Source organism: Sphingobium sp. B2 (assembly GCF_007693735.1).
Classification (GTDB): Bacteria; Pseudomonadota; Alphaproteobacteria; order Sphingomonadales; family Sphingomonadaceae; genus Sphingobium; species Sphingobium xenophagum.
In genome coordinates this window covers 439,568-497,238 of record NZ_VDBZ01000003.1, presented here as the reverse complement: position 1 = coordinate 497,238, position 57,671 = coordinate 439,568, and the positions used below count along the sequence as shown (strand labels likewise).

General features: G+C 62.1%; 49 protein-coding genes and 1 pseudogene (2 of these 50 running past the window's edge). 17 read left to right on the top strand and 33 right to left on the bottom strand.

The features are described from left to right. Together FE851_RS20725 and FE851_RS20720 are read right to left on the bottom strand one after the other, a co-directional pair. Window positions 1–891, bottom strand: the 5' portion of a protein-coding gene (locus tag FE851_RS20725; protein WP_019053290.1) for an AAA family ATPase. 300 nt of this gene lie to the left of the window's left edge; the window shows 891 of its 1,191 coding nt (coding positions 1–891); the start codon lies at window positions 889–891; its stop codon lies beyond the left edge, outside the window. 483 nt (window positions 892–1,374) lie between these two features. Then, window positions 1,375–2,088, bottom strand: a complete 714-nt coding sequence (locus FE851_RS20720) for an arylesterase (RefSeq protein WP_145206574.1) — start codon at window positions 2,086–2,088, stop codon at window positions 1,375–1,377. On the opposite strand from FE851_RS20720, the gene FE851_RS20715 reads away from it, so the two are divergent. The 4 genes from FE851_RS20715 (at window position 2,087) to FE851_RS20700 (ending at window position 6,262) form a co-directional block, all read left to right on the top strand. Continuing rightward, the gene (locus FE851_RS20715; protein ID WP_145206573.1) at window positions 2,087–2,788 is read left to right on the top strand and encodes an ABC transporter ATP-binding protein; all 702 of its coding nucleotides are present in this window, start codon (window positions 2,087–2,089) and stop codon (window positions 2,786–2,788) included. The genes FE851_RS20720 and FE851_RS20715 overlap by 2 nt on opposite strands. Beyond that, a complete protein-coding gene (locus tag FE851_RS20710) occupies window positions 2,785–5,298 on the top strand; it encodes an ABC transporter permease (RefSeq protein WP_145206572.1) in 2,514 nt (837 codons plus the stop codon). Before FE851_RS20715 ends, FE851_RS20710 begins: the two co-directional genes overlap by 4 nt. A gap of 110 nt (window positions 5,299–5,408) precedes the next feature. After that, complete coding sequence (locus FE851_RS20705; protein WP_261371124.1) at window positions 5,409–5,660, top strand: hypothetical protein; 252 nt, start codon at window positions 5,409–5,411, stop codon at window positions 5,658–5,660. After that, window positions 5,651–6,262 (top strand): cupin domain-containing protein, encoded by a 612-nt coding sequence (locus tag FE851_RS20700; RefSeq protein ID WP_261371123.1) that lies wholly within the window; start codon window positions 5,651–5,653, stop codon window positions 6,260–6,262. The genes FE851_RS20705 and FE851_RS20700 overlap by 10 nt, the downstream gene beginning before the upstream one ends. A 4-nt stretch (window positions 6,263–6,266) precedes the next feature. On the opposite strand, the gene copD is transcribed toward FE851_RS20700, so the two are convergent. Together copD and copC are read right to left on the bottom strand one after the other, a co-directional pair. Further along, window positions 6,267–7,103: a copper homeostasis membrane protein CopD gene (gene copD / locus FE851_RS20695; protein ID WP_145206571.1), complete on the bottom strand. Its 837-nt coding sequence runs from the start codon at window positions 7,101–7,103 to the stop codon at window positions 6,267–6,269. Between the two features lie 30 nt (window positions 7,104–7,133). Then, window positions 7,134–7,514, bottom strand: coding sequence for a copper homeostasis periplasmic binding protein CopC (gene copC, locus FE851_RS20690; protein WP_107125384.1), 381 nt, complete (start codon window positions 7,512–7,514; stop codon window positions 7,134–7,136). 144 nt (window positions 7,515–7,658) lie between these two features. Here copC and FE851_RS20685 point away from each other — a divergent pair, with 144 nt between their 5' ends. Genes FE851_RS20685 through FE851_RS20665 form a run of 5 tightly spaced genes read left to right on the top strand, consistent with a single transcriptional unit; the run spans window position 7,659 to window position 11,588 of the window. Beyond that, window positions 7,659–7,919, top strand: coding sequence for a hypothetical protein (locus FE851_RS20685; protein ID WP_019053296.1), 261 nt, complete (start codon window positions 7,659–7,661; stop codon window positions 7,917–7,919). After that, entirely contained in the window at window positions 7,916–8,356 is a 441-nt protein-coding gene (locus FE851_RS20680; protein ID WP_145206570.1) for a periplasmic heavy metal sensor, read from the top strand. The genes FE851_RS20685 and FE851_RS20680 overlap by 4 nt, the downstream gene beginning before the upstream one ends. Beyond that, window positions 8,353–8,928 carry an RNA polymerase sigma factor gene (locus tag FE851_RS20675; protein WP_145206569.1) on the top strand — a complete coding sequence of 192 codons (576 nt, stop codon included), beginning with the start codon at window positions 8,353–8,355 and terminating at the stop codon, window positions 8,926–8,928. Before FE851_RS20680 ends, FE851_RS20675 begins: the two co-directional genes overlap by 4 nt. 6 nt (window positions 8,929–8,934) lie before the next feature. Further along, entirely contained in the window at window positions 8,935–10,674 is a 1,740-nt protein-coding gene (locus tag FE851_RS20670) for a copper resistance system multicopper oxidase (protein ID WP_145206568.1), read from the top strand. Continuing rightward, a complete protein-coding gene (locus tag FE851_RS20665; protein ID WP_145206567.1) occupies window positions 10,671–11,588 on the top strand; it encodes a copper resistance protein B in 918 nt (305 codons plus the stop codon). Before FE851_RS20670 ends, FE851_RS20665 begins: the two co-directional genes overlap by 4 nt. A gap of 22 nt (window positions 11,589–11,610) precedes the next feature. Here the strand turns inward: FE851_RS20665 and FE851_RS20660 are convergent, their stop codons facing one another. From FE851_RS20660 to FE851_RS20645, 4 genes are read right to left on the bottom strand one after another with little or no spacing between them, the layout of a single operon-like run. Then, entirely contained in the window at window positions 11,611–13,233 is a 1,623-nt protein-coding gene (locus FE851_RS20660; protein ID WP_145206566.1) for a GMC family oxidoreductase, read from the bottom strand. Further along, the gene (locus FE851_RS20655) at window positions 13,233–13,685 is read right to left on the bottom strand and encodes a DUF3237 domain-containing protein (RefSeq protein ID WP_017181896.1); all 453 of its coding nucleotides are present in this window, start codon (window positions 13,683–13,685) and stop codon (window positions 13,233–13,235) included. Before FE851_RS20655 ends, FE851_RS20660 begins: the two co-directional genes overlap by 1 nt. A 12-nt stretch (window positions 13,686–13,697) precedes the next feature. Further along, the gene (locus FE851_RS20650; RefSeq protein ID WP_145206565.1) at window positions 13,698–14,156 is read right to left on the bottom strand and encodes a DUF3237 family protein; all 459 of its coding nucleotides are present in this window, start codon (window positions 14,154–14,156) and stop codon (window positions 13,698–13,700) included. Between the two features lie 9 nt (window positions 14,157–14,165). Further along, entirely contained in the window at window positions 14,166–15,617 is a 1,452-nt protein-coding gene (locus FE851_RS20645) for an aldehyde dehydrogenase family protein (protein WP_261371122.1), read from the bottom strand. Window positions 15,618–15,853: 236 nt separating this feature from the next. Here FE851_RS20645 and FE851_RS20640 point away from each other — a divergent pair, with 236 nt between their 5' ends. Next, window positions 15,854–16,783, top strand: a complete 930-nt coding sequence (locus FE851_RS20640; protein ID WP_145206564.1) for a helix-turn-helix domain-containing protein — start codon at window positions 15,854–15,856, stop codon at window positions 16,781–16,783. Between the two features lie 146 nt (window positions 16,784–16,929). Further along, a complete protein-coding gene (locus tag FE851_RS20635; protein ID WP_145206563.1) occupies window positions 16,930–18,231 on the top strand; it encodes a spinster family MFS transporter in 1,302 nt (433 codons plus the stop codon). 225 nt (window positions 18,232–18,456) lie between these two features. On the opposite strand, the gene FE851_RS20630 is transcribed toward FE851_RS20635, so the two are convergent. The 4 genes from FE851_RS20630 to FE851_RS20615 form a co-directional block, all read right to left on the bottom strand. Next, window positions 18,457–18,906: a nuclear transport factor 2 family protein gene (locus FE851_RS20630; RefSeq protein ID WP_261371121.1), complete on the bottom strand. Its 450-nt coding sequence runs from the start codon at window positions 18,904–18,906 to the stop codon at window positions 18,457–18,459. Between the two features lie 274 nt (window positions 18,907–19,180). Beyond that, a complete protein-coding gene (locus FE851_RS20625; RefSeq protein ID WP_145206562.1) occupies window positions 19,181–20,056 on the bottom strand; it encodes a LysR family transcriptional regulator in 876 nt (291 codons plus the stop codon). Between the two features lie 19 nt (window positions 20,057–20,075). After that, window positions 20,076–20,693, bottom strand: coding sequence for a nuclear transport factor 2 family protein (locus FE851_RS20620; RefSeq protein ID WP_145206561.1), 618 nt, complete (start codon window positions 20,691–20,693; stop codon window positions 20,076–20,078). A gap of 43 nt (window positions 20,694–20,736) precedes the next feature. Beyond that, entirely contained in the window at window positions 20,737–22,839 is a 2,103-nt protein-coding gene (locus FE851_RS20615; RefSeq protein WP_145206560.1) for a PQQ-dependent dehydrogenase, methanol/ethanol family, read from the bottom strand. A 374-nt stretch (window positions 22,840–23,213) separates the two neighbouring features. On the opposite strand from FE851_RS20615, the gene FE851_RS20610 reads away from it, so the two are divergent. From FE851_RS20610 to FE851_RS20590, 5 genes are all read left to right on the top strand, one after another. Continuing rightward, window positions 23,214–24,500 carry an MFS transporter gene (locus FE851_RS20610; protein WP_145206559.1) on the top strand — a complete coding sequence of 429 codons (1,287 nt, stop codon included), beginning with the start codon at window positions 23,214–23,216 and terminating at the stop codon, window positions 24,498–24,500. Beyond that, entirely contained in the window at window positions 24,493–26,796 is a 2,304-nt protein-coding gene (locus tag FE851_RS20605; protein WP_261371120.1) for an arylsulfatase, read from the top strand. Before FE851_RS20610 ends, FE851_RS20605 begins: the two co-directional genes overlap by 8 nt. A 188-nt stretch (window positions 26,797–26,984) precedes the next feature. Then, the gene (locus FE851_RS20600) at window positions 26,985–29,318 is read left to right on the top strand and encodes an arylsulfatase (protein WP_145206558.1); all 2,334 of its coding nucleotides are present in this window, start codon (window positions 26,985–26,987) and stop codon (window positions 29,316–29,318) included. A 103-nt stretch (window positions 29,319–29,421) separates the two neighbouring features. After that, window positions 29,422–30,408, top strand: coding sequence for an MBL fold metallo-hydrolase (locus FE851_RS20595; protein WP_145206557.1), 987 nt, complete (start codon window positions 29,422–29,424; stop codon window positions 30,406–30,408). 94 nt (window positions 30,409–30,502) lie between these two features. After that, window positions 30,503–32,842: a TonB-dependent receptor gene (locus FE851_RS20590; RefSeq protein WP_145206556.1), complete on the top strand. Its 2,340-nt coding sequence runs from the start codon at window positions 30,503–30,505 to the stop codon at window positions 32,840–32,842. Between the two features lie 207 nt (window positions 32,843–33,049). On the opposite strand, the gene FE851_RS20585 is transcribed toward FE851_RS20590, so the two are convergent. The 6 genes and pseudogenes from FE851_RS20585 to FE851_RS20560 form a co-directional block, all read right to left on the bottom strand. Next, entirely contained in the window at window positions 33,050–34,198 is a 1,149-nt protein-coding gene (locus FE851_RS20585) for a M20 aminoacylase family protein (RefSeq protein ID WP_017181881.1), read from the bottom strand. Between the two features lie 29 nt (window positions 34,199–34,227). Beyond that, window positions 34,228–34,722 (bottom strand): Lrp/AsnC family transcriptional regulator, encoded by a 495-nt coding sequence (locus tag FE851_RS20580; RefSeq protein WP_145206555.1) that lies wholly within the window; start codon window positions 34,720–34,722, stop codon window positions 34,228–34,230. 20 nt (window positions 34,723–34,742) lie between these two features. Further along, window positions 34,743–36,155, bottom strand: a complete 1,413-nt coding sequence (locus FE851_RS20575) for an aspartate aminotransferase family protein (RefSeq protein ID WP_145206554.1) — start codon at window positions 36,153–36,155, stop codon at window positions 34,743–34,745. Window positions 36,156–36,268: 113 nt separating this feature from the next. Then, window positions 36,269–37,336, bottom strand: a complete 1,068-nt coding sequence (locus FE851_RS20570) for a tartrate dehydrogenase (RefSeq protein ID WP_019053316.1) — start codon at window positions 37,334–37,336, stop codon at window positions 36,269–36,271. A 70-nt stretch (window positions 37,337–37,406) separates the two neighbouring features. Further along, window positions 37,407–38,870, bottom strand: a pseudogene (locus FE851_RS20565) (NAD-dependent succinate-semialdehyde dehydrogenase). Then, the gene (locus FE851_RS20560; RefSeq protein WP_145206553.1) at window positions 38,867–39,724 is read right to left on the bottom strand and encodes a GNAT family N-acetyltransferase; all 858 of its coding nucleotides are present in this window, start codon (window positions 39,722–39,724) and stop codon (window positions 38,867–38,869) included. Before FE851_RS20560 ends, FE851_RS20565 begins: the two are co-directional and overlap by 4 nt. A gap of 206 nt (window positions 39,725–39,930) precedes the next feature. Here FE851_RS20560 and FE851_RS20555 point away from each other — a divergent pair, with 206 nt between their 5' ends. Further along, window positions 39,931–41,403 carry an aldehyde dehydrogenase family protein gene (locus FE851_RS20555; RefSeq protein ID WP_261371119.1) on the top strand — a complete coding sequence of 491 codons (1,473 nt, stop codon included), beginning with the start codon at window positions 39,931–39,933 and terminating at the stop codon, window positions 41,401–41,403. On the opposite strand, the gene FE851_RS20550 is transcribed toward FE851_RS20555, so the two are convergent. From FE851_RS20550 to FE851_RS20490, 15 genes are all read right to left on the bottom strand, one after another. Beyond that, window positions 41,404–42,636 (bottom strand): carboxypeptidase-like regulatory domain-containing protein, encoded by a 1,233-nt coding sequence (locus FE851_RS20550; RefSeq protein ID WP_261371118.1) that lies wholly within the window; start codon window positions 42,634–42,636, stop codon window positions 41,404–41,406. After that, window positions 42,575–43,543, bottom strand: coding sequence for a hypothetical protein (locus tag FE851_RS26950; RefSeq protein ID WP_261371117.1), 969 nt, complete (start codon window positions 43,541–43,543; stop codon window positions 42,575–42,577). The genes FE851_RS20550 and FE851_RS26950 overlap by 62 nt, the downstream gene beginning before the upstream one ends. Window positions 43,544–43,545: 2 nt before the next feature. Beyond that, window positions 43,546–45,042 (bottom strand): hypothetical protein, encoded by a 1,497-nt coding sequence (locus FE851_RS20545; RefSeq protein ID WP_261371116.1) that lies wholly within the window; start codon window positions 45,040–45,042, stop codon window positions 43,546–43,548. A gap of 24 nt (window positions 45,043–45,066) precedes the next feature. After that, window positions 45,067–45,885: a DUF916 domain-containing protein gene (locus FE851_RS20540; protein WP_261371115.1), complete on the bottom strand. Its 819-nt coding sequence runs from the start codon at window positions 45,883–45,885 to the stop codon at window positions 45,067–45,069. Between the two features lie 96 nt (window positions 45,886–45,981). Continuing rightward, window positions 45,982–46,449 (bottom strand): DUF4402 domain-containing protein, encoded by a 468-nt coding sequence (locus FE851_RS20535; RefSeq protein WP_145206551.1) that lies wholly within the window; start codon window positions 46,447–46,449, stop codon window positions 45,982–45,984. Between the two features lie 65 nt (window positions 46,450–46,514). Continuing rightward, the gene (locus tag FE851_RS20530; RefSeq protein WP_145206550.1) at window positions 46,515–47,021 is read right to left on the bottom strand and encodes a DUF4402 domain-containing protein; all 507 of its coding nucleotides are present in this window, start codon (window positions 47,019–47,021) and stop codon (window positions 46,515–46,517) included. A gap of 135 nt (window positions 47,022–47,156) precedes the next feature. Beyond that, complete coding sequence (locus tag FE851_RS20525) at window positions 47,157–47,585, bottom strand: DUF4402 domain-containing protein (protein WP_261371114.1); 429 nt, start codon at window positions 47,583–47,585, stop codon at window positions 47,157–47,159. Window positions 47,586–47,724: 139 nt separating this feature from the next. Beyond that, window positions 47,725–48,375, bottom strand: coding sequence for a response regulator transcription factor (locus tag FE851_RS20520; RefSeq protein WP_145206548.1), 651 nt, complete (start codon window positions 48,373–48,375; stop codon window positions 47,725–47,727). Window positions 48,376–48,513: 138 nt separating this feature from the next. After that, on the bottom strand, window positions 48,514–52,065 hold the full coding sequence (locus tag FE851_RS20515; RefSeq protein ID WP_145206547.1) for a CHASE domain-containing protein: 3,552 nt from the start codon (window positions 52,063–52,065) through the stop codon (window positions 48,514–48,516). A gap of 97 nt (window positions 52,066–52,162) precedes the next feature. Beyond that, window positions 52,163–53,062 carry an NAD(P)/FAD-dependent oxidoreductase gene (locus FE851_RS20510; RefSeq protein WP_261371113.1) on the bottom strand — a complete coding sequence of 300 codons (900 nt, stop codon included), beginning with the start codon at window positions 53,060–53,062 and terminating at the stop codon, window positions 52,163–52,165. Then, on the bottom strand, window positions 53,053–53,379 hold the full coding sequence (locus FE851_RS26945) for an NAD(P)/FAD-dependent oxidoreductase (RefSeq protein WP_261371112.1): 327 nt from the start codon (window positions 53,377–53,379) through the stop codon (window positions 53,053–53,055). Before FE851_RS26945 ends, FE851_RS20510 begins: the two co-directional genes overlap by 10 nt. Then, on the bottom strand, window positions 53,376–54,761 hold the full coding sequence (locus FE851_RS20505) for an NAD(P)/FAD-dependent oxidoreductase (RefSeq protein WP_261371111.1): 1,386 nt from the start codon (window positions 54,759–54,761) through the stop codon (window positions 53,376–53,378). The genes FE851_RS26945 and FE851_RS20505 overlap by 4 nt, the downstream gene beginning before the upstream one ends. Then, a complete protein-coding gene (locus tag FE851_RS20500; RefSeq protein ID WP_019053327.1) occupies window positions 54,743–55,048 on the bottom strand; it encodes a (2Fe-2S)-binding protein in 306 nt (101 codons plus the stop codon). Before FE851_RS20500 ends, FE851_RS20505 begins: the two co-directional genes overlap by 19 nt. Beyond that, window positions 55,045–56,853: an ABC transporter ATP-binding protein gene (locus FE851_RS20495; protein ID WP_145206546.1), complete on the bottom strand. Its 1,809-nt coding sequence runs from the start codon at window positions 56,851–56,853 to the stop codon at window positions 55,045–55,047. The genes FE851_RS20500 and FE851_RS20495 overlap by 4 nt, the downstream gene beginning before the upstream one ends. Further along, window positions 56,850–57,671 carry the 3' portion of an ABC transporter permease gene (locus tag FE851_RS20490; protein WP_026149741.1) on the bottom strand. It continues 12 nt past the right edge of the window, so the window shows 822 of its 834 coding nt (coding positions 13–834); the start codon falls outside the window, past its right edge; the stop codon is at window positions 56,850–56,852. Before FE851_RS20490 ends, FE851_RS20495 begins: the two co-directional genes overlap by 4 nt.

Genomic DNA, 57,671 nt, shown 5'->3' with positions numbered 1-57,671 from the left:
AATGAAGCCATAATCCACTGGCGTGCCATTTTCTTCGAGTATCTCGATATTATCTGCGATCGTCTCCATGAAATGGATGGTCGAAAGATAATCGAGCTGCCGCGCTGGCACGGGGATCAGCATGCCCGTAGCTGCGGCCATGACGTTGAGGCCCAGGAAGCCCATGGCTGGAGGCGGATCGAGCAAGATGACGTCGAAATCCTTGGTCACACTGGCAATCCCGATGCGCAGCGCCTGCAGCCCTTCACGCACGGCCTGCCCGCCTTCGCGCAAGGTTGAGGTCAGATCCCATTCGGCATCCTGCAGGCCAAGGCTGGATGGCACGATCTTGATCGTCGGCCAGGGCGTGTCGCGGATCGTCTGCGAAAAATCGCTGAAGGTGCTGCGCGGCGAGAGGAAGGCGCCAAGTGTCTGTTCGTCGTCGATCAGCGTTTCGGGCTGGATGTCGAACATCGTCGTGGTTGAAGCCTGCGGATCGCAGTCGATCACCAACACGCTGTAGCCATGCAGGGCGAGATAGTCGGCGAGATGCTTGGTGATGGTGCTCTTGCCAACGCCGCCCTTGAAATTCTGCACCGCCAGCACGACCGCATCCTCGTCCGGCTGCTTGCCGACCTGTATGCCAAGTGCGGCGCGAATCTGGGTGAGATCCTCCAGCGTGTAATAGCGGCGGCCATTGGGCAATTGCTTGGGCTGGGGCAGGCGGCCTTTTGCTTCGGCCTTGGCCAGCGCTTCGGGCGTGCGACCGATCAGCTCGGCTGCGACCGTGGGGCCAAAAGTGATGTCGAGCGTCTTATGATTTTCCGGCCTGAACACGATCGTCTTGATATGATCGCGCATCTGTTGGCAGGCTGTGGTGACGTTACGCAGCGTGTTGACTGTAAACGACATGGTGCCTCGCATGGCCGAATCATGGGCCGTAAAATAGTTTGTGTTTAATGCTCCTATTTTGCCCTGAAAGTCAAACCGGCGGAGAAGGGTGCCGATGATCCCAACTTGCTGCGCTGCATCAACGCCAAACCATAACCATGATCCTGCCAGATGCTGGATGGGCTTGGTGCTACCTGATAGCCCGTGAACTTCAATCCTGTGCCGAGAGTTGTGTTAGGTAGCGAACCTGGAGCCATCCTCTCCTGCCGTGCCAAACCATCCGCTTAGAGATTTATTCTGGGATTAGCAGGGTTAGGGTCCAGGGCTCTGATGATTTTCGCTTTAATTTCCATCAGTTGGATAGGCTTGGCCAAATTCGATCGCACGTCCGATCCGGTTTGAAAACACGATGCCACGATTCTGAAATCACGTTGGACGGTCACTGATAACACGTCGGATTGTCGGTATCGATCGGGCGCTGCGACGTCATCGGCATGGATACCATCAGCCACGCAACGCATCCTCGACCATCGGTTCCAGCCTGCCCACGATGACCCCAACGCCCTTGTCATTGGGATGAATGCCGTCGGGCAGTTGCAGCGCGCGATTGCCGATGACCCCGTCCAGCATGAAGGGGTAGAGCGTTGCACCATATTTCTTCGCCAGTGCCGGGAAGATAGGATTGAATGAAGCGGCATAATCTGGCCCCATATTGGGCGAGGCTAACATGCCTGTCAGCAGCACGGGAATATCCCGCTTCTTCAGTTCAGCCAGGATCGCGTCGAGATTGTCGCGCGTGGTTTTCGGGCTCAAGCCGCGCAGCATGTCATTTCCGCCCAGTCCGACCAGCATCAGGTCGGGCTTGCGCGCGAGGCCGTCCAGCGTGAAGGCCAGCCGCGCCAGTCCCGCTGCGCTTGTATCGCCGGACACGCCGGCATTGACGACCTGCGCCTTGACGCCACGCGCGGCCAGGGCCCGCTCCAGCACCGGGGCAAGCCCCTTGCCCTGGTCCAGATTATAACCGGCATAAAGACTGTCACCAAATGCCACGATCAGCTTGGCATCGGCGGTTGGTGCCGCCGATGGCGTTGCCTGCGCGCTATTGGCGGCAGGGGGTGGGGGAGGGGCCTTGTCTGAACATGCCGAGCCCAGTTGGATAATGAGCGCCAGCGCCCCATATTGCCAATATCTGCCCGCCAAGGAGCGCTCCTTCTTCATGCACATGCCCATCGATCCGGCCACTATCGCGATCCGCGCGCATAATGTCACCCTCTCGCTTGGCACCCGCGATGCGCCGGTCGAGATTTTGAAGGGGGTCGACCTTGTTATGCTGCGTGGCGAAAGCATCGCGATCCTGGGCGCATCGGGATCGGGCAAAAGTTCGCTGATGGCCGTGCTGTGCGGGCTGGAGCGGGCCAGCGGCGGGGATGTGCATATCGGCGGGGTCGATTTCGGCGCTCTGGATGAAGATGCGCTGGCCCGCGCCCGGCGCGGTCGCATCGGCATTGTCCTGCAAAGTTTCCACCTGCTCCCGACCATGACCGCTCTTGAAAATGTCGCCGTGCCGCTGGAGCTGGCGGGCGATGCCGATGCCTTCGCCCGGGCTGCGGATGAATTGCGCGCAGTCGGCCTTGGCCACCGCCTCGACCATTATCCCGCCCAATTGTCGGGCGGTGAACAGCAGCGCGTCGCGATCGCCCGCGCCGTCGCGCCACGGCCGACCATCCTGTTCGCCGACGAACCGACCGGCAATCTCGACGCTACGACGGGCATCACCATCATGGATTTGCTGTTCGATCGGCAGCGGGCGGCTGGTGCAACCCTTGTTATCATCACGCACGATCCCTCACTGGCCGAACGGTGCGGCCGGATCGTTGAAATGCGCGATGGCCAGATCGTCTCGGATCGCACCGCATGAACGCGCTGGATTGGGCGACAAGCTGGCGCATCGCCCGGCGTGATCTTGTGGGCCGTTTCCGGGGATTGCGGCTGCTCTTTCTTTGCCTGTTCCTGGGCGTCGCCACGCTGGCCGCAATTGGCAGCCTGACCTCCGCGATCACGCAGGAATTGAGCCTGCGCGGGCAGGGATTGCTTGGCGGTGACGTGGAAATCGCCATGACACAGCGCGAAGCAGGCGAAGGCAACAAGGCGGCATTGCGTCGCTTGGGCACAATGAGCGAAACGATCCGCCTGCGCGCCATGGCGCGGGGCGACCGGCCGGACGCGCTCGCCGTTCTGACCGAACTCAAGGGCGTCGATAATGCCTATCCGCTCTACGGCACGCTGGCGTTGCGGCAGGGCGATTATCGCGCGCCGCTTGCGCCCGATCGCATATTGATCGGCCCCGCCCTTGCCGATCGGCTGAATGTCGGTCCGGGCGACCGGCTGGTCTATGGCACAGCCACTTTCACCATCGCCGCGATCATCGCTGATGAACCCGACCGGCTGGGCGAAGGCTTCACCCTTGGTCCGGTCGCGATCGTCTCGCTTGATGGATTGCGCCGTACCGGGCTAATCCAGCCGGGCAGCCTTTATGAAAGCAAATATCGTCTGCGCCTGCCCGCCGGCGTGGATGCGCAGGCCGTACGGAAGCGCCTCGAACAGCAATATCCCTCTGCTGGCTGGGAGTTCAAGGACCGCGATCGGGCGGCGCCCGGCGCCAGCCGCTTCATCATCCGCATGGGCCAATTTCTCTCGCTGATCGGCCTTGCCGCACTCGTGATCGCGGGCATCGGCGTCAGCAACGGCGTTGCCTCCTATCTCGCCCTCAAACGGCCCGGCATCGCGACGTTCAAGGTGCTGGGCGCGACGTCGCGCGATATTGCGCGCATCTACCTGCTGCAGATCGGCTGCGTCGCACTGATCGGTATCGGCTGCGGGCTTGTCGTGGGCGCTCTTCTGCCTTCCGTCATCGTCCTACTGGCCGGCGATGTGTTGCCGGTCAGTCCTGGCTTTCGGCTTCACCCTCTGCCGCTCGTCACCAGTGCCGCCTATGGCTTGCTGATCGCGTTCCTCTTCACCCTGCCGCCGCTGGCGCGCGCGCGGACCCAGCCTGCCGCATTGATCTTCCGCGGCGTCGTAGATCCGCGCCACGGCATCGATCGGCGCACTATCCTTGCCATGGCGGCGGCGGGCGCGCTGCTTGTTGCACTGGCGCTCGGCACGGCGCGTGAGCCGCTCTTTTCTGCGGCTGTCCTTGGCGCGACGGCGGCGGTGCTGCTGCTCTTGCTTGGTATCGGCTGGGGCGTGCGCCAGGTCGCCCAGCGTGCGCCGCGGCCGCGTCGGCCGTTGCTCCGGCTGGCGCTGGCCAATCTTCACCGCCCCGGCGCGCAGACTGCCGCGCTGATCGTCGCGCTTGGCCTAGCGCTCACCCTGTTCGTGACGCTGGCCGGTATCCAGACCAGCCTTGACAGCGAAATCCGCAATGTCGTGCCCAAAACAGCCCCGGCCCAGTTCGTGCTCGACATCCCCTCGGATCAGGCGGACCGTTTTCGATCCATCGTGCGCAAACAAGCCCCCGACGCTCAGTTCAACATCGTCCCCGCGCTCCGCGGCACGATTGTCGCCTATGGCGATCAGCGTATCACCGACTTGAAGGAGCTGCCCGAAGGGGCCTGGTTCCTGCGCGGCGAACGTGGCGTGACCTATAGCGCGACCCTGCCGGCGGGCAGCGAACTGGTCGCGGGCCAATGGTGGCCGCGCGACTATGACGGGCCGCCGCTCGTTTCCTTTGACGCTGAAGCGGCCAGGATATTGGGTGTTGGCCTTGGCGATACGCTGACGGTCAGCGTGCTGGGGCGCGAAATCACCGCCCGCATTGCCTCGCTGCGCAAGATCAACTGGGACACGATGGGTCTCAACTATATCCTCGTCTTTTCCCCCGGCATCGTCTCCGCCGCGCCGCACAGCCTGGCTGCGACCATCACCATGGACACGCGCAAGGATGGCGCCGTCACGCGCGATCTGCTGGCGGCCTTTCCCGGCATATCGGTGATCGCCGTGGGACAGATCATTGCGCAGGTGGGCGAGATCATGACGCAGATGTCCGCGGCGATCGTTTCAGCAGCGTCGGTCGCGATTCTGGCGGGCATAGCCGTGCTGGTCGGCGCCATCGCCGCGTCGCGACAGGCGCGCAGCTATGATAGCGTGATATTGAAGACGCTGGGCGCGACCCGCGCGCAGCTGCTGGGCGGACAGGCGCTCGAATATGGCCTGCTCGCCATCATGCTCGCGCTGGTCGCGCTGGCGGTGGGGTCCATGGCCGCCTGGTTCGTGATCGTCCGGATCTTCGAATTCAGCTGGTCGCCCGACTGGCTGGTGGTTCTGGCGACGCTGGGCGGTGGCGCGCTGCTGACGCTGGGCATCGGCCTGGCCGGGTCGATCCCGCTGCTGTCGGTGCGTCCGGCCAGCGCGCTGCGGCAGCTTTGAACGTCCCGGCAGATGCAAACGGCACCATTTGCGCGTCGCTGATGCGCGCTTGGTGCAACCTGCCGTCAGCATCACGCTAGCTTGCCGCAAATTTCTTGAGGGAAGCCAAAATGACGACCAGCCAGACCGCAACCCGCTCCTTTGTCGACCTGCGCGCCTGGGCGACGGGGGTAACCGCCCAGCCGGGGGAGGGCGAGACCTTCCTGTCTGCCCGCGCCGAACTGCCCCAGCCTGAAGGCCCCGTTTCGATAGGGCTGATCGCCCTGCCGCAAGGGAGCGGCACGGTCGCGGCAATGCCTGCCGATGAACTCGTGATCGTTGAATCGGGCAGCTGTCTCTTATACACATCTAGATGTGTATAAGAGACAGGCCCCAGCCTGAAGGCCCCGTTTCGGTAGGGCTGATCGCCCTGCCGCTAGGGAGCGGCACGGTCGCGGCAATGCCTGCCGATGAATTCGTGATCGTTGAATCGGGCAGCGTGCAGATCGATGATCGCACGCTCAACGAAGGCGACAGCATTGTCCTGTGTGAAGGCGCAACCTTTGGCTGGACTGTCGCCGCCGATGCGCGCCTGCTGTTCGTGCGCCGCACTGGCGGGTCTGCCGCCGACGGTGCGATCATCCCGATCGACACCAATGCGACGCTCGAACCGTCAGGTGCGCCGCTGGCCGAATTGCTGGTCGGGCCGACCCCGTCCTGCCGCAACTTTACCGACTACCGCTCGGCCGATGGCGAATTTGTCTGCGGCACCTGGGATTCCACCCCCTATCACCGCCGCTCCATGTTCTATCGCCATTATGAACTGATGTATCTGCTGGAAGGCAGCGTCACCTTTGTCGATGGGGCAGATGCAACCGCGACATTTGGCAAGGGCGACATTTTCCTGGTCGAACAGGGCGCTTCGTGCAGCTGGGACAGCCAGGTGCATGTCAAGAAAATATATGCGATCTACCGTCCGGCCTGATGGCTCAGGCCAGGGGATCGAGCGTCCCCAGCCAGGCCACCAGTGCCAAAATGCCGATTGCCGCGCTCGTCTCCACACAGAGTGAGAGACGCAGCGCGGCAATTGCATTTTCGCCCCGTTCCAGCGCCGGTGTCAGCCGCCAGCGATTAATCCCCGCCAGCGCCAGCATCCCGCAGAACAGGACGAGCTTCGCGCCCAGCAGCCAGCCATAGCGGCTGCCCGTCAGCATGACCATGTCAGCCGCGCCCACGATCATGGCGGCGTTGACCGCGCCGGTCATGATCAACGTGGCGACGAACACCGTCCCCAGCAGCGAAAACTTCGCCAGCATCCCTGCGATCCGGTCGACCTGGGGACGCCGCCTCGTCACGGCATATAGCAGTGCGGCGAGCGCACCGATCCAGCCGGACGCCGCCCAGATATGCGCGACATCGGCGATGCGGTGGATCGCGCCTGCGCCATGCTCGCTCGCGCCGGCATGGCCGGTCCAGGCCATGGTTGCAGCGGCGATGGCCGCCGGGACCAGTACCCAGCGATCCCGCCCCGCCATAGCCAGGCCCAGCGCGGCAAGAAGGGCGCCGCCCCGCACCGCCAGCACCGGGCCGATCGGGGTCATCGTCAGCACTATCTTCGCCGTCGCCCAGTCGGGCGGCAGCATCGGGGTACCCGCCATGCTGGCCGCGCTCGCCAGCAGCCAGAGCGCAGACAATGCCATGCCCCCCAATGCCAGCCCTGCCAGCAGCACCCGCTGCCCCGCCATGTCCATGGCCCACCAGAAGAGCGGCAGGCCCATGAGCAGGGCAAGGTCGGCCATCAGGCCAAAGCGTGCCAGCAGCAGCATGTGTGCCTCTATCCCCCCGCCCATAATGGCTTATTTGACCTTGAAGCTGTAGCCGCCTTCCATCTTATGTTGGTCGGCGCCGACAATATGCCACTTCAGGTCATAGCTGCCGGCGGGCAGCGCGCGGGGCAGGGTGACGACCATCGTCTTGCCGTCGGGCGCAACCGCCGTCTTGAATCCCTTGATCGGCATCGGCGGATGATCGCTCATGCCCGGCATTCCGGTCATCACCAGATCGACGCCCGAAAGCGGGCCCAGGAACGTCTCGGAAAAGGTCAGCGTCAGCTTGGTCGGCTTGGCGACCGTCGCATTTGCAGCGGGACTGGACGACAGCAGCTTGGAATGGGCGATCGCCGCGCCCGGCAGGATCGCGATCGACAAGGCAAGGGCGGCGGTCAGGAAACGGGACATGCTGGCTTCTCCATGATGGATATTACGCAACATTACGCATGGACTTGCCCGATCCCTCATCACAGGTGCATGATTTTTGTCCTCGCCCAATGAGGGATCGGCGCCTGATGCGCGTATGCCGTGGTGAGGATGGAGTATGTAGAGATGAGTGATCTCGATCAGATGCTGGCGCAAATACGGGCCATGCCGGTCGATAGCCGGCTGGAGCAGATGGACGGTGCGGTGATGCAGGGGCTTACCCGCCGCCGCGAACAGGGCGTGGCGCGGCGCAGCCTGATGCTCGCCGGGTTGCTGGCGGTCGGCATCGGCTGGGCGGGCAGTATCGTGCCGTCGGCCCCAGCGCAGGCGGCGCCCGCGCCGATCGGCATGTCCGATTACGCACCATCGCGCCTGCTGGGCCAATGACGATCCGGCGCTATCTGCTCGTCGCGCTCGTCGCCTTCGCCGCGGCGCTGGCGGCGGTGCTGTTTGCGCGCGTGTGGATCGCGCCGCAGCCGCGCGTCGAAAGCGAAATCCACGCGCTGCTGCATGAGAAGCTGACGCTCGATGCGGCGCAGGAACAGCGCATCCACACGCTCGAAGCTGCCTTCGCCATCCGGCGTGAGGCCCTGGAGGCGGAAATGCGCGCCGACAATGCGCGCCTGGCGCAGGCGATTGCCGCAGAACATGGCTATGGGCCGCAGGTCGCGCAGGCGGTGGATCGCACCCATCATGTCATGGGCGCCCTGCAAAAGGAAACGCTGCAACATATTTTCGCTATGCGCGCTGTGCTGCGCCCCGATCAGGCAGCGCAATTTGACAGCGCGGTCGTCAAGGCACTGACCCAGCCCGAACGCCGGTGACGCCCGGCGAACCCGATGACAGGACGCTGGCGGCGCATGCGCTGGCCGGGCATCAGGACGCCTATGCCGCGCTGATGCGCCGGCATCGGGATGCCGTGTGGCGACTGGCGCGCGGCCATGTGGGCGATAATGACGAAGCGCTCGACATCACGCAGGAGGTGTTCATCGCCGCCTTTGCCGCGTTGGCCCGCTATGACGGCGCGCGTCCTTTCCGCGCCTGGATCGCGCGGATCACGCTCAACAAATGCCGCGACTGGGGCCGCCGCCGTGCCGTGCGGCGCTTCTTCGCCTTTGCCCGCCCCATCGACGAAGCGGGGGACATCGCCGATGTTGCGCCCGATCCTGAAGCCGCGCTGCAATCTGAGCGCGAGCTCGCCCGCATTAACGCCGCCATCGCCGCGCTGCCCGCGCCGCTCAAGGATGTGCTGCTGCTGCGCACGATAGAGGCGATGAGCCAGACTGACACCGCCGCCACGCTGGGTCTCAGCGAAAAAGCGGTCGAAACCCGCCTTTACCGCGCGCGTGCAAAATTGTCGGAAAGTTTGAGGGATGACGCTGCCCCCCGCGTATGAAGGGGCATGACCCATCTGACCCTCGACCGCCGCGCCTTGTTAAAGGGCGCGGCTGCCCTCAGCCTCAGCAACGCCTTTCCAGCCTGGGCGCAAAGCGGCACCCACGGGCTGCACCCGGCGCCCGGCGTCCTGTCGGGCGACAGTATCGCGCTAACCGTCGCCAACAGCCATTTTGCGACCGGGGGACGTTCTGCCCATGCCATCACGATTAACGGTACTGTCCCCGCGCCGTTGATCCGCCTGCGCGAAGGACAGACTGTCCGCCTGTCCGTCACCAATCAGTTGAAGGAAGATACGTCGGTCCACTGGCATGGCCTGATCGTCCCCTTTCAGATGGATGGCGTGCCGGGCATCAGCTTCCCCGGCATCGCGCCGGGCGAAACCTTCCATTATGAATTTCCGATCCGCCAGTCGGGCACCTACTGGTATCACAGCCATTCGGGAATGCAGGAAGCGATGGGTCATTACGGTCCCATCGTCATCGACCCTGCGGGCGTTGATCCGGTGCAGGCGACCCGCGAGCATGTGATCGTCCTGTCCGACTGGTCGCCCGTCCATCCCCATGTTCAATTGAAGCGGCTCAAACAATCGGGCGGCTATTATAACATGCAGCGGCAGACGCTCGCAGGGCTGCTCAAGGGCAAGGACCAGCCGCTCCGCGAACGGATCGACTGGGGCAAGATGCGGATGGACCCGACCGATATTTCGGACGTGACCGGCTCCATCTACAGCTATCTGGTCAATGGCCATGGCACGGCGGAAAACTGGACCGGCCTGTTCACGCCGGGCGAACGGGTCCGCCTGCGCATCATCAATGCGTCGGCCATGACCAATTTCAATCTGCGCCTGCCGGGTCTGGCGATGACCGTGGTGCAGTGCGATGGCCAGCATGTCCAGCCGGTCGAAACCGACGAATTCCAGATCGGCATCGCCGAAACCTATGACGTGATCGTCCAGCCGACCGACGCACGGGCCTATGCCCTGATCGCCGAAGCCATCGACCGCTCCGGTCTGGTCCGTGCGACCCTGGCGCCGCAGATCGGCATGGTCGCGGCCATCCCGCCGCTGCGCGCCCGTCCGTTGCTGACCATGAAGGATATGGGGATGGACATGTCCGGCATGGACATGGGGCAGGGGGGCGTGATCGACCTCAGCCAGCCCGCCAATGACAGTATGGCCGGCCACAGCATGAAGATGCTCGACCCGTCCGTGGCGCCAGACGTGCCGATGGGACCGGGGGTGGCGACGCTGTCCTCCATGCCGGCCGATCGCACGGCGGACCGGCCAACGGGCCTTGAGGATGTCGACCATCGCGTCCTGACCTATGCGGACCTGCGCGCGCTGGAGCCGAACGAGGATGTTCGGACGCCCACGCGCGCGCTCGACATCCACCTGACCGCGAACATGGAACGCTATATGTGGTCGTTCGATGGGGTGAAACTGTCCGACGGCGCGGACCCCATTGCCTTCCGCCATATGGAACGGGTGCGCGTTACGCTCATCAACGACACGATGATGCCGCATCCCATCCATATTCACGGCCATTTCTTTCAGCTCATCACGGGTGAGGATGCGGCCCACAACCCGCGCAAACATACAGTCAACGTGCTGCCGGGCGGCAAGGTCAGTTTCGATCTGACCGCCGACGCGCTGGGTGACTGGGCATTTCACTGCCACATGCTGATGCACATGCATGCGGGGATGATGCGGGTCGTGACCGTTCGCCACGGGGAGGGCGCGGCATGAAGCAACTGATCGCCGCCGCGACCCTGCTACTCGCCGCGCCCGCCGTAGGACAAGAGATTCACGTCCATCAAAGCATTGATAATAAAGAACAAAATGAGAAGCTCATGCCGTCTGTGGGCGAAGTTCCAGCCGACTCCCATGCCGGTCACATCATACCCACGACAGACGACAGCGTGCCGCAGGGAGTCGCCCCGCCAATCCCGACCGATCACGCGGCTGAAGCTTTCTACCCCGCCGCCGCCATGGCCCGCACCCGCGCCGCCATGATCCGGGAAAGCGGCGGCATGACCTTCTCGCAGCTGATGCTCGACCGCCTGGAATATCGCGCACACAAGGGCGCAAATGGTTATGCCTGGGAAGGCGAAGGCTGGATCGGGGGCGACATCAACCGCTTCGCGTTCAAGACGGAAGGGGAAGGCGAAGTGGGCGGCCCGCTGGAAAGCGCCGAACTACAGGCGCTCTATAGCCGGGCGCTGAACCCCTGGTTCAATGTCGAAGCGGGCGTGCGGCAGGATTTTCGTCCGCAACCGCAACGCGCTTATGCCGTGGTCGGTATCGAAGGGCTCGCCCCCTATTGGTTCGAAGTCGGCGCGCAGGCTTTCCTGTCGAACAAGGGCGACGCCCATCTGCGCCTGGAAGGAAGCTATGACCAGCGCATCACCCAGCGCCTGATCCTGCAACCGGCCGCTGAAATGAACGTCGCCGCCCAGGACGTGCCGGAATTGGGCATTGGCTCTGGTATATCCGACATCGAACTGGGTCTGCGCCTGCGCTACGAATTTGCCCGCGAATTTGCGCCTTATGTCGGCGTCCATTGGGAACGAAAACTGGGCGACACGGCGCGGTACGCGCGCGCTGCGGGGGAGGGGGCTTCTGTCACCAGTCTGGTGCTGGGCGCGCGTTTCTGGTTCTGACCCTATAGCAGGATATTAGCGGTCAACCCGGCCCATCTCCCCTGCGGATCATGTCGGCGGCTTTTTCCGCCGTCATGATCACGGGCAGGTTGGTGTTGCCGCCCGGAAGGCGCGGGAAAATGGACGCGTCGACCACCCGCAGACCACCAATGCCGCGTACCTTGAGGGCGCCATCGACCACTGACTGCGCGTCACCACCCATGCGGCACGTGCCCGAAGGATGATAGGCTGTCATCGCGGTGTCCCGGACATGCGCCAGAATCTCGGCATCACTTTGCGGTTCCCGCAAGGGCCGGGTCATGGCTCCCGTAGCGGCTGCAAGTGCGGGCTGCGCCACCAGATCACGCAATGTGCGATAACCATGGATCATCGCCGCCTGATCGCGCGGATCGGACAGCAGGTTGAAATGGATTAACGGGTGGGCTTTTGGATCGGCACTGGCGATTGTCAGCCGTCCCCTGCTGTGCGGATAGTTGAGCGACCACATGGCGCCAAGCCTGGAGCCATGGCGTGGTGCGATGCCGGGGAACCAGACTCGCGTTTCCATCGCCAGCGGGACCAGCAGGAAATGGAGGTCAATTTCCGGGTTGCCTGGCTGAGTCGCGACATTGGCGGAAATGGCGAGGGGCGGAGCGCCCATGACGCCTTTCCCGGTTGTGAACCAGCGCAGCAGGGATGTCGCCAGCCTGTCGAAGCGCACTTCTTCCTCGAACGCCCAGCGGCGGTCCAGTTCGAATTCCATCGCCGCGCCGGGGTGGTCCTGAAGATTGCCGCCGACTTCAGCGCTGTCGACAAGTGGAGTGATCCCGAGCGCGCGAAGGTCGGCTGCGGGACCGATGCCCGACAACATCAGCAATTGCGGCGAATTGATTGCTCCACCGCACAGCAATACCTCAGCGTTGGCCCGCGCGATGCGTTCTTGATCGCCGACGCAGAACAGGACACCGCTTGCCCGCCCGTTCTCGATCAATATCCGGTGCACTGGCGCATCGGTCATCACCGTGAGGTTGGGACGGCGCCGGGCAGGGTCCAGATAAGCCTGTGCCGTGCTGGCGCGGCGACCCCGTCGCGTAATGGTGAAATCCGGCATGCCGAAGCCGTCGGTCCGCTCGCCGTTAAAATCGTTTGTAAGATTGTATCCCAGCGACACTGCGGCCTGTTGCGCCAGCGGATAGAGCGGACTTGGCGAAGGGTGCGGCTGCACCGACACCGGACCAGCGCCACCGTGCAACGGTGTATCGCCGCGCCAGTGATTTTCCAGCTTGCGGAAATAAGGTAGAACGTCGTCAAAGCCCCAGCCCGGCAGGCCCATGTCGCGCCAACCGTCATAATCGGCCGGGTGGCCACGCACTGCCATCATTCCGTTCAGGGAAGAAGTGCCACCCAGCATCCTGCCGCGCGCCACTGGCAGGCGGCGACCATTAAGTTCCGCCTCTGGTTCCGAAAGAAACCCCCAAGTAATGTCGGGATTGGGCCAAAGCTTCGACACGGCCAGCGGCAATGACACATCCAGCCGCTTGCCGGTGCCGCCCGCTTCCAGGAGAAGGACGCGGGTCCGCCCATCTTCCGTCAGACGGTTGGCGAGGGTGCAGCCCGCAGAGCCTGCGCCGACGATCACATAGTCGAACTGCAATTCGTCCTGCATCACACGACCTTCCAGAATCGAAAGACAGACCCCGTCGGGTTGCGTCGGCCAACACCCACGAAGATGGTCCGGTTCATCCAGTCATAAGGGCCAGACGGCGCTTCGAACCGCGGTGTCATGCGCATATAATAGCTGTGCGGATCAACAGGTTCGCCTGCCAGCAGCTGCTTCACGACTTCAGGCGGCGCATGGCGAACGCCGGTGCTGCGCTTGAGGATCACTGCGCCATCGTCCGTCTGTAACAGATATTGCGATTCAAAGCGGCCGCCGCCATCCGCGCGCACCATCGGGAAATCGCCACCGCTTGACGGCACGATCTTGCCCGACAGGCCAGGCCCGACGAAGTGGCCGCTTTCGATGAGAACCGCGCCGCGTTTATAATCGTCGGCCACTTGGATATGGATCCGCTGGCCCAGGGAAATCTGCATCTCCAGCGCGAATTCGAGTTTCATGGCGCTCTTCTTTCAAACGATCTGCATGATGATGCTGGTGTCGCTGTCGCTTGGCCGTTCGGCGATGAACGCCCGCGTCGCCAGCCAAGCATGGGACGACTGTTCGTCAACTTCGAACATGATCGTCATTCGCATGCCATCGAAGCTTTGGTCGTCGGTCCCCCGACAATCGCTCGTCACGCCCATGCCAGCCATGCGGACGATCGCGCCGTCTTCAGTCTGGATCAAGTAGGAGAGTTCGGCGGTGGTGACGCCATCCAGCCGCGTCAGGCTGGTTTCGCTGCCGCTAACGATCACACCCCGAAGCCGCGCACCATCGATGCGACCACCAGTCACGGGCCGGACGGTACGCGCGCCGCCGGTCGCCAGTCGACCGACATCAGCCGTCGCGCCAAAGACGAGCGTTACCCGAAACGCTTCCTCAAGGTCGGGCGAGGGCATGTCTTGCGTTGAAAAATCCATAATCATCATCCCTGCTCCTCAGAGCGCGATCGTCACGGCTTTGACCTCGGTATAGGCTTCGACGCCCATTCGGCCATTTTCGCGCCCGTTGCCGGAAAGGCGCACCCCGCCTGCCGGCATGGCGAAATCATTGCCGCCGCTGGTGTTGACGCGCACCGTGCCCGAACGGATGCGTTTCACAAGGCCCAGCGCGTGGCTGATATTGCGCGTCCAGATATAGGCGCTCAGCCCATAATCATTGTCGTTGGCCAGGCCAGCGATCTCGTCAAGGTCGGTGGTTTCGAAGGGCAGGACCGCGAGCACCGGCCCGAATACTTCCTCACGCACGATTTCCATGTCCGCACGCACGTCGGTTATGATCGTAGGGGGCACGAAAAAGCCTGGACCTTCAGGCCGTACGCCACCCGTGTAGCAGCGACCGCCAGAAGCTGTCGCGCGTTCGACAAACCCCATTATGCGATCGCGCTGTACGTCGGAAATGACCGGGCCGAGCAGGGTGGCGGGGTCGGCCGGGTTGCCTGTTGCCATGCGCGAAGTGATTTTCGCGATGCGCTCCACCAACCTGTCCGCGACCGAGGCATGGACAAGAAGCCGTGAGCCCGCTGAACAGGTCTGGCCCGAATTGAAGAAGATGCCCATCGCAATACTCTGCGCAGCCGCATCCAGATCTGCGTCTGGCAGTACGATCACCGGGGACTTGCCGCCAAGTTCCACCGTCACTCGCTTCATCTGGTCCGAAGCGGCGCGCAGGATCTGCCTGCCGGTCATCGTTGATCCAGTGAAGGCGATCTTCGCGACACCGGGGTGATCGACCAGCGCCGCACCAGCCTCTCCACCCCGACCCGGTACGATGTTGACCATCCCCGGCGGGACGCCGCATTCATTCAGCAGATCCGCCAGTCGCAGAGCAGATAGGGATGTCAGTTCGGCCGGTTTGAGCACCACCGCGCAACCCGCCGCCAGAGCGGGGCCGATCTTCATCGCCGCGCCCATCAGGGGATAGTTCCAGGGAATGATCTGGCCGACCACTCCTACAGGTTCGCGCAGGGTGCAGGCGTGCCAGTTTCCTGGCACCGACAGATCCATCGTCTCGCCCGCCAATTTCGTCGCCCAGCCGGCGAAATAGCGCAGCCCGGCCGCCGATTGGGGAACGTCGACCCGCCGGACATTACTTATCGGCTTGCCCGTATCGTGCATTTCGAGTTGCGCGAATTCCTCGCCATGCGCCTCGATCGCGCGGGCCAGCGCCAGCAGAGCATCCTGCCGCGCGGCTGGTGCCCAGCGCAGGCGCGCGTCGTGCAGGGCATTGGTTGCGGCGGTGACGGCTCGATCCACATCGACCCTGCCGCCTGCCGCGATCGCACCGATGGACGCTCCGGTTGCGGGATTAATGACGTCTATGGTCGTGCCGCTTGCACAATCCTGCCATTCGCCTCCGACAAAGATGCTGGATGCGCGCCTGTCTGCCATCCATTGCACACCCATGATAGCCAAAGCATCCCCACCTTTAATCTGTCTTTGTATCGCGGCTCTTTAGCGCGGGGATGGAGCACCGACTTGTTCAAGCGCGCCCGCATGAGGGGCGTTCGGGCCGGATAAGATTGCTATGCAGGCGGGGGAGTGTACGCTATGGATACAATATAGAAGCGGCATGGCGCTGTTCACAGCGAAGAGCCGCCCGATAGCCGGAGGAGAAGGATGATTCGATGGATTATCTGAGCTGTGCGACCAAGGCGGCGACCCGTCAGGAGCGCAGAGCGCAATGGCGCAATATCACGCAGGCCCCTCATGCCGAACTCGGCGACGACCAGGAAGCGTCGATACGCGGATGCGACCTGGGGGACTTGCGTATCTGCGCCGTGTCCATGGGCGAACATCAAATCGACAGTGTGGGCCAACATTGCGGGCCGGACAGGCATAATCTGATCAAGATCCTGTTCATGGAGGAAGGTCATTGCGACATCGTCCAGAGCGGACAGACTATTCGGCTCGACTCTGGCCAATGGTGCGCCTTTGACAAGGCGGTCTCCTATTCGATGATAGCGCCTCAGGCGACCCGCTTGCTTGCGCTGGCGCTGCCACGCCACCGCTTCGCAGCATGGGACAAGGGCGCGCGGCAACCAATCCTGCCGCAGAGTTTTCTGCAAGGTGCGGCCAGCATTCTGCACAGCAGCACCAGTGCGGCGGTCAATGCCGCAACTGCCATGGGGCGACGCGATCGTGGCCAGATGGGCAATGCGCTGATCCAGATGCTCAACACGGTATGGGATGCCGATCCTGTCGCGCAGAGCGCCAATAGCACGCGCGCTCGTCGCCTCGCGGTGATCGACTTCGTCGATCGCAATCTGGCCGACCGCGATCTGGATGTGGCCCGGATCGCGCAGGAAATGGGTTACGCCAAACGGACCCTGCATAAACTGTTCGCCGATGACGCCGAAACGCTGGGCCGGATGATCTGGCATCGGCGGCTGGACCGGTGCAGGCAGGACTTGCTGGACCCTGCGCAAGCCCACCGCTCGATCACTGACATCGCGCATTATTGGGGTTTCAACGATTCCCAGCACTTCAGCCGCTCGTTCAAGGGACGTTTCGGCGAAACGCCCAGAGCCTTTCGCAGCAGTCGCCTGTTTCACTGAAACCGGCCGGGGAAGGGAGCTTCACCGTGGCGACGAAAGCCGCCGCGCGTTTTGATGTGCCGTCTGCTGCCCTTCCCCCAATCACCCAGAGGATCGACCATGCAATCCATCTTTCCGACTCGCCCGCCGGTAACAGGGGGGCGACCATGACGCCCGGCGCACGCAGGATCGCGCTGTTCCTGCTCACCGCCATCTACGGCTTTGGGTTCATTGACCGGATTGTCATTGCGCTGGTCGCGCAGCAGATCAAGGCCGATTTCAGCCTGAGCGATTTTCAGATCGGCCTTCTTGGCGGCACCGCGTTCGCGGTGATTAACACCTTTGCGTCGCTGCCGCTCGCCTGGCTGGCGGATCGCTATCCGCGCAAATGGGTAGCGGCTGGATCGCTCATGTTCGCATCGGCATTCACCATGCTTTGCGGCGCGACGAGCAGTTTCATGCAGTTGATTGCAGCGCGGTTCGGGATGGCTGGTGGCAGTGCGGGGACAGAAGCGCCACCCCATTCGATGATTTCGGACATGTATCCTCCTGAAAAGCGAGCATCGGCCATATCATTGTTCATGCTGGGCGTTCCCGTCGCGGCTTTCCTGGGCTCCTCCATTGGCGGGTCGATCGCCGCCTCGCACGGCTGGCGCGCTACCTTCTACGTGATCGGTGGCATCGGGTTGCTTGTATCGATCCTGGCGTTGCTCGTGATGCGTGAGCCTGCGCGCCAGGACGTAGCGATCGATGCCGAACGAATGCGTTTGAAGGATGTTTTCCTGATCCTGGTACGCGATCGTTGCATGCGGCATATCCTGATCGGCGTATCTGTCGTCAGCCTGGGTGCCTTTGGCATCAACACCTTCCTCCCTGCCTTTTTTGCCCGCAGCTTCAATCTGGACGTAGGACAGGCGGGGCTTGCCTTCGGCCTGTTGAGCGGCATAGCGTCCGCCATCGGAACGATCGCAGGCGGCTATGGCGCTGAATGGCTGGCTCGGCGTGATGCGCGAATGTTGATCGCGGTGCCCGGCATCGGTGCGATCGTTGGCGCGCCGATCTTCATTATAGGGGTCATGCAAAAGGATCTGGTTCCCGCCTTTTGCCTGATGCTGACGGGTTCGCTATTTTTCTACATGGCGATGGGACCGGCCATCGCCGCGCTCCACGGACTGCTCGATTCGCGTAGTCGCGCGACCGGATCGGCGCTGTTCTTGCTGATCATGTATTTGACGGGGCAGGGCTTTGGTCCACCGATTGCCGGCCTCGCCAGCGATCATCTTTCTGCCTGGGCCTATGGATCAGCCAATTTCGCGGCCCAGTGCGCTGGCGCTGTAGGGCAAGTGTCCGGATCGGCTTGTGCGCAAGCCGGCGCGACCGGCATCCGGCTGGCAATCGCATGCTTTGGTGCCTTCTATCTATGGAGCGGCCTGCATCTTATCTGGGCGGCGAGATACCGACGCGTCTAGGGTCGGCTAGGGTCGGCTAGGGTCGGCTAGGGGCGGCTCGTCCTGCCTAGTGCAGCACGGGCGGCCCTTTCGTCCATTACGCGCCTCGCTTGGACGATGGGCAGCTACCTATATTTCAACAGGCGCACTCCGCTGAGCGGCCAGACCTTTGCCTGTTCCATCGACCAACGGCATGCGACCCAGGCATTGCCCTGCTAGTGGCGCTGCCGTGAAATCGAGCAGGAATCAGGGATCGATCCGCTTTTTGTTCGGGTCCAGTTTCAGCATCTCCGCGCTCTTCATTGCCGGGTCCCAATGTTCGACGATCAGGCCGTTTTCGACCCGGAAAACGTCGAACCAGCTCGTGTAATAGGTATCCCCAGCCTCGTCCTTTTCCTGGCGCACGAACACGAACGTTACCATGTCTCGTTCCGCTATGATGGCGGTCAAGGGCAACGCAATGCGATCCTCAATCGGTCGTTCGGGCCGCGAATTGCGAATAAACTCTTCCAACGCGGCGGCACCGCTGACGACATTGGGGTTGTGCTGAATATAGTGAGGACCGATGAATTCACGCACGCGGTCGGCGCGACCGGCTTGCAATAACGTCCGATACATATCGTAGCACAACTGCTTGTTTGCACGCAGACGCGGATCGTCGCTGGCCAGCAGCGCATCATGATCGGCTGCGATCATAGGCGGAGTCTGGCCTTCGGGCACCTGCGCCGCCGGGATCAGGATCGTGACGGGCGTTTGATCTCGCATCTGAAAATCCTCTTCCTCGTTTCGCTCACGCCGACGGGGCAAAGCGTGTTTGGTTGTTGAGATAACAGTAACATTCGTTAGGGATACTGCAAGGCCCGATACGGCTCCGGCCTTAAGGCATTGGAGCGAGGGACCTGTCAGGCCAGAATGGCATGAAGACCGATTTCGGCATGTTCCGCCGCGGCTCCTACATCGTTGCGGACGTCTATCCGCAAAAACTGTCGCGAAGGGCGATCAGATTGGGGTCATGCCGCGCTGAGGGGCGTGAGAGCAGCCGGATCTCGACAGGCGGCAACGGCGTGGCAAGGTCCACGCGTACAAGCCCGGGAATCATGTCGTCTACCGAATCCTGAAACAAGCATATCCAGGCGCGGTTGCGACGCACATTATTGAGCATCAGCGCGAGCGCGTCCGTTTCCAATATGATCTTGCCCGGAACAGCGCCGATGCGGTCCAACGCCAGATCGGTCAGACGGCGTTGCGGATTTTCATGCCGGAGCATGATGGCCGGATGACGGCCGAGCTCTGCGCCGGTCACACCTTTTGCACTGGCCAGTGGATGGTCCGGTCCGACGTAGATGGCTAGCTGCTCGTGCCCGACATGTACGCTGCCAGGAACTTCATCCTGATCCATTGTATAAAAGCAGGCGAGATCGACCTCGCCCCGATGCACCTGCATAGCCAGCGTCCGATTATCCGGCGGATCAAGCCGAATGTGCAGCTCGATCTGCGGCCTTGCGTCCTCGAAGGCGTCGATCCTGTCCTGCAACTTCAGCATGATGAAGCCATAGGTCGTAAGGTTCAGTGTCCTGCGGGTCTGTTCGCCCGTCAGTTCGCGTTGCAGATCGTTCAGGTCGGCCAGGATCGCGGAGATGCGTTCGAACGCATGCTGCCCTTTCGTGGTCAATGCGGCGGCATGGCCGGGGCGCCGCTCAAAGAGCGACACGCCCAGCCTGTTTTCGAGTTCGCGGATATGCGCACTCACGACCACCTGGGTGAGGCCGGCCTGTTCCGCGCAGGCACGGAAACTGCCATGCCTGACCACGGCGGCAAAGATGATCATCTGCCGGATCGTCAACATCGCGACACGCGCTTCCTCCTCACTTCCTCCCGCTCACGGGATTGGAGTAGTGATAGGGCGGAACAAAGACATCGGGAAAGACCGGATAGGGTTCGCTATATTCGTCCGGCTCCAGGTCGTCGAAATGGGTAACGAGGGGCAGGGCTTCCTTACCCCAGCCGCCTTCATAGGGAACGTAGAAAGTCTGGTATGCGCGCAGCGATGCGATTTTCCAGACACCATCCTCCTTGATATAGCGATTTTCGTAGATCGCTTCGCCGAGACGGGCGACACCGCCCAATTCGCCGACCTGCATCATCGCACGCCAGCGGCCATGCGCGGTCTCGCCATCCTCGTCGATGTGGATGACTGGCTGCAACTGGATATGGTTCATCAGCACGCCGCGCTGCGCCGGCCCGAAATGGCGCATATATTCGCGAATACGCTCATGCCCCTTGAACTTGCCGCGCGCGTTGATTTCGATGATCGCGTCGCGGGCGAACAGGTCGGCGACCTGTTCCCACTGGAACTTGTCGACATAATAGCCATAGGTCCGCTGGAGATTGGAAATGGCGATATAGTCTTCTGCCGCCTGCGCGCGCTTTTCAACACGTGCCAGAGCTTCGGTGAGAGCTTGTAACTTGGCCTCGATGGTCATGGAGAATCCTCTACTGCACTGATTAACATTGACGTACGTCGCGTTACCGGGTGCCAGACCCGTTGTTTTTCGCATCCTGATTGGCGCGATGGATGAGATAGGCGCGGACGGCTTCAAGGTCGGATGCGGTGATCTGCGTCCTGAAACCGGGCATTCCCTGGTCCTTGAGCGCGCCGCCTATCACTATCTGGTTGAAGGCGTCGGCACTGTGGATCGCGCCGCTGTGCCGCAGGTCGGGCACCATGCTGGCGCTAACCGCCGCCATGCCATGACAGCGCAGGCAGTTTTCCCCATAGAGACCGTTACCGCGCGCAATCAGGTCTGCAGATGCCGTTTCGTTCGGCGGATCGAGCTGCCGAGGCGTTGCATTCGGGAGGGGTGGCAGGATGCCCTTGCCGTCGAGGCGGAACACCAGCAGGCGGTTTGGTCCTACCCCGTTTACCGGCTGTTCCGCCAGTTGCCCGCCCAGCATCGGCCATGCGCCGCCCCATCCGGCCATGACCGCGACATATTGAATGCCATCGATCGCGTAGGTGATCGGCGCGGCGGCGATGCCGGTCTGCGCATCGAACTGCCAGAGCAATTCCCCATTCTTGGCATCATAAGCGGTGAATTTCCGTTCAGCGTTACCCTGGAACACCAGGCCGCCTCCCGTCGAAAGCACGCCGCCGTTGAAATTGGCAGCGAGCTCGCGCTTCCATGCGACCTTTCGCCGTACGGGATCCCACGCCATCAGGAACCCTTTTGTATCCTGGCGGATGGTTTTCAGTTGTTCTGCGCTCCAGGCGGTTCCGCCCTGCATGTCGGTGCCGGTGTTATAGACCCCCGGGACCGGCGTCTGACTGCCACCCTGGCTGAGCGGGATGCCCATTTCCATGACCGGAAGATAGACCAGCCCGGTTTGTGGACTGTAGGACATGGGCTGCCAATTGTGCGCGCCGCCGGAACTTGGATACAGGACCGTCGTCCTGCCGGTGCGATAGTAGCGGGCATCCGGATTTTCCACCGGACGCCCGGTCTTGAGATCGATGTGGCTGGCCCATGTCGTCTTGGCGATGGGGTCGGCGGACAGCAATTCGCCGGTCGCGCGGTCCAGAATGTAGAAGAACCCGTTTTTCGGTGCCTGCATCAGCACCTTGCGCATTTTTCCGCCTATTTCGAGGTCCGCAAGGATGATCGGCTGCGTCGCAGTATAGTCCCAGCTTTCGGCCGGTGTTTCCTGATAATGCCAGACATATTCGCCGGTATCGGGACGGACAGCGACGATTGAGGCCAGGAACAGGTTATCGCCCTTGCCGTCGCTGCGCAGCCCATGATTTGTCGGGCTGCCATTGCCGACGCCGAAATAGAGCAGGTCAAGTTCGCGATCATATTCGATCGCGTCCCACACAGTGCCACCGCCGCCCCAGCGCCACCATTGCCCGTTCCAAGTCGATCGCACCTTGCCAAGCATCGCGTCGGATGCGGCATTGTCTCTAGTCCCCGGTTTGCCGGGCACTGTGTAGAAGCGCCACTCTTTCTTCCCGCTTTGGGCGTTATAGGCGGTAATGAAGCCGCGCGCGCCGAATTCCGCGCCACCGTTGCCGATGATGACGCGCCCCTTGATGACGCGGGGCGCGCCCGTGATCGAATAGTTGACAGCGGGCGGCCAGGCGTCGTCCAGCGTCTGCACTTGCCAGCGCACTGTGCCGTCCTGCGCATTGAGTGCGATCAGGCGACCGTCCAGCGCCCCCACATAGACAAGCCCGTTTTCCACCGCTACGCCGCGCGACACTGGACCGCAACATGAGCGTGCGGCCGCCGCACGCACCTGCGGGTCATAGGTCCAGCGCACCTCGCCGGTCCGCGCGTCCACCGCGCGCACCACGTCATAAGCACTGATGATGTAAAGGGTGCCGTCCCGCATGATCGGCGTGGCTTCTTGACCGGCATTGGTGTCGAGATCAACCGACCAGGCAAGGCCCAGTCGGCCCACCGTGTCCCGGTTGATGCTGTTGAGCGGACTGAAGCGCTGGGCGTCAAGCGTCCCGCCGGTCGTCGGCCAGTCGGCACCATCGCGGGTGGCGGAATGTCGATCCGTCCCGCCACAGGCGCTCAGCAAGGCGATCATGCCTGCCATCCACGCCAGTCCTGCGATGCCCTTCATGTAACGACCTCTCAGCCCATCAGGCGAACAGGCGCGACAAGGCGCGTCAGGATGAAATCGGAATCTGATTGCGCCAGCGGCCAACCCGGTGGCCTTTGACCCGCTCCTGTTATCACCCTTCTTGCCGTTCTTCGCCATCCTCTTTCGTCCGCGCTTTCTCCTGTTCTCTGGAGACAGCTTATAGCCCTCAATGGCCCTTCAGAGGGGGCCAGGGGAACCCCAAAAAGCGAAAGGTCGCGATAGGTAAAATGCTATCACTCCCTATCGATTTAACACGTTCTCTCCCGTCTTAGGCGGGCCTATGCGTTGCACCATAGACGCAGTGCCAGCGGCGGCGGCGCATAAAGCCAGAAGGCTGGCCAGGAGAGGTGGGAATGATGCTTGACCAGGCGATCAACGCCTCTGGCACGGTTCATGACCGGCTAACCGGGCGAACCGTCGCAATCCTGTTCTTCTGCGCTTTCTTCATGCTGATCGAAGGGCTGGACCTCGCTGCAATGCCGCTCGCCGTGCCACGCGTGAGCGCGCAATGGGGCCAGCCTCCCTCTGCCTTCGCCCTCAGCCTCTCCGCCGTCCTGATAGGCATCGGTCTCGCATCGGTGTTGCTCGCCCCGCTGGGGGAAAGGTTCGGCCGCAAGCGCATGATCGTCTGGACGGGCATGCTGGCGGCGGGGGCTACTTTCGGCACCGCCACAGCAGACAATGTCTCGGCGTTCGTCGTCTGGCGCTTGCTGACCGGCATCGGCCTTGGCGCGTGCCTGCCCAATGTCACGGCCAGCGTGGCCCACATCGCGCCCATGCACATGCGCGCCAGAATTCTGGCGATCGTCAATACGGCGATCCCCGTGGGGTCGGTGATGGCCGCAATGATTGTTGCGCCGGTGGTGAGAATAGGCAATTGGCAGGCGCTGTTCGTGATAGCGGGGCTGCTGACGCTGATCGCAATAGCCGGTCTGGTGATCCTGATGCCGTCGCATCAGCAGGCGATCCCGTCTTCGTCCACCACAACCAGGCGGCAGCCTTCAGCCTCTCCGCTTTTTGAGCTATTCCTGCCTGCCCACCGGATCAAGACATTGCTGCTCCTGGGGCTGGCGACGACCAATACGTTCCTCATCTATATGATGATAAATTGGCTGCCGACCCTGCTGCCTCGCGGTGGCATGCCGGTAGACACGGCCGCACGGCTCAGCGGATTGTTTCAGTTTGGCGGCATCGTGGGCGGCTTTTTTTTCGCCTATCAATTGGATCGGGGTCGCGCGGTCGGGACGTTCGTTGGCGGATATCTTTGCGCAGCCGCCGGACTGATCGGCATCGCCGTCACGGCCTATAGCGGGACGCTCTGGGCACTGTTGCTACTGGCCGTAGGCGTAGGAATTTCCGGCGCCCATATCGCCATCACCATTTTTGGCATGATTTTCTATCCGCAGCATCTGCTGTCCAGTTTTGTCGGCCTGTCAATCGCCGTCACGCGATCAGGTGCAATCTGCGGGCCGTTGGCCGGCGGCTGGCTGGTCGCTCATGTAGGTGTCGGCGGCTTCATGCTCGCCGCTCTTATCCCTGTCGCCCTGTGCATCGCATGGGTGTTGATCATCGGCAGGGCAGAGCGAACCGGCATCATGGCGCTGCCGACAATTACTAAGGAGAATTGCGACCGTGCGTAACTGGATCAAGCTGATAGCTGCAACCACAGCAATGGTTATGCCGGCAACTGCAGTTCTTGCCAGCGGCGGTAGCCTCGCCGCGCCGCAGCCGGCATTCAAGACCTATCCCGCCCGCCCGCAGGCTCCCGCCCAAGCACCCAATATCCTCATCGTCCTGACCGACGACGTCGGTTTCGGGGCAAGCAGCACCTTTGGCGGGCTCATTCCCATGCCAAATTACGACGCACTGGCGGCGCAGGGTGTTCGATACAATAATTTCCACACGACCGCGATGTGCTCCCCGACGCGTGCCGCGCTGCTGACCGGCCGCAATCATCACCGGGTAGGGTTTGGCGCCATATCCGAGGTGTCGATGGACGCGCCCGGCTATAATGCGTCCATACCGAAAACTGCCGCGACGATCGGTCAGGTGTTAAAGGCCAATGGATATGACACCTCCTGGTTTGGCAAGAATCACAATACGCCTCCCTGGGATTTGACGCCCTACGGGCCGTTCGACCGATGGCCACTGGGGCTGGGCTTTGACTATTTTTACGGTTTCAATGGACCGGCAACCAGCCAGTTCGCGCCGATCCTGACCGAAAATCTCAACACCATCCGCCCCTATATCGGCAAGCCCGACTATATTCTGGATCGCGATACGGCCGATCATGCGATCCAGTGGCTGGGCGGGCAAAAGTCGTTGCGCCCAGATGCGCCTTTCCTGATGTATTGGTCGCCCGGTACCGCGCATGGCCCTCAGCAGGCACCCAAGGAGTGGATCGCCAAGTTTCGCGGCAAGTTCGATATGGGCTGGGACAAGCTGCGCGTCGAGATATTCAAGCGGCAAAAGGCAATGGGCGTCATTCCCAAGAATGCGCGCCTCAATCCGCGTGAAGCCGCTCTCCCGGCATGGGATTCCCTTACGCCGGAGCAGCAGAAAGTGTCGGCGCGGATGATGGAGGTTTACGCCGCCCAGCTCGCCTTCTTCGACGATCAATTCGGCCGGGTAATCGGCGAACTCAAGCGGCTTGGCGAGTATGACAATACGCTGATCATCTACGTTCAGGGCGACAATGGCTCGTCGGAAGAGGCCGGGCCGCGGGGTACGAACAATGAATATGCCTCGATGAACAACAATGATCCTGAATGGGATCAGATGATTGGCAAGGAAGACAGTCTGGGCGGGCCGCACAGCGCGGGCGTGTATCAGGCGGGATGGGCTTATGCGATGAACACGCCCTTCCAATATTCCAAGCAGGTTGCGTCACATCTTGGCGGCACGATGAACGGCATGGTGGTGTCCTGGCCGGGCCATGTCGCCGACCAGCGACAGACCCGTGGGCAGTTCACCCATGTCATCGATATTGCGCCGACCGTCTACGAAGCGATCGGCATTACTCCGCCCACGCAGATGAACGGGGTCGATCAGATGCCGATCGACGGCGTGAGTTTTGCCTACACCTTTCGTGAGGCAAAGGCTGCGAACCGCCATACTGAGCAATATTTCGAACTGATGGGCAATCGCGGTTTTTATAAGGACGGTTGGCTCGCCAACACGGTCCCGGCACGCCCGACATGGGATCATAGTCCGACCCATGTCGACCCGCTCGCATTCAAGTGGGAATTATACGATCTCAATCGGGATTATTCGCAGTCCGTCAATCTGGCGGCCAAACATCCCGAAAAGCTCGCCGCATTGCAGGCCGATTTCGAAACGGCTGCGAAGGCGAACAACGTCTTCCCTTTGACCTCCGATTTCTTCAGCCGTCTCGATGCCCGTTTCCGTCCGTCGATCTTGGGGGGACGCAACAGCGTGACATATTATCCCAGCACGGCGCGGTTCAACTATGGCGCCTTCCCCAGCCTGATGCGGACCGGATGGTCAGCCAGTGCACAAGTAGATGTTCCATCGGCAGGAGGGGACGGAACCCTGGTCGCGCAAGGCGGCTGGGCGATGGGCTGGGGGCTTTTCGTCATCAACGGCAAGCCGGTTTTTCTCTACGATCCTTCCGATCATGATAGCGCGATCCGGCTGAGCGGGTCTGAGCCACTCTCCCCAGGCACGCATAGCATTATGGGCCGTTTCGTCCCGGACGCCATGCCGGGCCGGGGAGGGACATTGGAACTGTCGGTCGATGGCAAGGAAGTGGCTCGCCAGACTACACCCATGTCGTCCTCTTTCCTCGGCCTTGCTGGCTCCGTTGGGCAGTTGGGTGATGAATCTGTCGCCGACGATATGCAACTGCCCTTTGCCTATCAAGGGCGGCTGCTGTCCGTAACCATCAGCCAGGAGAAGGAAACCGGCGCGCGATAGAAATATCCGGCCCGGTTGCCCCCTGTGGGTGCACACAGGAACAAGTCGCCAAGCGTATGAGCCAATATGCACTGCGCTCAAGTTGGCCGGATACCCCCTCTGGCACGACGGCGCGCTTGATTACCGGCTAACGGCGGAAAGCAAAGGCCTTCGCAAGCAGGGTCGACAAGAAGATTGGGAAAGGACTGATGATGCGGCAAGGGTATCTGAAGCGGGTGCGTGCGCGATTGGCGAAGGATATGGCGCGTGTGATTGCCGCCGGCCTCGTCGCCTCCCTCAGTGGGCAGGGTTTGGCACAGGCTGGTGGCGACGCGGCATCTGCGCAACAGCAGCAACCGTTGCGCACGCAGGCTGACGGGAACTGGCGCTATTATCCCAATATTCCCAAGGCGCCCAAAGGCGCTCCCAATGTCCTGCTGGTGTTGACCGACGATGTCGGTTTTGGCGCGTCGAGCACGTTTGGCGGGCCGATCCCGACGCCCAATTTCGACATGCTCGCGCGTAATGGACTAAAATACACGCAGTTTCACACGACGGCCATGTGTTCGCCCACGCGGGCGTCGCTGCTGACCGGACGCAACCATCATGCGGTCGGATCCGGATCGATCAGCAACGTGTCCGTGGATGAGCCGGGCTATACATCTGTCATTCCCGACAGCGCGGCAACTCTGGGCCAGGTGCTGAAAAATAACGGTTACGACACCGCCTGGTTCGGCAAGAACCACAATACGCCAGACTGGGAACTGGGGCCGATGGGACCGTTCACGCACTGGCCGAGCGGCATGGGCTTCGATTATTTCTATGGCTTCAACGCCGCCGGGACGGATCAGGCCAATCCGCCGTTGCTTGAAAATCATATCGGCGTCCGCCGTGATCCCAACGATCCCGACTATATATTTGAAAAGGACATGGCCGACCATTTGCTCGCCTGGATGAGCGCGCAAAATGGCTCCAACCCCGACAAGCCGTTCTTTGCCTATTATGCGCCGGGTGCCATGCACGGGCCGCAGCAGGCGCCCAAGGAGTGGATCGACAAGTTCAAAGGCAAGTTCGACATGGGATGGGATGTCGTCCGCGAACAGATACTTGCTCGCCAAAAGAAAATGGGTGTGGTCGCGCCCGATACGAAGCTGGCGCCGCCGTTGCCGGGTGTGCCCGCGTGGAGCAGCCTGTCTTCCGACCAGAAGCGTCTTTATGCGCGCATGATGGAGGTCGCTGCCGCCCAGCTTGCCTATACCGACGATCAGTTCGGCCGGATCATCGCGCGGCTGAAGGATACCGGACAACTCGATAACACGCTGATCATCTTCATCCAGGGCGACAATGGCGCGGCGCTGCACAATCTACGCGGCACCAACAATGTCTATTCGCTGTTCGCAGGGATCGAGCCTTCGGACGAAGACATGCTGAAAGACATCGACCGACTTGGCAGCGAGCATGTGCTGAGCAACTATCCGGTCGGCTGGGGTTATGCCACCAACACGCCCTTCCCCTGGGGCAAGACGGTCGCGTCCAAACTGGGCGGACTGCGCGATGGCATGGTCATTTCATGGCCCAAGGGCATCGCCGACAAGGGCGGCGTTCGCACTCAGTTCAGTCATGTGATCGACATCGCCCCCACCATCTATGAGGCCATCGGCATCGCACCTCCGGAAAAGGTGGATGGCGTTGTGCAGCAACCGATCGATGGCGTGGCGCTAAATTATACTTTCAAGGACGCCAAAGCCGCGACCCGCCATCGCGAGCAATATTTCGAAATGCTTGGCAGCCGCGCCTATTACAAGGACGGGTGGCTGGCAGGAACAGACGTGAACTGGAAGCCTTGGGGACCAAATAAGACCAATCCCTACAAAGCGACCTGGCAGCTTTACAATCTGAATAACGATTATTCCCAGACCGTTGATGTGTCTGCCAAATATCCCGAAAAACTCGCCGAATTGAGGGCGGATTTCGACAAGGCTGCTGCAAAGTTCAACATCTATCCCTTGTCCGCCGACTTCTTTGAACGGATCAACTCGAAATTCCGGCCGCCAGCGATCGAAGCCAATGTCGCCCATGTCTACTATCCGAGCGACATACGCTATCCGGCGGCTGCCTTCCCCGAACTGACGCCGGGCTGGGAAGCCGTTGCGAAGGTAACAGTTCAGGGCATGGAGAACGGGCCGATCCTCAACCAGGGGGGCGTGCCGTCGGGCTATGCGCTGTCGCTGGAAAACGGGGTCCCGGTCTTTACGTATAATCCGTCGGGCCGGGCGCAGGAGCGCCGGACAGTGAAGGGCGGCGGCGCGCTCACACCTGGCACTCATGAGATTTCGGTCGCATTCGTCCCTGCGGACAAGGGCTTCACGCTGACCATGAAGGTCGACGGTAAGGTGACCCAGACTGCACCTGTCGATCGCATCATTCGCATCCTTGCCGGCGAAGCGATTATCGGGCGGCCAGCGCTGGACGATCGCACCGGACCGCGGACCTGCGGGTGTGAGATAGAGAAGGTGACGGTCGGCACGGCCAAACCATCGTGATGCTCCACTGGAACAAGGCCGGGCCCGCATGTGATGGCCCGGTCCGGTTCCGACCATCAGGGGGCCCTCGCCCCAACCACGGATTTCGTCCGGAGATCAAGGAATGACACGCTTTTTGTTGCTCGCGGCCACTGCCTTTGCCGCAATGTCAGGGGCCGCGACGGCTCAGCCCTCCGCTGCAACGCCGACCGAGCAGGACAGGATCATCCTGTTGGGAACTAAGGGTGGTCCGGTGGTTGACCTTGAGCGGTCGGAGCCTGCTTCCCTGCTCGTTATCGGCGGCACGCCCTATTTGATCGACGCGGGCGCGGGTACCGCGCATCAGTTTGTAGCGGCCGGATTTCCGATTGGCGCGCTGCGAACAATCTTCATCACGCATCATCACCTCGATCATACGGCGGGACTGGAACCGCTGATGTCGCTCAACTGGATCGGCACGGGGCTTCGCGGCGCCAAAGGGCCGCCGGTCGAAATCTATGGTCCGCCCGCGACCGAATTCCTGGTCGACGCAGCGCTGCGCTATCTAAGCGTGTCGGAGCGGATTTTTCGCGCCGGCATCCCTAGCCTGCCACCGGCCAAGACGCGCTTTGTCGGTCACGACAAACAGCCCGGCCTGATCTATTCTGACGACAAGGTCAGGGTTACGGCGGTCGAGAACTCGCATTTCGGGCACAAGTCCGTCGGGCCTGACGGCAAGGTCGACAAAAGCTATTCCTATCGGTTCGATACGCCCAGCGGATCCGTGGTGTTCACCGGCGATACCGGACCAAGTGACGCCGTCGCTGCCCTGGCGAAAGGCGCCGACATTCTGGTCAGCGAAGTCCTGCCGCCGCGCGTCGACGCGGCGCCTGTGGACAACAGCGGATCAGTTCGCACCGAACTTGCCGCGCACATGACGCTCGAACATCTGACGCCGCAGGAAGTTGGCAAGCTCGCCGCCAAGGCTGGCGTCAAGAAGCTGGTTCTGATGCATATCGCGGGCTTCCTGACCCCCCAATCCACGCAGGTCGTCGAACAAGAAATAAGGGCGCATTACAGTGGCCCTCTCTTAATTGGCAAAGATCTTCAATCGATAGATCTAGCCAAATAGAATTATAAATCGCGATACATATAATAATATTATGAGCAATATTATATAATTTTAATAATAGACATTATATCCAAATAAATATTGGGAGGGAGTGATGAAAATTATCTCACAAAGCCATCTGCTTTTGGGAACTGCCATCTGTGCTTTGCTAACGACGCCAGCGTTTGCGCAGGCGGATGCGGCAGGGCAAAATGCCGACGGCGAAATCGTCGTAACGGCCCAGCGCCGCGAACAGCGACTGCAGGACGTGCCAGTCGCGGTTTCGGTCGTCGGCGGCGAGACGCTGCAACGCCAGAACATCACCAGCCTGAATGACATGGCGGTACGCCTGCCCAACGTGCGGATTTCGACCGGCACCATCGCCAATGCGATCACGATCCGGGGCGTCGGGTCAGGGCCCAATCCCGGCTTCGAACAGTCGGTCGCAACCTTTGTCGACGGCGTCTATCGCAGCCGTTCGCGCTCCACTCGCGCAGCCTTGTTTGACCTTGAACGGGTCGAGGTGCTCAAGGGACCGCAGACAACCTTCTTCGGGGCCAACGCGATTGCCGGTGCGCTGAACATCGTCACGCGAAAGCCAGGCGAAGAATTGAATTACAATGCGGTTGCCACCTATGTTCCCTCGACCCAGGAATATGATGTGCAGATGGGGGTGGACGCGCCGCTCAGCCCATCGCTCAGCGCCCGCATTGCTGGTCGCGTGTCGGGTAGCGACGGATATATCAAAAGCAGCAATACCGGCGAAGATGGGCCGCATGACCGCACGGCCCAGGGACGTATCGCTCTCAAATGGGAGCCGGACAGCGACTTCCGGTCGGACTTGCGGATAGACGGCGCGCGCTCGCGCACCCGTGGTTCGGGGATGTACCAGGTTATCAACTGTCCCCCTCCGCCGGGCTTCGCGCTCGCCCCGATCAATGTCTGCAATCGCTATCTCAATCAGAATGGCGGCAACATCGACGACACGCTCGATTATCATTCTGCGACCGGCCCTACTCAAACCAACTATGACTTCATTGAAGGTGCATGGACGAACAGTGTCGACGTCGGCAGCGGATCGATCAACATGATCTCCGGCTATTTCTGGCATCACACCACGAACCTGGGGCAGGGCATTCCATTCCCGCTGACCGATGCGATTGGCGGGACCAATGGCTATCCCACGCGTCAGGATGAACGTTATCGCCAAGTGAGCCAGGAAATTCGCTATCAGTCGGCCACCGGCGGCACATTGGAATATATGATTGGCGGCTATGCCTCGCATGGTCGGTTGAGCACGCGAACAGTTGTTGGTTTTTCGTTTCAGCCCTTTGGCGCGCGCGACACCACGGGCACTTTCAATGCCTCCACATTGTTCGCCGGTAACAATATCATTACGCAAAATGATACGACCTGGTCGGGCTTCGCGTCGGCGACCATCCGTCCGATCGAGCATTTCCGGATCAATCTGGGCGCTCGTTACTCCAGCATCCAGAAGCGTGCCCATCGTACGGCCGCGCCAGGACTGGGCGACAATCTCGCCTCGTTCGAGGGATTTCAGAGTCTTTCCCCCGCCCAGACAGCAATTGTGGCGCGGCTTCTCGCCACCAATACCGCGGACTTTGCGCGCCCGGAGCGGACCGACAATAAATTCATGCCGTCCGCAAGCATTCAATATGATCTGTCGCGCGACGTCATGATATACGCAAGCTATGCCAATGGCTTTAAGGCTGGCGGCTATAGCTTTGGGGCGCAGAACGAGGATTTCGGGCCGGAAACGGTCAACGCCTATGAACTGGGTATAAAGGGCAGCTTCCTTGACCGGCGACTGAACATGGACCTGACATTCTATCGCAGCGACTATAAGGACCTGCAGGAAACCAGTCTTCAACTTCAGCCCAACGGGACCATCACCTCGCTGGTGCAGAATGTCGGCGCATCGCGCTCGCAAGGTGTCGAGTTCAATGCCAGTCTGCGCACAGCCTCCTGGCTCACGCTCAATACCAGTGTTGCCTATCTCGACGCCAAATATACCGATTATCCCAACGGTGCCTGCACTATCCAGGCACTGGCGCAAGTTGGCGGGGGCTGTACCCAGGATCTGTCGGGCAAGCGGCGCACCAATGCGCCGGAATGGAGCGGCAATGTGGGCGCGCGGGCGTCTATCCCGGTCGGCAATTACAATCTGACGGTCGATCCCTTGGTCTATTTCACGTCACGCTATTTCATGGCGGCTACTGCCGACCCGCTGCTGGAGCAGCGCGGCTATACCAAGGTCGACCTGCGCATTGGGTTCGGGCCGCAGGATGGTCGTTGGGAAGTGGCGCTGGTCGGCAAGAACCTGACCGACAAGCTGACTACGCAATACAAGCAGTCGATCCCACTCGCGCCCGGCAGCATCAGTGCCCTGGTCGACGCGCCGCGAACGGTCGGCGTGCAATTGACGATCCGGTAAGCGCAAAGCATCCCGGCTCATACAAGTCCGGCGCGTCCTGGCGCGTCGACACGATATGGGCCGGGATTCGTGCCGGCCTGAGGGAATTCAAAGAGGCATTCAGCCCAGCGGACTGGCTACCGATCGCCAGTCATTTCGCGATAGGGCAGATCATCTTCGTCCGCTGCTCCTATCGCTTCGATCGAAGGCTGATATGTTACTACAGCCCTAAATCGCCAAATGCCGTTCGACCAGGGCGACATGCAGCCGGATACCCAGCCCCAGCACATCATCGTTGAAATCATAATGGGGGTTATGGAGTGGCGCGCCACCCTCGGGCTTTGCCTGACCCAGCCAGATATAGGCACCCTTGCAGGCTTTCAGCATGAAGGCGAAATCCTCCGACGTGAAGGCGGGGTCGGGTGCGAGCTGCGCGACGCCAACGGTCGCTGCCGCGTCGAGCGCTTCCTGCGCCGCCTGCGCATCATTGATCGTCGCGGGATAGTAACGCTGATAATCGACGCTCGCGCTCAACCCGTTGGCCAGCGCCACGCCTGCCGCAATCTCGCGGATAGACGCTTCGATCCTGTCCTGCACTTGCTCATCGAACGTCCGCACAGTGCCGCCGATACGGACTTCGGCGGGGATCACATTATGGGTATGCCCCCCATGGATTTGCGTGATCGACAGCACGGCCGACGCGGTCGGCGCGATCCGGCGCGATATGATCGCGTTCAATTGCGTCACCAGCGTCGCTGCGGCCAATATGGCATCGGGCGTATCCTGCGGGATCGCGGCATGGCCGCCGCGTCCTTCAAGCAGGATTTCGAACTTGTCCGCCGCGCCCATGATCGGGCCGGGCCGGGTTGCGATGGTGCCCGCTGGCAGATCGGGCCAGTTATGCAGTCCGAACACGCGCTCGCACGGGAAACGCTCGAACAGTCCTTCCTGCACCATTTCGCGCGCACCGCCTTGCCCTTCTTCGGCTGGCTGGAAGAAGAAATGGACCGTCCCGTCGAAATTGCGGCTGCGCGTCAGCTGCTGGGCCGCGCCCAGCAGCATCGCGACATGCCCGTCATGGCCGCAACCATGGAAGGTTCCAGGCGTCTTGCTGGCCCAGGGCAGGTTGGTCTGCTCCTCGATCGGCAGTGCGTCCATATCCGCCCGCAGCCCGATACTGCGTCCCGACGTGCCGTTGCGCAGCACGCCGACCACGCCCGTACGCCCGATCCCTTCATGCACTTCGAGTCCCAGCGCGCGCAGCTGCTCGGCAATCCGTCCGGCTGTGCGATGCTCGCAAAAGCCCAGTTCCGGGTGCGCGTGAATATCGCGGCGGAACGCAACGAGCGGTTCGATCAGGTCGGTGATGTCATGCATAATCTATCAACAAGCTTCCGCTTCCAATCCTAGCGTTGCTCGCCAAACAGATGCTGGATCGGATAATGATGTTTGATGAAGGGCGATTTGATCACGACATAGCTGAAATATTTTTCTATGCCATAATCGCTTTCCAGCATACCTTCGATGATCGACTGATAATGGCCGACCCCGCGGGTCACGAATTTCAGCAGATAATCATATCTTCCGCTGACCAGATGACATTCGACAATCTCGTCCAGTTTGCGGATGCGGGTTTCAAACCGGGAAAAGTCGCCCGACCGGTGTTCGGTCAGCGTCACCTCGGTAAAGACGGTCAGAAATTCGCCCAGCTTGTGCAAATTGATATGCGCGCCATAGCCGGTGATATAGCCCGCTTTCTCCAGTCGCTTGACGCGGGTCAGGCATGGGCTGGGGGACAGGCCGACGGCATCGGCCAGCTCGACATTGGTGATCCGGCCCGACTGCTGTAGCTGCGTCAGGATTTTCAGGTCGATCCTGTCCAGTCTGGGTCCGCCCAACATGTCCTTGTTCCCCCTTATATTTATCCCAGCGCCGCGCGAATATCTGCCTGTTCGAGCAAGCCGTCGAGCGTTTTCCTGATGCGCGCGAATATCTCGTCCATCTCGGCGTCGGTTGCGCACAGCGCCGGAGCCAGGCCGATGATATTGTCGGCAAAAGCGCGGAAGATGACGCCATTGGCATAGCCATCGTTGAACAGGCGGTCGGCGACCTTGAGCGCCGGGTCAAACCGCGCTTTCGTGCCTTTGTCCGCCACCAGCTCGATAGCACCCAGCAGGCCGCGTCCACGCGTATCGCCCACCAGCGGATGGTCAGCCAGCCCGGCCAGCCCGGCATCGAATCGCGCTGCGACCTTCTGGCCGTTCGCCAATATTCCGCCTTCGGTATAGAGCCGCAACACTTCCATCCCTACCGCCGCGCTTACCGGATGCCCCGAATAGGTCGCGCCATGGCCGATCACGACATCGGCGGCCGCGCCATCGGCAATGCCCTGATAGACTTTGTCGGACATCAGCACCGCGCCCATCGGCACATAGCCGGAAGTCAAACCCTTGGCGACGGTCATAAGGTCTGGTGTCACGCCCTCCGCTTCGCAGGCGAACATCGGCCCGGTGCGGCCAAAGGCGGTGATCACTTCGTCGGCGACCAGCAAAATATCCAGTTCGTCGCACGCCTGCCGCATGGCTTTGAGCCAGCCGACCGGCGGCACGATGACGCCGCCAGAGCCCTGTATCGGCTCGCAGAAGAAGGCAGCGACATTGTCCGCGCCCAGTTCTGCGACCCTGTCCTTCAACTGCTGAACCGACCGGGCGATGATCGCTGCATCGTCCCCTTCCAGATCGCTGCGATAGGGGTAGGGCGAGCTGATATGATGCTGCCAGCGCAGCGGCAGATCGAAATTACGATGGAAGTTGGCGAGCGCCGTCAGGCCTGCGCCGGTGCTGCTCGATCCATGATAGCCCCGCTCCAGCGCGATGCACTGTTTCTTGGCGGGCTTGCCGATGGCATTGTAATAATGGGTGATATAGCGGATCGCGGAGTCCACCGCATCCGATCCGCCCAGCGTGAAATAGACATGCTCAAGCCCCTCCGGCGACAGGGCGACGAGACGCTCGGCCAGCCGCGCGGCGGGCTCGCAACCGAAATGGAAATAGCCGGTCGCGTAGGGCAGGCGTCGCATCTGCTCTGCTGCCGCCTCGACGATGCTGTCCTGGCCATAGCCGACATTCACGCACCACAGCCCGGCAAAGGCATCCAGCACTTCGCGGCCGTCCATATCGGTCAGCCACATGCCCTTGCCGCTTTGCAACATGGTCGCGCCGCGCGCTTCATGGGCGCGGAAGGAAGTGACCGAATGAATCAGATGATCGCGGTCGATGTCCAGCAGGTTACGGTTGGATTGGTGCATCTTGGGGGTGCTCGCCATGGTGGTCATGGGACGCAGCCTATCCTTGTGACGCAGCGGGAAAGTCTCAATCGACCCGTTTACAAGCCTGCCGGGGCCGTATTGGCGAAACGGCGCGGCATATTGTGCCGCGCCGGTCCCGCTCAGGCCAGCGCGTCGGCAATGGCCTTGCCACATTCCTCGGTACCCGCCTTGCCCTTCAGGTCGCCTGTCCGCAGGGCAGGTTCGGCCAATACGGTTTCGACCGCGCGCATGATGGCGGCAGCGGCATCCGCCTCGCCCAGATGCTCCAGCATCATCGCCGCTGACCAGATCTGGCCCACGGGATTGGCGATCCCCTTGCCGGCGATGTCGGGCGCCGAGCCATGGACCGGTTCGAACAGCGACGGGTGGGTGCCATCCGGGTTGATATTGCCCGACGGCGCAACGCCGATCGTTCCGGTGCAGGCCGGGCCAAGGTCGGATAATATGTCGCCAAACAGGTTGGACGCCACCACGACGTCGAAACGATCGGGGTTCAGCACGAATTGCGCCGTCAGAATGTCGATATGATATTTATCATGGGTGACGGTCGGGTAATTTTTGGCCATCTCCTCCACCCGCTCGTCCCACCAGGGCATGGTGATGGCGATGCCGTTCGACTTTGTGGCGGACGTCACATGCTTGCGCTCGCGCGTGGCGGCCAGGTCGAACGCATAGCGCAATACCCGGTCGGTGCCGTGGCGCGTCATCACCGTTTCCTGGATCACGATCTCACGATCGGTACCCGGAAACATCTTGCCGCCGACCGAGCTATATTCGCCCTCGGTATTTTCGCGCACCACCCAGAAATCAATGTCACCCGGCTCGCGGCCGGCCAGCGGACAGGGGACGCCGGGCATCAACCGGACAGGGCGCAGATTGACATATTGATCATATTCCCGCCGGAACTGGAGCAAGGATCCCCATAGCGAAATATGATCTGGCACCGTGTTGGGCCAGCCGACCGCGCCAAAGAAGATCGCGTCAGGCTTGCCGATCTGCTCCTTCCAGTCGTCCGGCATCATCTGGCCATGTTTGGCGTAATAATCGCAGCAGGCGAAATCCTGCCATTTCTGGCCGATCGTGAAGCCATAGAGGCTCGCCGCCCGCTCCAGCACGCGGATGCCTTCGGGCATGACTTCCTTGCCAATGCCGTCGCCGGGGATGACGGAGATGTTGTAGTTGCGCATGATGCATCCTTTACGAGGGACGTGTGCCAGCGACGGCGGGAACTGGGCCAAGCGGGCGGGACGGTTGGCTCTAGATCTTCAGCCCGCCGATATGGAACGCCTTTGTCTCCAGATATTCCTCAATCCCCGCATGGGCGCCCTCTCGGCCCAGACCCGACATCTTGACCCCGCCGAACGGCGCGACTTCCATAGCGATCGAACCGGTATTGAGCGCAACCATGCCCGCCTCCAGCCGCTCGGCAACGCGGAAGGCGCGATGCAGATTTTCGGTATAGAAATAGCTGGCAAGGCCATAGCTGGTGGCGTTGGCCAGTTCGATTCCTTCGTCCTCATGGGTGAAGCGGAACAGCGGCGCGACCGGGCCGAACGTCTCTTCTTCCGCCAGCCGCATGTCGCGTGTCGCGCCTGTCAGGACGACGGGGCGGGCAAAGCGCTCACCTGTCGCGCCTTCGGGCGCTTGCGCAAACAGGGTCGCGCCGTGCGACAGCGCGTCGTCGACATGCGCCTTCACCTTGTCGGCGGCGGCAGTGTTGATCAGCGGCCCGATGGTGCTGCCCTGCATGTCACCCGGCGCGACCTTCAGCGCCGACACGGCCTTGGCCAGCTTCTCGGCAAACTGGTCATAAACGCCGTCCTGCACCAGAATGCGATTGGCGCAGACGCAGGTCTGGCCGGCATTACGGAATTTGCTGACCATCGCGCTGGCAACGGCCAGATCGATGTCGGCATCATCGAATATGATCAACGGCGCATTGCCACCCAGTTCGAAGCTGACCCGCTTGATCGTGTCGGCGCACTGCCGCATCAGCAACGCGCCTACGCGGGTCGATCCGGTGAAAGACAATTTGCGCACTACTGGACTGGCGGTCAGCGCACCGCCGATCGCTGTCGGAAGGCCGGTGACGACATTGAACACGCCTGCCGGGAAACCTGCTTCCTCTGCCAGCTTCGCCATGGCCAGCGCGCTATAGGGCGTTAGTTCCGACGGCTTGACCACCACCGGACAACCGGCCGCCAGCGCAGGCGCGCATTTGCGCGTGATCATGGCAGAGGGGAAATTCCATGGCGTGATCGCCGCCGATACCCCAACCGGCTCCTTCATCACCAATATGCGGCGATTGGCTTCGGGGGCGGGAATGATGCCGCCGTCGATCCGCCGGGCTTCTTCGGCGAACCATTTGATAAAGCTTGCAGCGTAGCGAATTTCGCCCTCGGCTTCCGCGGTCGGCTTGCCTTGTTCGGCGGTCATGATCCGGCCCAGATCTACCAGATTGTCCATCACCAGCGCATGCTAACGCTCCAGCATCGCCGCGCGATCGCTTGCCGTCCGCGCCTTCCATGCCGGGAAGGCGGCCTCTGCCGCATCTATCGCCGCCTGGGTATCAGCCGCGCTGCAATCGGGCACGGTGCCGATGATCGCTCCGGTCGCGGGATTGTCCACCGGCACGGTCGCACCGGACGCTGCGCCGACCCACGCGCCGCCAATATAGGCGCGTTCGACGAAAAGGGCGGGGTTGGAAAGGGAAAGAGTCATCCGAGCGCCTGTGTCGTGAGAGAGAAGACTTTGATCGAGGGGTCTGTCTGCGGCATCGGCCCGCGCACCATGCGCATCACCCGGCCGACGCAGGGCAGGCCCAATTCATCGAGCCAATTGCTCAGCGCGCTTTCTTCCGGCACGTCGAGCCGACAGAAAATCCCGCTGTTCGATCCGAGCCAGTGGGAAATCAGCGCCTTTGCGCCGCCAGTGTCCGGGGCCACCGTCGGTCCGACGACATAGCCGCGGCCAAAACGGCGGAACAGGGCAAAGCCCACCGGTTCATTGTCGCGCGTCAGCACCACGCCTTGCGCGCCCGGTACCAGTGCATCCAGCAGCGTGTCCCGGTTCATGCCGCTCGCCTGCCGCGCCAGATCATGGAGCGTCGGCATGTCCTTCGCCCCCAATGGCCGCACCCGTTCGTCGGGGATGAGTTCGGCGACCGGCACGGCAAAGGCGGCCCCTTGATGCTGGAACACCGGGCCGACCGGTTCAAAGCCAAGCTTGCGATAGAGCGGCGCGCCCTCATCCGTGGCGTTGAGCAGGATCGTACGGTCGCCAAGATCGGCCATCACCGCCTCCATCAACCGGCGACCAAGCCCCATGCCCTGCGCTGCCGGCGATACGATCACCATCCCCAGCGTCGCCGCGTCGGTCCCGTACAGCCAGGCCATGGCCGTGCCGATAACCTCTCCGTCACGTTCCGCCACATAACCAAAGCCAAGGCTGAGCAGCATGTCCCAATCCTCGATCCGGTGCGGCCATTTCTGTTCGCTGGAAAGCGCGTGCGCAGCGGGCAGATCGTCCACGGTCATCGCCCGCAGGTCCACCATCGCCTCTATGTCTGTCGCCATGCATCTTGCTCCCCGGCGGAAATGGGTCGTCCGCCTGCCCAGATAAGGAATCACTTGGATCGGTATTAATCGGCGTGTCCAAGCATTGGCTGCTGCCTTCGGCCCGTTTTTGGAAGATTATCGCGCAGATTTTCCCCCGCAACTGCAACACATGCCGCGCGCGATCCATATTCTCTCGTCCAGCCTGCATGAAGGAAAGCTGCGCTGTGGACATTTTCAACCCCGATCTCATCGTCTTGCCGCAGGGCAGCAATTTTATCGGGGGACGGCGTGTTGTCGGGCGCGGACAGGCGATCCCCGTGCGGCGCCCCTCGGACGGGCGGATCTATGCCGATCTCGACAGTGTCGATGATGCGCAGTTGGCGCAGGCGGTCGAGGACGCGCAGCGCGCCTATAAAAGCAGCGGCTGGGCGCAGACCGATCCGCGCGGCCGGATGCGGGTGCTGCGCCGCTGGGCTGACCTTATTGAAGGCGACATGGAAACGCTCGCACCGCTGGAGGCGCTTGGCTCCACGCGCATGATCCACGAAATCTGCGCCTGGGACGTGAGCTATACCGCTGAAACCGTCCGCTTCTTTGCCGAATGGGCGGACAAGATTGGCGGCGAAGTCGCATCGACCACGCCGGACAAGCTGGGCCTTACCATCCACGAACCCTATGGCGTGGTCGCTGCGATCGCGCCGTGGAACCTGCCGCTGGTCATGGCCGCATGGAAAATCGCGCCCGCCATCGCGGCAGGCAACAGCATCGTGCTGAAGCCGTCGGAAATGACGCCGTTCAGCATCGTGCGGCTGGCGGAACTGGCGATCGAGGCTGGCTTGCCCGCTGGGATTTTGAATATCGTTCAGGGTGACGGACGCAGCGTTGGCGATCCGCTGGTGCGGCGTCCTGAGATCGCCAAGGTCACCTTCACCGGGTCAACCGCGACGGGCGCGGCGATCATGACCGCCTGCGCCCAGACCGGCCCCAAGCCGGTGACGCTGGAACTGGGCGGCAAAAGCCCGCAGATCATCTTCGCCGATGCAGGGCTGGACAAGGCGTCCGCCATCGTCGCGCGCGCGATCACGCTCAATGCCGGGCAGGTCTGCGTCGCAGGATCGCGCCTGCTGGTGCAGGACAAGGTTGCCGATCAGGTCATCGATCGCATCATGACGGCCTTTGCGGCGCACAAGCCGGGACCAACCTGGGCCAGCGACAGCACGCTTGGCCCGATCATCTCCGATGGCCAGCTCGACCGGATCGACGGCATCGTCCAGCGCGCCGTCGCTGATGGCGCACAGGTGCTCACCGGTGGTACACGCGCCACCGCACCGCAGGATGGCAGCTATTTCCTGCCCACTTTGCTGCAAAATGCTGCGCAGCATAGTGAGGCGGTACAGGGTGAGATTTTCGGACCGGTGCTGACCGTCCAGACCTTCGCCGACGAAGGGGAAGCCTATGCGTTGGCCAATGACAGCAATTATGGGCTGGCCGCGGGCGTCCATACCGGCGACCTCAGCCGCGCCCTGCGCGCCACCCGCGCGCTGGAGGCCGGCACTGTCTGGGTCAACCGCTATGGCCGCAGCAACGACTTCATCCTGCCGACGGGCGGCTTCAAGCAATCGGGCATCGGCAAGGATCTGGGCCGCGAAGCCTATGTCGCCAATCTCAAGACCAAGGTGGCGCTCGTCGAATTCTGATCAGCGCGCCGCCATGCGCTGCACAGTGCCGACATCGATGACGCCCAGCCGCGCCATGCTGCGGGCCTGGCCCAGTTCGACGATCTGCTCAACCTGTGGGTGGCGGCCCTGCGCCACCTTCAGCCGATAGCGGCCGTACCGAACCCGCTCGAAACTGAACATGCCGTCAAACTCCGTGCGCGCGCGATAGGCGCTTGTACCATCCATCGTCAGCAATTCGATCGTCTCGCCCGCCAGCGCCCGCCCGTTCATTGCCAGCGTCCCTTCGACCGAGGCGGAAGGCGATACGCCCAGTTCGACCACTTCGTGCAGGCCAGCGCGCGGGGTGACAAGGACGCCCGGATTGCTAGGTATATCGAACGGATCGGACAGTGATGCTTCGTCCAGCGCAATCTTGATCGGGGTAGCGGGGCTTAGCCCGTCCAGCTCGATGTCCCGTGCCTCGTCCCCGCGCAACCGGGCGGGTAACGGCAGATCGTTCACCAGTACCCCGACCGGGTCGGCAAAGGGCGGTTCGCCCGCATCGCGCCGTCCATTGCCGTCCAGATCGTGAAAGGCCCGCACCAGCAATCCGCCGCCCCGTGCCTGCGACGCGGAACGTACCCGGCCAAACCGTCCGTTTGCGCCTGGGCCTACGCTGAACGTCAGTCCCAGGCCGATCGCCACCGCCCGGTGGCTGTCGCCCGACAGGTTCAGCGTCAGCGCCGCCGGGCCGAAATCGCGCGCATAGGCCGCATCGATCGCGACCTTTTTCTCGCCCGCCGCATAATTGGCGGAAATCTGCACCATGTCGGTTGCCCCCAGCGACCGGTTTGCGGTCAGCTGGACGCCCATCAACGTGGGATCGGGCGTCAGTCGCCAATGGACCTCGCCCCGCAACCTCACCTTGCCCGCCCGCCCGCTGACCAGCAACCCGGCCGTCGCACTCTCGCGGGTCATGCCGTCGCTGGACTGGAACCGGCTCCATCCACCCACCAGACTGGCCGCCACGCTGCGCGTCGCAACCGACAGGCGGCCATTCGCCTCTACCCCCTGTCCGCTCTGCTGCCGGGTCGAGCGCAGGTCGAAATGCAGTGGCAGGATCAGACCTGCCGCATGGACCGGCCGGTCGAGCGCTACCCCGACATAGGACCGCAGTGCAGGGTCCATCCGTTCGGATCGCAACCCGCGATTATGGACAGCCTCTACCGCTATGCTGGTCTTGAACAGATCGCCGACGACAGAAGCGCGCATGGCCGATCCGCCACCCCTGCGGCCTGCCCAGGACACTTCCCCCAGCATTCCACCCAACCCGCCGCGCAGGTTTAGCAGGCTGCGGAAAAAGGCGCTTGCCTTGATGTGGCATCTGTCTCTTATACACATCTAGCTGTGTATAAGAGACAGAGTCTGATGAGGTTGTAGGCGGCAGCGGTGAGCGTAAAGGCTGACTCTTATACACATCTAGCTGTGTATAAGAGACAGAGTCTGATGAGGTTGTAGGCGGCAGCGGTGAGCGTAAAGGCTGACTCTTATACACATCTAGCTGTGTATAAGAGACAGAGTCTGATGAGGTTGTAGGCGGCAGCGGTGAGCGTAAAGGCTGACTCTTATACACATCTAGCTGTGTATAAGAGACAGAGTCTGATGAGGTTGTAGGCGGCAGCGGTGAGCGTAAAGGCTGACTCTTATACACATCTAGCTGTGTATAAGAGACAGAGTCTGATGAGGTTGTAGGCGGCAGCGGTGAGCGTAAAGGCTGACTCTTATACACATCTAGCTGTGTATAAGAGACAGAGTCTGATGAGGTTGTAGGCGGCAGCGGTGAGCGTAAAGGCTGACTCTTATACACATCTAGCTGTGTATAAGAGACAGAGTCTGATGAGGTTGTAGGCGGCAGCGGTGAGCGTAAAGGCTGACTCTTATACACATCTAGCTGTGTATAAGAGACAGAGTCTGATGAGGTTGTAGGCGGCAGCGGTGAGCGTAAAGGCTGACTCTTATACACATCTAGCTGTGTATAAGAGACAGAGTCTGATGAGGTTGTAGGCGGCAGCGGTGAGCGTAAAGGCTGACTCTTATACACATCTAGCTGTGTATAAGAGACAGAGTCTGATGAGGTTGTAGGCGGCAGCGGTGAGCGTAAAGGCTGACTCTTATACACATCTAGCTGTGTATAAGAGACAGCACGTCACCACGACCGCGCCAACGTGCCCGGTATCTCCGAATTTCACCCTGAACCGAGCGACAGACCAGGCCCCCTCCTTCGAACGCAGATGGACGGTGACCACTGCGGCGCCTTTTTCCGCAGCCTGTTAGATGGCCATAATCGGCGCTGCCATCTGATGAGGGCGCGCGTATGATTGCGGCGCCGATCGACGTTCCCCGGCCCAGTCCATGGTCGACGGCCATGCTGCCGCGCCATCCCGATGCCGGGGTTTGCCGGCTCGTGCCGAAACGCAGCAGATCATGATTGCCCTGCACGATATTGGTGGACCACCAGGTTTCGCCCGGCCCCGGCGATTGCGCGGCGATATTATAGACTCGCCGTTCACGTCTGACCTGCCCCTGAGGGCCATAGCGGACGACTTCCAGCACATTGACGCCATGGCGCAACGCAATATCGCGAAAGGCATAGCGTCCATTCGCATCCGCCGGGACCACGCGGAGCAATTCGCCGTTGCGATAGAGTTCCGCGTCCCACCCTTGCGGTAGCAGGCCAGTCAGCGCCACCTTGTCAAATTCGCCAATGGCATCGAGCGGCCGGTTGGTCAGCGCCACGCCGCGTCCGCTGGCTGATCCGGCAACAAGGGGGATGGCAAAACTGTCCACATCCCCGATGGCCGTCTGCGTCGCTGCCAGCGGCCCCAGCAATTGCCCGTCGGGATCGGCCCGGTAGAGGCGCAGCCGCAAACTGTCCGGCATGGCGTTCGCATCGGACGCCAGCCGCGCTTCGGCGGACGCATAGGCCAGTTCGCCCGACGCCAGCATTTCATATCGTGTCGTTCGCACCTGCGCGCCCTTCGCGTCGCGCTGCCACCCGGCGGCCAATGATGCATCGAGCGCGGGCATGCGCCATAGCCGATAGGGGAAGCGGTGCCTCTCCAGCCCCGCTGTCTGTGGTTGCGTTTTCGTCGCCAGCCGCTCGGCCGCCGCTGTCCGGCGCAACGCGGCTTCGATGGGCAGCGGCGCGGGGGACGTGATGGTCAGGATCGCGTTGGTCGTGTCGGCATCAAATGTAACGCCCAGCCATCGGCCCAGCGCCTGGGTATCAACGCACCATCCCGACCGGCTGTCATGAATGTCATTTGCGCCCAGCCGCATATATTCCGTCCCGAACCGCGCCTCGCCGGTATCGCGGTCGATGGCGATATGCCGCGCCTCATCAAAAGCCCAACCTTGCGCCCGGCGCTTGTCCTCGCTCGGCACCACGGCAATCTTCAGTGCGTCGATCACATCGCCCATATCCAGGCAGATGGCATCCTCGACCGTGAAGCCGCGAATGCCGTTGCCGACGGACAATGACCCGACCCGCGCATCGAACAACAGCGCGTCGTCGGCGGACAGCAGGGCGGCCGCCGCCATCGCCGGACCCGCGCGCAACAGCAGCAGGACCAGCAGGCATGACAGCAAAACACGCCACAGCCGGGGCTGCGCGTTCATGGGATATGGACCTGTGGTCTGGTGTCAGGGTCGTGCCACGGCTGTTTCGCTCACTGCGCCGCCCGCCGCGGGGTCCGTCTCCACGAACCGCACCTTGAGCGGCCCGCTCACCCGCGCCAGCGCGGTCCGGTCCACCGGCAGCATGATGTGCCGCTGCGCCACTTCCGGATAGGCGGCGATCCCCTTGATCGTGGCGATCGGCGTTTTGCCGTCGGCCTGCATCAATTCCAGCGTCCCATAGACGGATCGGTCGCCCGCACGCATCAGGTCGACGTCCAGTTGCGCCTGTCCGTCCTGTACGCTCAGACGGGCGTTGTTCAGGCTGGCGCTGCCTGTTGGCTCGCCCACGCGCACGATGACGGGAATGGTGACGCCATAAATCGGCGTCAGGCTGATCGACATACCGTCAGCGGCAGGTTGCGGCGCGGCGGCATCGGCGACGTCAGGCACCGCGCGGAACAGCAGGTGCGCGCGATATTCGCCACCCGGCATGGTCGGCGGCACCCGCACGCCGATCCGAACCGTCTGCGACTGTTGCGGCGCCAGCGTGATCTTGCGCGGTGCATAAGTGATCAGGTCCAGCGCTGCGGCATCGCGCTGCGACGCGGTGGCCTCATCGACCGATTCGATCGTGCCCTGTTCGGTCATCTTCCGCAGCACCAGCGATATGCGATATGTCGTCGCCTTGTCGCCAGTATTGTTGACCACGACCTCGCCGCCGCTATTGGCGCCCATGATCAGGCGGGTCGGCGCGACCAGCAGGTCGCCGGCGGCAGCCTGCGCCATGGTCGGCGCAAGGGCATGGCTGGCGACAATCGCCGCCATCATCATCGTGCGTTTCATATCATTACCCCATGTCAGCGGCTTCGTGTCCAGCGGGCCGCAATGGGCAAAGATGACGAAAATAGGTTAGCAACTCGCTAACCATGCGGAGTGGGGTCAGAAATATTCGACCATCACTTCATAACTGCCGGTGTACGCGCCTTCGGGCTGCGCCGCCGACAGGGTCAGCTTTCCGCCAACGCTGAACTTGTTTTTGCGCTTGCCAGGATCCAGCACCATCGTCGATTGCGACGCTTTGGGAAGGGCCGTCATGCTTTCGCCACGGCTGTTGGTCAGTTGCGCAGGGGCCAGCATGATGCCGACCATATAATCTTTGGGACCGGTGACATAGAATAGCCCGGCCCGCTCACCGCCCAGGCATTGCAGCCCTGCTGAGCAGCGCACAGTGCCAGATGGCGTCAGCTCTATCGTGCCGCCGGCAGCGCTGGCGGCGATCGTCCCGAAACTGATGTCTGTGGCTGCCTCGACAATCGGCGCCTGCTTGCGCGTGTCGGCATGGGCGATATGGCCGGGCAGGGGGGACAGGCTCAGGGCAATCGCCGCCATGGCGGATATTGCACGCATCGCCCCGTCCTCCCTTCGGCATCGGCGTGGGTGCGGCGCTTATGCGCCGCCCCTGCCGACCGTGATTACTGATAGGAAACCGAAACCGCATATTGGCCCGAATAGGTGCCGGCGGCCTGATTGGCGCCGACATTGAGCGTGCCGGCAACCTTGAAGCTGCCATCGCCCGTGCCGGACAGGGTCATTGCCGACGTCGTCGTGGCAAGCAACACCGCCATGCTGTTCGATCCGCCATCGGTCAGCGTGATCGACGGATTGTCGATCGCCACGGTCACGGTCTCATTCGCGGCGCCGACGACGGCAAAGGCGCCCGCGGTGGTCGTGCCGAAGCAGGACAGGCCGCTGCCGCACACGCGGCTATTGTCTTCGGCGATGGCGACGGTCGCAGCAGCGGCCGACGGCACGATCTTGCCAAAGTCCAGGTCCGACGATTTGGTGACGGTGATGGCGCGCAGGATCTTAACCGTCGCATCGCCCGTGGCGGATGCAGCGTGGGCCGGTTCGATCGAGAGCGCAACGCCCGCAAACAGCATGGCAGTCAGGCCCAGGGCCTGAACGGATTTATTGGTCATGTGATATACCCCTTGGTCAGCGTCGGCATTCCAGCTCCGACAGAGGCATGGATAGGAAATGTCCGTCTATCTAAGGCTAATGGGCATGGTAAAGCCGCGATTAACCATCGAAATGACCAGAGAATTTATCCTAAATTACTGATATTCAAAGCTAATATTATATTGCCCGGCATAGCTGCCCGGTGGCGTCCCAGCCGTCACCACCATCTGTCCGCCCACCGCATAGGATGCCCCAGCGGGACTCGCCGTCGCCACAGGCCCGGATGGCAACAGGGTTACCATCAGACTCGCGGCATCCGGTCCCATCATCGCGACTGCCGGATCGATCGATACGAACAATGGCGAGTCTGAGCCGGTCAACCGGAACAGGGCGGGCTTCCCTTTGCCCAGGCACAGCATTGCGCCGCTGCAATCGGTCCCGCCATCAGGCCGCACCGTCACGATACCGTCCCGCGCCGCAGGAAGAATACGCCCGAAATCGAGCGATTCTTCCTGGGTCGCCGATAGCGATCGCAAGATCGTCACCGCCGCGCCGCCGGAGGCGGCATTCGCTGTTTGACCCATGGCAAGGCTGGAACAAGCCATGGCTCCGGCGAACAGGATGACCCGCATCAAGGGGTATGAAATGATGCTGCCATCCCGCATTACGCCGTTATGCTCGCGAATTGGTATAAATACGTAAGCACAAATGCTTACCGCAACGTTAAGCCTGTTGCAGCACGGGCGGCAGGCCGTTGTCCGGGTTCAGCGTGGCAAAGCCCGATGCATAGGCCAACCGCATGACTTCGGTGAAATTGTCCGCGCCCAGCTTCAGCATGATCTTGGCGCGATGGGCCTCCGCCGTCCTTACGCTTATCGCCATCTGCTCGGCCGCATCCTTGTTGGTCATACCGCTGACCAGCAGGCGCAGCAGTTCGCTTTCCCGCTCGGTCAGGCTGGCAATGCGCTGCTGCGCCTCGGTATTGGCGCTTTGGTCATCAAGCACCGTTTTCAATTGGCCCAGGCCAGCCTTGACCGCTGCATAAAGCGTTTGCGGCTGGCACGGCTTTTCCAGATAATCGATCGCGCCCATCTTCATCGCCTGCACCGCCTGACGGATTTCGCCCCGGCCCGACATCATGATGGTGGGAAATTGGCTGCGCTTCGCTCCCAGCTTCGCGACTGTCTCAAACCCGTCCAGGCCGGGCATATAGACGTCCATCAGCAAAAGCCCGCCAGCAACCGGCATGGCGTCGAGGAAATCCTGGCCCGACGCAAACATCTCGACATCGACCCCCGGCACGATTTCGAGCAGGTCGCGCAACGCGACGCATGTTAGTTCGTCGTCATCGACGACATAAACCTTATGTATCACGTCGACCCCAGCTTGTTAAACATTTGTTATACATGCGCGCTAACCGAACTATATCCCGCCATCAAGCGCCGTGATGGGTAAATGCGGCGGCAGGTGTTCCGCAGAGGGACTAAATGGGTCTAGCCAGCATTTGTAGCGTTACAAAGCCCTTTCTGGCTGACCTGTAATCAGCGCGAACCGTTCGGCTGCCCCGCGAATCAGGTCTCGCCATTGCTCGTCGGACCACGCCTCCAGCGCTTCATAAAGCTCGCGGAGCGCGCTGCTGGTCGTTGCGCTCTCAAACAGGCCGGCCGTCCCGGCCAACTGGTGCATGGCGTTACGCAACTGCGCCTTTGTCTCGCTCGTCAGTCCATCGGGCGCGACGGCATCGGCGAACAGTATTGCGATATTATCCAGCCGCTGGCGATACATGCGCGCCAGTTCGGGGGACGGCGCCGATCCTGTCAGCATCCGATCGTCGTTTTCCACGCGCAACCACGGCTTCAGCGCCGCCTGCAAATCGCTCATCCTGACCGGCTTGGCCACATGGCCCTGCATGCCAGCGTCCAGACAGGCCGTAATATCGTCCGCATAGGCATTCGCGCTGATCGCGATGATCGGCAGCCGGTCGGGACCATAGCCACGCCTGCGCAACGTGCGCGTCGCCGTCATCCCGTCCATGTGTGGCATGCGCAGATCCATCAACACCAACGCATAGGGCAATCCTCGCGCATGGGCGTCATCCACCATGGCGATCGCTTCGGCACCGTTGGAGGCGATGGCGACTTCATGGCCCAGCCGCTCCAGCATCTCCGACACCAGCAACTGATTGATGTCATGGTCCTCGACCAGCAGGATGCGGCGCGCGATGGTGGCCCTGACCGGCAGATCCATCATGGTGGGCGCTGGCGCCAATGCTTCGCCCTCTGCGGCTACCAGCGGTATCTGAAGCGCGACGATCGTGCCCTCACCCGGACTGCTGCGCAGCACGACATGTCCGCCCATCAACCGCGCCAGCTTGTCGCAGATCGCCAGGCCAAGGCCCGAACCCCCATGGCGCTGTGCCGCAGCCCCATGCGCCTGGACAAATTCCCGAAATATCGCGGTCTGCCGGTCATGGGCTATGCCGATGCCAGTATCTTCCACCTCTATGCGCAGCACGGCATCGGGCAGCTTGATCGCCCGGATGGTGATATGCCCCTCATGAGTGAATTTGATCGCGTTGGCCAACAGGTTGACGATGATCTGGCGCAATCGCAACCGGTCGCACAGGATCATTTGCGGCAAGGCCGGGTCGACGATGACGGACACGGGCAGCCCCTTGCGTTCGGCCAGCGCATGGAGTGCGGCAACGCTCGACTGCAACTTCTTCTGAAGGTTCACCGGTTCGGGTTCCAGCACCATCTGCCCCGCCTCGATCCGTGAAAAATCCAATATGTCGTTCAGCAATTCCATCATCGACTGGCTGGATTCCAGGATGAGCTCCAGCTTGCTGCGCTGCGCATGACGCGGCTCATCCTGCAACAGCAATTCGGTAAAGCCGATAACGCCGTTCATCGGCGTGCGGATCTCATGGCTCATATTCGCCAGGAAAACGGCCTTGGCATTGGCCGCCTGTTCAGCGCGCACCAGCGCTGCCTCATTCTCCTGTTCCAGATCCTTGCGCCGCGTGATGTCGGTGCCAACCCCGATCAGGCCGATCAACTGCCCTTGCGTATCGACCTCCGGGCCACAGATCAGGTCGACCCAGCAAATGCCGCCATCGCTGTGGCAGAAGCGCAATTCCACTCGCCATGTCCGCCCTTGCGACATGGCGGTCCGCCATTGCGCCCGTATCTTCTCACGATCATGGGGGTGGATCGCCGCCATCCAGCCAACGCCCATGACCGCGTCGCGAGACAGGCCAGTGGTTTTCAGCCAGGCGTCATTGGCGAAATTGCAAAAGCCCAGATCGTCCGTGCGGAAAATCCCGGCAGGTGACAGGCTGGCCAGCGCGGAAAAATGCCGTTCGCTTTCCTCCAGTGCGCTCACCGCCTGCTGGAGCACCGTTTCGCGCTCCATCAATTCGCTGGTCTTGATCTCCACCTGCTGCAACGCATAGGCTTCGCGCCGGATGTAGGACAGCGTCAATATGCCGAATATCCAGCTGATCGCCAGCCCGCAAAGCAGCACCAGCCAGCCTTCGCTCGTCGATACGCTTCGCTCAAACTGGGGCGTGCTGGTCCAGCGCACCGTCCATCTCTGCTCCATCAGCAACAGCGTGCGGGTTACGCTATATTTGGGTCGATGATTCCCCTTGGCAGCGCTGGCATAAATAGTGTCATCATCGGCCGTCACAGGACCATCGAAAATATGGATGTCCAGCGACCGTCCCTGACTTTGCGTCAAGCCCTCCATCAGGCGGTTGGCGACGAACGGCGCATAGATCCACGCGATCAGGGCCTTGCGTCGCTCCTCCACGGTCGCATGGGGCAGGCCGGGCTGATAGAGAGGCCGCAACAGCAGGAAGCCGGGGCGCTTTTGCGCATCCTGCACCAATATGATGCGCCGGGTGATCGTCGCCTTGCCGGTGTCGCGCGCGTGCAGCGCGGCGGATCGCCGCCGGGCTTCGGCCAATATGTCCAGCCCCATGGCGGCGCGGTTGGTGGCTATCGGTTCGATCTGGGCGATCACGCCGCGCAGGGGGGCGTTGCTGTCGGGATGGATGCGATAGCCGGGAAAACGCTGCGTCTGCGCGCGCATAAACGCGGGCAGCGTCGCAGGTGTCACGGGACGGATATAGCCCATGCCGTTCAGACCGGGCAGGAATGTGCCCATGTTCAGCGCCGCCACATAGGCGCGCCAATCGTCCGGGGTTATCTCGTCCGACGCGGCAAATAGCGCCGCGGCGCCGTCCAGACTGCGGGAATAGGCTTCCAGCCGGTATCGCAATGCCCGCTCATTTTCATGCGCCAGCACGGCAAAGCTCGCCTGGTTGCGGTCATGGACGAATTCGGACGTGACCTTCCATGCGGTCAACGTGCCACCGATCATGACCATCATGACCGCGCTCATCGTCGCGGTATAATGCGCGATCGGCTCGCCGCGCCACAATATGCGCCATCCCTTCCAGGGACCGAGCATGATGACCGGGGTGACGATCAACACCCCCAGCAGATCACCTGTCCACCATGTCGCCCAGCTTTCGGCAATGGCGGTCGCAGGGATGCTGTGGTTCAGGTACAAAATGGTGACGCCGATGCTGGGCGCGATGACGCAGGCCAGCGGACAGATCAGCGCCGCCATCAGCGCAACATCCCATGCCGACGTCAACTGGATCGGCGTCCCGAAGCGCTTACGTACGATGCAGGCGGCGACCAATGCCTGCAAGGTCGATCCGATTGCAATGCACAGCGCGTTGGACAGGATCAGCGGCAGGCCTGCCGTTTCCAGTCGCATCATGCCGATCGCGACATTGACAAGAAACGCGCCGATCGCAACGCCCGGCCATAGCGTACGTCCGAAAACCAGGATGGCGGACACCGCGATACCCGACGCCGGCCAGATCACCGTCGCATAGCCGGGCGGGATCGCCATTTTCAGGCCCAGCCACCCGACGACGCAATAGGCCAGCGCCAATGCGGCATTCAGCGCCGCGATGCGCGGTGCGAAAAGACCCGCGCGCAAAGTTTCGTCACTACCGGTCGATGCCCGGCTGTCCTGTTGTTCCATCCTGCCCCCGGGCACAGGCAGGGCGGCGCAGTTCCGCCCTGTCTGACATCGCGCTTATAGGGCGTGGCGCGCAATCGGCAATGTCCGCTTGTCTATGTCAGGCCTGGGTAGCGAACCGTTCGACGCGATAGGGTTCGGTCGGGATGTCGGTCGCGCCCTTCGCGATGATCTCCGCCATCGTCTCGCCCACGCCCGGCCCGATCTGGAAACCCGATCCTGAAAAGCCGAACGCATAATATAGCCCGCTGGTTGTCGCGCTCGGTCCCATCACCGGCTGGCTGTCAGGCATATAGCCCTCGATCCCGGACCAGACGCGGATGATGTTGAGCCTGCCCAGCGACGGGGCGAGCCGCCTTATATGCTTCAACTGACTCACCGTATTTTGCGGCTCGACATAGGCGCGATACTGGTCGGGGAAGGATGGTCCCCGCGTGCTGCCGCCCAGCACGATATTGCCCCGCGCTACCTGACGGAAATAGACCGTCTCCTGCTCCAACGGGGTCATCACGCCGACCGTCGGCAAAATGGCGTAAGGCACCGGCTCTGTCACGCTCATGGTCGGGCCTTTGGGGACGATCGGCACCGGCTCGCCAAATTGCGATGACAACGCATTGCCCCATGCGCCCGCCGTCACCAGCAATATAGGCGCGCGGAATGTCCGCCCGTCCGCTGCCGTGACGATGAAATCCTCCCCGACCTTCTGCGCATCGACAATCTGGGTATTTTCATGGATCACCGCGCCCAGTCGTGCCGCTGCCCGCGCAAAGGCAGGCGCGGCGAGGCGCGGATTGGCGTGACCATCCGTTGCCGAATAGGAACCGGCCAGCACGTCAGGCCCGAAAAAGGGAAATTTGTCGCGCAGCACATTGCCGCTCACCAGTTCCAGATCCAGCCCTTCCATGCGCGCATTTGCCGCATAATCCTCCATCGAACCGACCAGTTCGGGCCGTTCGCGATAACAGACGCGGATATGTCCGGACCTGTCTCTTATACACATCTAGATGTGTATAAGAGACAGAGTTCGGGCCGTTCGCGATAACAGACGCGGATATGTCCGGACTGGAGAGATTCGACATCGGCCCCCAATAATGCTCGCGATTTCCGCCAGATGGCGATGGCGCGATTGGCCAGCGGCAATTGATGGATGGGGCGCCCCTGTCGCCTCACATTGCCAAAATTGGTGCCGCTTGCCTGCCGACCGATCAGGTCGGTCTCCAGCAAGGTCACTGACAGGCCATGGCCGCGCAGGAAAAGTGCTGCCGATGACCCCATCAGCCCGCCGCCCACGATGATGACATCGCTGGCCCCGCTCATTGATCGTCTCCAATCGCTATGGTCAGCGGCTTGACCGGCGCCTGACCGCGCAATCGGCCAACCTGCTCAATGGGAATGTCCGCTTCCGCCGCGATCAACTCGGCCGCCGCCAGCCCGCAATAACGGCCCTGGCAACGCCCCATGCCGACCCGGCTGAACGCCTTGGCCCGGTTTGCCTCCTTGGCGCCCGTCTGGCGCATGATGCCGCGCAGGTCGCCAGCGGTCACCCCCTCGCACCGGCACAAGATCGCATCGTCCGGCAATTGCGATGCTTGGTGCGAAGGCCATGGAAAGGCCTTCGCCAATCCCCGCGCAAATTTCGCATAGGTGCCGACATCGCCGCGCAGCGACGCCATCTCGCCCTTGTCCACCGGCAGCCCCAGATCGGCCAGTGCCGCCAGCGCCGCCAGCCGCCCGCTGGCTTCGGCTGATCGCGCGCCCAATATCTTGGCTCCGTCGCCCGCCAAATAAACGCCCGCCACGCTCGACCGTCCATCGCTGTCCCGCTCCGGCAGCCATTGCCGCGTGCCTGGATCAAATGCGAAGGCGCAGCGCGCCAGATCGGCCAGCTGCGTTTCCGGGCGCAAATGATGCCCCATCGCCACCGCGTCGCAGACAATGTCCTGTTCGGTCCCCGCTCCGGTGCGAAAACGCACGGCGCTAACGCCGCTATCGGCGTTGCCGATGATTTCCAGCGGCGTGATGCCATTGTGCACGGCTACGCCCGCGCGCTTCAATTTCATCGTCAGCGCGACGCCGTTCCACAGCACAGACGGCACCGCCAGCAGGTCAGGCAAAGCCTTGATCCGCGCACTGTAGGGCGCGGTATCGAGCACAGCGACGACATTCGCGCCTGCCTCGACATATTGGCTTGCAACCAGATAGAGCAGCGGCCCCGATCCCATGAACACGACATTGTGCCCGATCGATACCGCCTGGCTCTTGAGCGCCACCTGCGACCCGCCCAGGCTATAGCTGCCGGCAAACTGCCATCCCTTGACCGGCATCAGCCGATCGGTCGCCCCAGTGCACAGCAATAATGCGTCAAACGGAATTGCGTCCGCATATGTCGCACTCGCTGTCCAGACTTGCCCGCCAGCAATGTTCCACACCAGCGTTTCCGGGCGATAATCGATCGCGCTCTTGAGCCCATCGAATGTTTCATGCAGCGCCTGCGCCCGTCCGGCCTCGCTGCCGTACAGCTTGGCATAGGGCCGGGTGAAATTGTCCGGCTGACGGCGATAGATCTGGCCGCCGTCGCGTCGTCCCTCGTCCAGCAGGATCGGGCGCACGCCTGCCTGCACGCAGGCTTGCGCCGCGCGCGTCCCGGCTGGTCCTGCACCAACGATAATGACCCTTGGGCTCATGCGTTGTTCGGCCATGATGCCTCCGGCTGGCTGGTCAGGATGCGCTGGCCCGACGCGGCCAGGGTCGAACAGGCGCGCAGGCGGTCGCCGCTTTCGGTCCACACCCAGCAATCCTGGCACGCACCCATCAGGCAGAAACCGGCCCGTTTCTCCGGCCCGAACTCTGACTGGCGCAACACGCTGCCCTGGTTCAACAATGCGACCATCAACGTGTCACCCTCCAGCGCCCCGACGGGGGCGCCATCGACATGCACGGTGATAGCGGGGCGATCGGTTTCACCCAGACGAACGAAGCGGCTCATGACGGACGCAAGCTTTCATCTCCAAGATGGCACAATATCTGGCTGCCCTTGCTGAGCGGGCGGCGGGGTGGGGGCGTGGTATTGCAAAGCCCATCCACCCGCGCGGGGCAGCGTGGCAGGAAGCGGCAAAGGTCTGGATGATCGCCCTGTCCTCCAACCGGCGGCGGCGCGATCCCGGCATGACTCTCCTCCAGCCATCCCGCCCGCATTTCCGGCACCGATCCGATCAGCAGGTCCGTATAGGGATGGAACGGCGCGACGCCGAACGCTTCACGCGGCCCGGTCTCGACCATCGTACCGGCATAAAGCACCAATATGTCGTCGCAGATCGCCCGGACCGTTGAAATGTCATGGCTGATGAACATGGTCGCAATGCCAAGTTCCCGGCGCAATTCGGCCATCAGTTCCAATATCGCCGCGCCCACGACAGTATCGAGCGCGGACGTCACCTCGTCGCACAGGATCAGTTGCGGATCGGCCGCCAGCGCTCGCGCCAGGTTGATCCGCTGCTTCTGGCCGCCAGAAAGGCCGCCGATCGGCTGGTCGATCAGCGTGGCGGGCAGGCGGATCAGATCGAGCAACTCCAGCACGCGCATCCGCGCCGCATTGCCCTTGAGCCCGTGGTAGAAGGCCAGCGGTCGCGTCAATATCCGACCGACGCTGTGCGCGGGATTGAGCGCCGTATCGGCATTCTGGAACACCAGTTGCACCCGGCGAAACTGGTCGCGACTACGCCCGTGCAAGCCTGGCGGCAGAGTTTCGCCATCCAGCAGCACCTGCCCGCTGGCGGGTGGCAACAACCCGGCGATGACCCGCGCGATAGTGGATTTGCCCGATCCGCTTTCGCCGATCACGCCCAAAGTCGCGCCTCGCTCGATCGTCAGGTTGATGTCGCGCAGTACCGGAATACGCGGACGACCATCCTTGCCGATCTTGCCATAGCCCGCCGTCATGCCGCGTATTTCCAGCAGCGGCGCGGCGGGCAGGGCAATTTTTGGGGGTGCCGGGCGGACCGCGGGCCGGGCGGCAGCCATCAGCGTCCTGGTATAGTCATCCGCGGGGGCGTGGAGGATTTGCGCAGCCGCGCCCGCCTCCCGGATGCGCCCCTGGCTCAGCACGACAATCTGGTCGGCCATCTGTGCGACGACGGCCAGGTCGTGCGACACGTAGATGGCGGTTGCGCCCCGTTCCAGCACGACTGTCTTGAACGCGCGGAGCACCTCGATCTGGGTGGTCACGTCCAGCGCAGTCGTCGGTTCGTCCAATATGACCAGTTCCGGGTCCGTGATCAGCGCCATCGCGGCCATCAACCGCTGCAACTGTCCGCCCGACAATTGATGCGGATAGCGCGCGCCGATCGTTTCGGGAAAGGGCAGGGCGAGCGCGCGGAACAGGTCGACCGCCTTGGCCTCGGCCTCCGCGCGCGGCATCAGATTGTGGATCAGCGCAGGCTCGACCACCTGATCCATGATGGTGCGCGATGGATTGAAGGCGGATGCCGCGCTTTGTGCGATATAGGCGATGCGATTGCCGCGCAATTGTGCCAGCGCGCCGCGATCGAGCTTGGTAAGGTCGCACTCGCCCACCCGGATCGACCCTTCCGCGATCTTCGCCCCCGGCCTGGCATGGCCCAGCAGCGTCAGCGCGATCGTCGTCTTGCCCGATCCGCTCTCGCCGATCAGCGCCAGCACTTCGCCGCGATTCAGCGCGAAATCAATGTCGCTGACGATCGGGAATATCTCGCCCGCGCTATTGCGCGCGGTAACGGTCAGGCCCTTTACCTCGACATGGGGCGTCGCGCTCATTGGCCTTTGCCCTTGCCCGAAAAGCCGATCGCATCGATCAACAGGTTCACTCCTACCGTCAGCGTCGCAATCGCAACGGCTGGCGCTATGATCGCAAGCGCACCTTCGCCCAGCCCGGAGATATTCTCGCGCACCAGCGATCCCAGATCAGCGTCGGGGGGCTGCACGCCAAGGCCAAGGAAGGACAGGCCCGACAGCAGCAGCACGATGAAGACGAAGCGCAGGCCGAAATCGGCCAGAAGCGGGTGGATCATATTGGGCAATATTTCAGCGATCGCTATGTAGAAGCGCCGTTCGCCGCGCGCCTTCGCCACCTGCACATAATCCATCTGCGCCAGATTGACGGCCAGAGCCCGCGCGATCCGGTAATTGCCGGGGATATAGGTGAAGGCCGCGATCAGCAGCAGCAGCCCCAGCGAGGATCCGAATGCCGCGACCAGCACCAGAGAGAATATCTTGGAGGGGATCGAAATCAGCATATCCATGAAGCGCGAAAGCGGCTCATCGACCTTGGCTCCGCCCACTGCCGCCGTCAGCGCCAGCGCCGTGCCGCTGGTACTCGCCAGCAACGCCGCCGCCGCCGCCAGCCCAACTGTATAGCGCGCGCCCGACATCAGCCGGCTCAGCACATCGCGGCCCAGATAGTCGCTGCCCAGCCAATGCTTCGCGGATTGTCCGTCAAACACGTCATAGGCGACGAACGCGCCGACCGGATAGGGGGCCAGCATGGGTCCGAACAGTGCGACAGCCAGCCAGAAGATGACCAGGGCCAACCCCAGCTTGCCCGACAGCGGCAGGGCTTTGGCCCGTTGAAAGAT

Bases quoted from the DNA above. Each gene is read 5' to 3' on its own strand.
- FE851_RS20580 (WP_145206555.1), bottom strand. From the start codon at position 34,722: ATGTTGGGCGGACCCAGACTGGACAGGATCGACCTGAAAATCCTGACG.
- copC (WP_107125384.1), bottom strand. From the start codon at position 7,514: ATGTCCCGTTTCCTGACCGCCGCCCTTGCCTTGTCGATCGCGATCCTG.
- FE851_RS20620 (WP_145206561.1), bottom strand. From the start codon at position 20,693: ATGACCATCGAGGCCAAGTTACAAGCTCTCACCGAAGCTCTGGCACGT.
- FE851_RS20530 (WP_145206550.1), bottom strand. From the start codon at position 47,021: ATGACCAATAAATCCGTTCAGGCCCTGGGCCTGACTGCCATGCTGTTT.
- FE851_RS20720 (WP_145206574.1), bottom strand. From the start codon at position 2,088: ATGAAGAAGGAGCGCTCCTTGGCGGGCAGATATTGGCAATATGGGGCG.
- FE851_RS20655 (WP_017181896.1), bottom strand. From the start codon at position 13,685: ATGAAACTCGAATTCGCGCTGGAGATGCAGATTTCCCTGGGCCAGCGG.
- FE851_RS20575 (WP_145206554.1), bottom strand. From the start codon at position 36,155: ATGACCACCATGGCGAGCACCCCCAAGATGCACCAATCCAACCGTAAC.
- FE851_RS26945 (WP_261371112.1), bottom strand. From the start codon at position 53,379: ATGAGCGGGGCCAGCGATGTCATCATCGTGGGCGGCGGGCTGATGGGG.
- FE851_RS20505 (WP_261371111.1), bottom strand. From the start codon at position 54,761: ATGGCCGAACAACGCATGAGCCCAAGGGTCATTATCGTTGGTGCAGGA.
- FE851_RS20660 (WP_145206566.1), bottom strand. From the start codon at position 13,233: ATGCAGGACGAATTGCAGTTCGACTATGTGATCGTCGGCGCAGGCTCT.
- FE851_RS20680 (WP_145206570.1), top strand. From the start codon at position 7,916: ATGACGATCCGGCGCTATCTGCTCGTCGCGCTCGTCGCCTTCGCCGCG.
- FE851_RS20630 (WP_261371121.1), bottom strand. From the start codon at position 18,906: ATGATCGCAGCCGATCATGATGCGCTGCTGGCCAGCGACGATCCGCGT.
- FE851_RS20665 (WP_145206567.1), top strand. From the start codon at position 10,671: ATGAAGCAACTGATCGCCGCCGCGACCCTGCTACTCGCCGCGCCCGCC.
- FE851_RS20635 (WP_145206563.1), top strand. From the start codon at position 16,930: ATGACGCCCGGCGCACGCAGGATCGCGCTGTTCCTGCTCACCGCCATC.
- FE851_RS20525 (WP_261371114.1), bottom strand. From the start codon at position 47,585: ATGGGTCAAACAGCGAATGCCGCCTCCGGCGGCGCGGCGGTGACGATC.
- FE851_RS20540 (WP_261371115.1), bottom strand. From the start codon at position 45,885: ATGAAACGCACGATGATGATGGCGGCGATTGTCGCCAGCCATGCCCTT.
- FE851_RS20700 (WP_261371123.1), top strand. From the start codon at position 5,651: ATGTGTATAAGAGACAGGCCCCAGCCTGAAGGCCCCGTTTCGGTAGGG.
- FE851_RS20685 (WP_019053296.1), top strand. From the start codon at position 7,659: ATGAGTGATCTCGATCAGATGCTGGCGCAAATACGGGCCATGCCGGTC.
- FE851_RS20710 (WP_145206572.1), top strand. From the start codon at position 2,785: ATGAACGCGCTGGATTGGGCGACAAGCTGGCGCATCGCCCGGCGTGAT.
- FE851_RS20610 (WP_145206559.1), top strand. From the start codon at position 23,214: ATGATGCTTGACCAGGCGATCAACGCCTCTGGCACGGTTCATGACCGG.
- FE851_RS20550 (WP_261371118.1), bottom strand. From the start codon at position 42,636: ATGCGCGCTTCTGTCGTCGGCGATCTGTTCAAGACCAGCATAGCGGTA.
- FE851_RS20500 (WP_019053327.1), bottom strand. From the start codon at position 55,048: ATGAGCCGCTTCGTTCGTCTGGGTGAAACCGATCGCCCCGCTATCACC.
- FE851_RS20535 (WP_145206551.1), bottom strand. From the start codon at position 46,449: ATGCGTGCAATATCCGCCATGGCGGCGATTGCCCTGAGCCTGTCCCCC.
- FE851_RS20715 (WP_145206573.1), top strand. From the start codon at position 2,087: ATGCACATGCCCATCGATCCGGCCACTATCGCGATCCGCGCGCATAAT.
- FE851_RS20625 (WP_145206562.1), bottom strand. From the start codon at position 20,056: ATGTTGACGATCCGGCAGATGATCATCTTTGCCGCCGTGGTCAGGCAT.
- FE851_RS20510 (WP_261371113.1), bottom strand. From the start codon at position 53,062: ATGTGTATAAGAGACAGGTCCGGACATATCCGCGTCTGTTATCGCGAA.
- FE851_RS20570 (WP_019053316.1), bottom strand. From the start codon at position 37,336: ATGCGCAACTACAACATCTCCGTCATCCCCGGCGACGGCATTGGCAAG.
- FE851_RS20705 (WP_261371124.1), top strand. From the start codon at position 5,409: ATGACGACCAGCCAGACCGCAACCCGCTCCTTTGTCGACCTGCGCGCC.
- FE851_RS20590 (WP_145206556.1), top strand. From the start codon at position 30,503: ATGAAAATTATCTCACAAAGCCATCTGCTTTTGGGAACTGCCATCTGT.
- FE851_RS20495 (WP_145206546.1), bottom strand. From the start codon at position 56,853: ATGAGCGCGACGCCCCATGTCGAGGTAAAGGGCCTGACCGTTACCGCG.
- FE851_RS20515 (WP_145206547.1), bottom strand. From the start codon at position 52,065: ATGGAACAACAGGACAGCCGGGCATCGACCGGTAGTGACGAAACTTTG.
- copD (WP_145206571.1), bottom strand. From the start codon at position 7,103: ATGCTGCTGCTGGCACGCTTTGGCCTGATGGCCGACCTTGCCCTGCTC.
- FE851_RS20545 (WP_261371116.1), bottom strand. From the start codon at position 45,042: ATGAACGCGCAGCCCCGGCTGTGGCGTGTTTTGCTGTCATGCCTGCTG.
- FE851_RS20640 (WP_145206564.1), top strand. From the start codon at position 15,854: ATGGATTATCTGAGCTGTGCGACCAAGGCGGCGACCCGTCAGGAGCGC.
- FE851_RS20600 (WP_145206558.1), top strand. From the start codon at position 26,985: ATGATGCGGCAAGGGTATCTGAAGCGGGTGCGTGCGCGATTGGCGAAG.
- FE851_RS20615 (WP_145206560.1), bottom strand. From the start codon at position 22,839: ATGAAGGGCATCGCAGGACTGGCGTGGATGGCAGGCATGATCGCCTTG.
- FE851_RS20585 (WP_017181881.1), bottom strand. From the start codon at position 34,198: ATGCATGACATCACCGACCTGATCGAACCGCTCGTTGCGTTCCGCCGC.
- FE851_RS20560 (WP_145206553.1), bottom strand. From the start codon at position 39,724: ATGGCGACAGACATAGAGGCGATGGTGGACCTGCGGGCGATGACCGTG.
- FE851_RS20650 (WP_145206565.1), bottom strand. From the start codon at position 14,156: ATGATGATTATGGATTTTTCAACGCAAGACATGCCCTCGCCCGACCTT.
- FE851_RS20670 (WP_145206568.1), top strand. From the start codon at position 8,935: ATGACCCATCTGACCCTCGACCGCCGCGCCTTGTTAAAGGGCGCGGCT.
- FE851_RS20645 (WP_261371122.1), bottom strand. From the start codon at position 15,617: ATGGCAGACAGGCGCGCATCCAGCATCTTTGTCGGAGGCGAATGGCAG.
- FE851_RS20595 (WP_145206557.1), top strand. From the start codon at position 29,422: ATGACACGCTTTTTGTTGCTCGCGGCCACTGCCTTTGCCGCAATGTCA.